Here is a 55,889-nt window from a genome sequence, read left to right on the forward strand (position 1 = left end):
GCCAAAACCCCTTCTCGCGCAGAACGGCGTGGTAGGCGTTCACGAGCGCCCAGGTCGATCGTCCGAGGAACGTGATATATGCAGCCTTCGGCATCGGGTATGCTCCGACTCAAAATCTCTCCCTGCATCTATTTAGGTTTTATCGGAGACTTGCTACAGCGCCCGGACGGTAATTTTACGGAACAATTCGCGTTCCCCGGCACTCTCAGATGGGTATATATTCGACTCGCATGATATCATCGCACAGACTATTGCCCGGGTATAATTTGCTTTTTTCTCATTTTATTTGCTAAAAATGGCTTAATTTATAAACGGGCGCCTCTGAAAAAGAAGGAAATTTAAGAACTCTTTTATTGCTCCGTGCCGATAGGAATCATTGGGTAGATCCTCCGGATACCGTTGGAGGGGCTGAGAGACGATGGGGTACGACGCACGATCGCAAACGCCGCAGGAGATATGGGGTCTTGTCGACCCTGACCGGCGGCGGAGGACGCGCCACGAGGCGATTGAGGAAGGCGAACTGATCGAGATCACCCGGATGGGGAAGGATGTGGGCATTGCCTATCCGCTTGCCGTGTCGGCACGCGCGGCGGAGTGTCTGGTGCCGTTCCCGAATATCCCCCAGGAGACGGTCACGGAGAATCTCTGGGACACGCTGCATGCATTCAGGGAGAGGGCAGAGACGACTGTGGAGACGGTTTTTGCGTTCTCCGTAAGCCTGTACCACAACGGCCTCGTCCCGACGGTCACGCTCAAAGCGGCGGTCTCACCCGGGGATGACGGCAAGCCGGTCATCACCATCATGACCCCGGAGGAGAACTGGGAGGCCATGGGGGGAGAGATGCTGTGTGCCGGCACGGCGAAGCGGGATGCGATGCTGACGGTTGAGGACGTGGCGGGTCTGCTGAAGTTCTCCCCGCGGCGCATCCGGGACTTCATCCGGGAGGACCGGATTCCTGCCGTGAAATGCGGCGGTTCGTGGCGGATCCGGCAGTCTGACCTCGAGCGGATCCTTGCCGACGGGTTCTGACGGCAGTCTCGTCCGTCGGGGGGTCTCCTGCTGCTTCCCGTCTTCGACGCAACCTTCTATATCTACCTTGCTATCCGGCATTCTTTCCATGTGGAAACGTATATCATTTTTTATACGTGTCCGTGCAGATATTACTGCATGCCAACGTGTGGCACGTCCGTTCGGCGCCGTAGCCCATCTGCGCCGTATGCCGGGAGGCCTGTCGATAGCGTGAGCCTATCGGCGGCGGGTCGCCGGGAGGATGCGCCGCACGCCGGTACCGATCGGAGTATCTCTCCGTGCGTTCTTCTCCTCTTTGTTATGGTCTGCATTGCTCTTGCATGCGCATCGGCCGATACTGTTGCCCTGGCTGCCCCGGGATGGGCCGGGGAACTGCCCTGGGCTGCAGTCTGTGGCCTCTTCGGACGGGAAGGCTTCTCGCTCTTCGGCAGATTCCGGCGATCCGGGCAGGAGAGCGGAGAGCATGAGCACGGATCGGATGACCGGCAGGCCGCCGAAGATGCTGAAGACCCGGCCGGTGATGCACCCGTCCCGGTGCCCCCTGCCGATGTAATCTCTTCTCCCTCCGACCGCCCCGGTCCGGGCGCCGTGCAGGAGAACGCGGCGGAGGATGCATCGCAGATCATCCAGCGCATCGAGAACATTCCCTCTATCGTCGAACACTACTCCCGCTTTTCCGAACTCGATGAGTCGGAGTTTCAAGACCATCTGCAGGAGTCCGGGATCACCCTGCCCGACGACGCCGGGGAGGGTGTGATCTTTGACGAGACCGGAGAGGAGCCGGTCGCAGAACCCCCATCCGGAACGGAGGAGGCCGTCCCCGAGGATCACATCCCGGGCGACGATGCAGTCCCCGTGACCGACACGGTGGACGATGACATCCCCATGCCTGACCCGCCCGAGTGGCCGGACGGGTTTGACGTTTTCCCTGGTTCGGATGAAGACCTCTCGCTACCGGATCCCGGTGACGATGATGCCGAGACGGCGGATTGCCCTGGGGATGACGCGCCCGTGTATGCTGCGCTGCCGGTAGAAGACCTCATCGAGTATCTCGGCAGCGACGATGCCGATCTCCGCCAGCAGGCGGCGACAGTGCTCGGGGCACGCGGCACCGAAGCAGTGCAGCCGCTGGTCGATGCACTCGGGAGCCGGAACGACCAGGTCCGGTGGAGCGCGGCCGATGCTCTCCGGCTCATCGGGGAGGAGGCGATCCCCTCTCTGATCGGGTCTCTGAAAGACGTGCATCTCCAGCTCGGTGCGGCGACGGCTCTCGTGAAGGTGGGCGAGGCCGCGGTGCCGCACCTCATCGATGCGCTCGCCGACGAGGATGGCGATATCCGGATAGGAGCGGCATATGCCCTCGAGGAGATCGGTGCCCCAGCGATTCCCTTCCTTGTCGAAAACCTGATGCGCCCCGAAGATGAGGTCCGCAGAGATGTTGCCGGGATCTTGAGCGACCTCGGGTGGACGCCCGAGAGCGACCGCGACCGTGTTCATCTTCTGGTGGCGGGGGAGCGATGGGTCGACATTGCGGAGATCGGTGTGCCTGCTGTCGATCCTCTCCTGGATCTTCTTGCATCCGTCGACCCTTCGCTGCGGCGGAGTGCGGCGCGGACGCTCGGTGCGATGGGGCCGATCGCCGTCGACCGGCTGATCGCCGTTCTCGGTGAGGGAGGCGGGGAGACCTGCCGGCTTGCCGGTCTGGCTCTCGCGGATATCGGCAGTCCTGCCGTCGGGCCGCTGATCGATCTCCTCAAAAACCCGGGCGTTCGCGACGAAGCGGCATCGGCGCTCGTCAGGATCGGTGAACCCGCGGTGCTCCCCCTCATCGCCGTGCAGCAGGGCGGAGGCGACGATCGCGTCGAGATTGCACGGAGTATCCTCGTCCGCACCGGTGATGCAGCGGTGCCCCCGCTCATCCATGCGCTGCTTGCGGGCCGTACGGCGGATATGCGGGCGGCGGCAGAGGTGCTCGAGGCTATGGGCTGGGAACCGTGGAACGACGACGAACGGGTCTGCTATCTCATCGCCGGCGGGCAGTGGGAGGAGGTGGTGGGTGTGGGCTCTCCTGCGGCAGGCCCGCTCGCCCGGGTGCTTGCCGACGACGACCCGGCTGTCAGGCGTGAAGCGGCGGCGGCGCTCGGCAGGCTCGCTGACCCGCAGTCGGTGCTGCCCCTGGTGCGTGCTCTGGACGACGAGGCCGCCTGCACCGAGGCGGCTGAGGCTCTCGTCAGGCTCGCTGACCCGCAGTCGGTGCTGCCCCTGGTGCGTGCTCTGGACGACGAGGCCGCCTGCACCGAGGCGGCTGAGGCTCTCGTCAGGATAGGGGAGCCTGCGGTCGTCCCGCTGCTCCCGGTGCTCGAACAGAACGGCGGAACGGCGCAGAGGCTCGCTGCCGAGGTTCTGGGGCGCATCGGTTCTGTGGCCGCGGTCGATCCGCTCGTCCGTCTCCTGTACGTCGATGACGACCGGCTCCGGAGAAAAGCGGGCGATGCCCTCTCGGCTATCGGTGAGCCTGCGGTCGCTCCGCTCGTCGCTCTCCTTGCAGCGGATGACGATATGCAGCCGGATGCAATCCGTGCACTTGCCGGCATCGGCACTGCGGCTGTAGAACCACTTCTGGCTGCTCTCGCCTCCGACAGCACTTGCACCCGGGCCGGGGCGGCGGAGGCGCTGGACCGCCTGGGCTGGTCCCCCCCGGACGCCGCCGCCGCGGCGCGGTACCTGGTTGCCCGGGAACGGTGGAGCGATGCCGCCGCGCTCGGTGAGCCTGCGCTCGGCCCGCTCATCACCGCCTTCTGCGGCGCGGACGAGGATGTCCGTGACGGCGCCGCCGAGGCGCTTGTCAGGATGGGTTCCGGTGCCGTTCCCGCTCTTCGTCTGCTGCTCCGCGACGGGAGACACCGTGATGCGGCGGCGGATCTGCTCGTGCGGATCGGTGATGCTGCGATCGATCCGCTCGTTGCGCTTCTCGGTGACGACCGGGAGGGGCAGTCTGCTGCAGAGATCCTCGTTCGGATCGGCGATGCTGCTGTCCCGGCGCTTCTTTTGCTTCTCACCGATCCGGAGCGTGGGGCCGGGGCGGCCGAGGCGCTGGCGGCCATCGGGCCTGCCGCAGTCGAACCGCTCATCGGCGTTCTCGGAGACGGGCAGGACGCTCTCCGCCGGAGAGCGGGCGACGTTCTGCTGGCGATCGGCAGTGATTCGTTTCAGCCGCTCATCGCTGCTCTCGATGATCCTGAGGAAGATATCCGGCTCGGTGCGGTTGCGGTGCTCACCCGCGCCGGAGCAGGTGCGACGGAGGCGCTCACGCTCGCACTGCAGGACGGGAACTTCAGGGTTCGCCTCGGGGCTGCCGAGGTACTGGGGCGGCTCGGATGGCAGCCCGAGGGAGAGGCGGAGACGATCCGGTATCTCCTGGCCAAGGAGCAGTGGGCGGAGCTTGCGCAGCTCGGCGCTCCTGCGGTGGAACCCCTGATCCTTGCTATCAGCGACCCGGACCCGGACGTCCAGATGGGAGCGGCCATGGCGCTCGGTATGATCGGCAGGCCGGCAGTGGCTCCGCTCATCCTCACGCTCCGGGACGAGACGACGGCCGAGAGTGAGAGGGCGATCGCAGCGCTGAAGAAGATCGGCGACCCTGCGATACACGCGCTCATCCAGGCGTTTCTGGATGATGACTGGCATATCCGTATCGGTGCTGCGCGGGCGCTTGTCAGGATCGGTTCTCCGGCGGTCGAAGCGCTCGTCCAGGCACTGCACGCAGGTTCGCCGGTGGTGAAGATGGGTGCCGCAGCAGCCCTCGGCAAGATCGGCGATGCGCGGGCGATCGAGCCGCTGGTCGTGGTGCTGCTGCAGGAAGACTGGCATATCGGCAGGATCGCGGTGCGCGCCCTCGGGATGCTGGGGCCGGCGGCGGTCGAGCCTCTGACCCGGGTGCTCGAAAAGGGAAGCGAAACTGCCTGGAAGGGTGCGGTGGAAGCCTTCGTTATGATCGGGGCGCCGGCAGAGCCGCAGGTTGCGGCGCTGCTCGTGCATGAGAACTACCGTGTCCGTGCGGGCGGCGCCGAGACGCTCGACCGCCTGGGTTGGAGACCGGTGGGCGAGGAGGACCGGGCGCACTACCTGATCGCAAAGGAGCAGTGGGTCGATCTGGCGCACCTCGGCGGAGCCGTCGTTGAACCGCTCCTCCGGGTGCTCGGCGACGGCGACGACAGCATCCGGCGGAGAGCGGCAGGAGTTCTCGGTGAGACCCGGGACGGCAGGGCGGCAGAGCCGCTCGCACGGCTCCTCTGCGATGAGTATCACAGCATCCGGAGGGAAGCGGCGACGGCGCTCGTCAAGGTCGGGGAGCCGTCGGTCGCCCCCCTTATTGCCGCGCTGTCGAGCCCTGATGAGGATGTCAGGCGGAGAGCCGCCGGTGCGCTCGGGGAGATCGGCGGCGAAGCGGCGGCGCGGGCGCTCACCGGGTGTCTCGACGATCCGAGCTGGCATGTTCAGAAGGCGGTGCGCGACGCGCTGGAAGAGATCCGGCGGCGCGATCCGGCGTACTGATACTATCCGTCTCTCTTCTTTTTTCTCGCCGCATTGGTTCTGCCGGACCCGGGTGTCTGTCGAAAGTATTGCCCGGGCGGAGGAGAGACGCATCGCTTCCTGGAATTGACGTGCAAAAGTGTGAATGCGAGGGGAGCGATTTGAACGCTCGGACTCCTACGAGACTAGGCCCTCAACCTAGCGCCTTTGACCTGGCTCGGCAACCCTCGCTCAGCGGCATCACGCAGACGTGCCGCGACGGCGGCCCGTGCACGTGTCCTCTATATACAATGCTGTGCATCGTAAAATAGGTTACTCTTTGTTCCCGGGTTCCTGCCTCCAGGGCAGATGATAGCGCCGGATATACAGCAGATCCTGCGGCGATCCCTGCACCGGTCGTATCGGGACGGGGACTCCTGTACAGCCGGGTGCTCTGGTGCGCAGCATAGAGCATCGGTGTATATTTATCTGCGCCCCGCCAACCTCTGATCCATGTGGGCCGATATTATCCGGGAGTTCTCCGATTCGCCCTCCCAGGCCAGGGTCGTGCGATTTCTGCTTGAAAACGGCTTCGGTGTGAACCAAGACGGCCGGATCGTCTGCAACGGGATTGAGATCCCGGCAACGCATATCGGAAAGGCCATCGATACCGACCGGCGTGTCGTCGACGCCACCGCCCGCCGCATTCTCGGTGTTCCTGCACTCCGGGACGTCTTCACACGTATGCGGGCATCGCCGGATCTCTCCGAGGTGGCGGAGGCGCTTGGCCTCGCCGTGATAACGCTCATCCCGAAGGATGCGCAGCAGAAGGGGATCGTCGGTGCTGCCGTGGCGGTGCTGGTGAACCACGATCTTGCCATCCGGCAGATATTTGTGACCGACCCGTATTTTGCCGAAGAGCCCAAACTCGTCATGATCCTTGATGAGAAGGCTCCTCCTGTGGTCTTCGAGGAACTCCGGGCGCTCCCGCAGGTGAAGCAGCTGATTATCTGAAGAGTTCCATCTCCAGGTGCAGCCGATACATCCGCTTTTTCAGCCTTGCCGGGAGATCGAGCGAGTGCATGAGCCGCTCTTCGATGGTGATGATCCGTGTCCCTTTGACCAGGTTGTCTGCGTGAGCGACGATCTTCTCCTCGATGGTGCGCGGCATGCAGTCGCGCGGCAGCAGGCCGAGCAGCGAGCACTCGTCGGCCGTAAACCCCGCCCCGATATGCCGCTCGACGATGGCGGCGACCTCTTCGGCAAGCCCCTCCGCCCTGCAGAGCGCACCGCCGATCTCTGCGTGGTCGAGTGCGTGCGAGACGCCCCGCCCGATGTCGTGGAGGAGGGCGCCCTCGTCGACGTGCTGGCGGTCGACGAGGGGATCGGCGGCAAACGTGAGCGCAACTTCCCGAACTGCCCTGCAGTGGGCGACGACGCCGGGGCTGCACCCGGCAGACTCGAGCTTTTTGAGCAGGTGCTCAGTCACTGCCGAGGCTCTCCTTGATCTTCTGGACGCGTTTCCTGAGTGCCGTGGCGAGGAGTTCGTTGTCGAAGTGGTCGAGCATCTCGTCGCAGTTCGGGCATTCAAAGTTCCAGCTCGCCGCGTCGGTGAAGGTGAAGATGACGCCGCAGTTCTTGCACATGTAAAAGTCGTTGCGCTCTTCGTAGGAGAGGCGGGCGTCCAGGTGTTCGAGGACGTCTCTGATATCCTCTTCGATGACGTCGGTGACGCGGTCGAGCCGAAGGTGCCAGAGGTAGGTCAGCCACCCGGTCTCGTTGTTTTTCAGCCTGCGGTACTCGGCGAGGCGCTTTTCGTAGAGCGTGTAGAGGGTATGGCGGACGGTGTTGAGGTTGACTCCCGTCTTCTCGGCGAGTTCCTCGTCGCTGTACTCTCCCTCCTCCGGAAACCGCTCAATGAGCCCTATCCCATCGTCGCCGATTAACCGGTGGATATATGCATTGACGGCGGGATCGCTCAGTAGATCAGCAGCGCTGCTCATGCTTCCCAGCTCCCTGGTGACAGGTGGTTCCCATACGTCTTCAAACCCCGGTACATAATGTCTACTACATATGATGCTCTGGATACAACAACCTTTTCCTCGTCATCCTATTCGGTAGCCCGAATGTTGGTATCCGGGTTTGGAATTCGGACGGTCAGCCGGCATCAAAAAAGAGCAATGGGAAAATCTGTCGACCATCACGCGTGAGCGCCTACATCCCGAGCAGTCGGCGGACGCGTTCGTCCTCTCTCCCCAGTGCTGTGAGTGCTTCGTCCCGGGTCGCACCGGAGCCGTAGACGCTGATGACTGCGTGCCCCTCCTCGATCTCGGTTCCCGGCCAGGGGATATCCGCGACGGCGGGGGCGAGGGGTGCGAGGTCGGCCCCGACCGCCATGTCCCGGTCGGCGAAGAGGATGCGGCGGACGGCGACTCTCCGCTGCACGGGCCTCTTTGCCGGGAGCGTCCCACGGCAGGCGTCGACGTGCAGCTGAAAAACGCTCATCCCTATGGCGGCCTCGACCGTGTCCAGCGTCGCCTGGAACCGGGGATTGATCTCGATCGCCCAGGGCTCGCTGCCGAGCACAAAATCGATCCCGACCGATCCGACGCATCCGCTCGCGGCCGCGATCCGCTCGGCAACAGCGATCATCTGCCCCGAGAGCGGATGGTCGACCGGCGTGATCGAACCGGCGAAGCCGTGCGCCGATGCACCCTGCCCCCGCAGGATCTGCTCGTTGGTTGCGATCGCCACCGCCCGCGTCCCGTCGGCGATGCAGGAGACGCTCGCCGGCATCCCCTCGACGACCTGCTGGGCGACGGCCGGGTCGTCCGGGAAGGCCTCTTCCCAGGCGCGTCGCGCCGCATCGGAACGGACGACGGCGTTCCGCCAGCCGCCGGCCCCGCGCCGCGGTTTCAGCATCGCCGGGTACACCCCGTCGGGGGCGAGCGGCGGGACCGGTACCTGCAGGTCTTCAAAGAAGCGCTGGATCTCCATCTTGTCCAGGAACCGCGCGACCTTCGCCGGCGCCGTGCCGCAGAGCGGAACCGTCGCACCGATGGCTTCGGCGCCCGAGGCCACGACCAGCATGTCGATCCGGCGGTCGCGGCAGACCGCGGCCACGCAGTCCGGGAGGTCGTCGAGCTCCTCGAACGTCCGGCACTCTTTCGTGTACCACCGGAGGTCCTGGTCGCAGAAGTGATCGACCGCGTAGACCTCGTATCCGGCTCTGCATGCCGACTGCGCCACATGCCGGGTGGCGAACCCGGCGACGAGCACCCGTTCCGGGGTCATGATCACCGCTCTATTGTCTTTTTGCCGATCTGCGACGGCTTTATTCTGATCGCGGCGTCGGGATACTCACGGTCGAGCTCCTGCCCCTCAGAGAGGTGGTCGAGGAAGAGGGCGAGGCTTGAGATCTCGGAGTGCGGCTGTGTGGTGACCGAGACGTTGTAGTCTGCCAGGGCGTAGATCTCGCCGGGGACCTTCTCCGCACCGACGACGATCAAGACCTTCGCATGCTCCCGGACCTCGCCGATCACGTCGGTCATGCGCAGCCCGTACATGGTAAGGTGGACGACAACGCCGCCGTCCGCCTTCCAGTCTTCGATGCACCGGCGCCATTTCACCTCATCCTCGATGAAGAACTCCCCGCCCCAGCGGTCGGTGACGTCCTGGATGCTTTTGACGACGCCCGGGTCGCGGGCTGCAAGGTACATGCCGCGCGCCCCGAGAGCACGCGCCGCCAGCCCGACGTGGGTGGTGACGCGCTGGTCGCGCTCGGGACGGTGGCCTATGCGAAGAACGGCAACCTCCGGCATGTTACTCCCCGTCGTTCTTTCTGGCCTTGATGACCCCGTCTTCGATGACGAACGGCAGGTCTTCCATGGCGTGCTTCAGCCGGCATTTCATCAGGGACTCCTGAACCGAGAGCACCCGGCAGGTATCCCCGCTCCGTCCGATGAGGAGGTAGCGTTCGAGCCGCTCGACGGAGGCCTCGACGACCGTCCGGCTCTGCCCGGAGGAGATAGCGAGTTCGTCGATCCCGATCCCGTCCTGTTCGGCAATCCGGTGGTAGAGAATCCAGTCCAGGTCTTCTTCGCGCACAGAGAGTGTTTCTTGCGAGAGAACGATATAGTTTGTTCATTGCGGTTTCGCCGCTCTGCTCGCATCTCCGGGAACCGGCCTGTGCAGATGGCACGCCGCGGGGCGGGCCGGCCCCGCGGCGATGCACTCATCAGCAGCAATCTCCAATACTCTGGTGATCGACGGAGTTCTATGGCTATGGCAACCGACTACTATGAACTGGCGGCGCTCGCGGATCAGCTCTTCGCGATCAGCAGCGACGACGACGAGAAGCTGGCGGGGACGCTCGACGACCTCGACCCGGAGGTGCGGCGCGAACTTCTGGCGTCCGATCTCCTGAACGCCTATCAGGTCTTCTTTTACTTCTTCCGGGAGCGGCCCGGAGACCTCGTGGAAGACCGCCTGCTGCTGCACGCCGCATCGGATCTGGCAACAGGCGTCGTCATCGACGAGTTCGATATCTACGAGGTGATCCTCTCGGTGCAGGACGGCGCTCCCGTCATCACCGTCACCGACGGCGAGGAGGAGCTTGCGCGGTTCACCGGGCGGTCTGCCCTGCGCGACCTTGAGCGCTTCCTGGACGACGGCCTCTAGATGATGCCCTTTCCCGACGTGATCAGCGCTTCGCTGACATCGGCCCGGACGACCGGGGGGAGGTCGCCCCACCGCTTCACCTCTTCGCCGGCGACGGCGAGGACGCCGGTCACCGCCGTCCCGTTGAGCGCGCCGAAGAGCGCGTCGTCGTCCCCGGTGCCGAGCCGGTTGCAGAGCGCGGTCGCCCAGGCGTCCGCCACCGAAACGTCGGGCGAGAAGACGACGACCGCATCGGCAACCCCGAAACTGATCGACGGGCCGACGGTCGCCGATGAGGTGCAGATCCCGAGGACCTCCGGCTGCGGCGGGACGGCGAAGGCGAAGCGGCTCGAGAGGGTCGAGGCGCCCGCGTAGATGCCCACCCGCACCGGGCGGTCGGAGATGAGCGCGATATCGCCGCCGTTGTCGACGATCCCGAAGGCCGCCCCTGTCTCCCGCATCGCCTCCACCCCTGCCCAGGCGATGGTGCCCGCGACCGCCGCCATCGGGCCGACGCCTGCATTCTCTCCCGCGGCCGCCATCCGGCCGGCAACCCTGCCCGGCGAGGCCGGAAGATAGGGATCGAGGGTTGCGCCGAAGAACGGGTCGGCTGCTATCAGCCGCTCGAGCTCCTGACGGGCGGCGAGAATGCCCTCCTTCGCCGCCTCGATGTGGGCGCTCTCCTCGGCGAGTATGGTGGTGATCGTCTGGCGGAACTGGAAATGCTCCCGGATCATTGCTGCTGCGAGAGCGCCTGGTGCGGGCACGCCCTGATGCATTTGCCGCAGAGAACGCAGGCGCCCTGCCTGACCTGTATCCTCCAGTCCGCATCGAAGGAGAAGACGTTCTGCGGGCAGACGCTGATGCAGGCGCCGCAGTCGATGCACTCCTCCTCATCCCTGACGATGGCGTTCCGCTCCAGCGACCGGACGCTGATCCCCGTCTCTTCCATGCGCCTGCGGATGAGGTCGGCGTCCTGGTCAGGGACGTCGATCAGCACTTCGCCGGCCGTCGAGTCGATGTTGGCCTTCTCCACGTTGATGAGGACGCCGGTCTCTTTGACGATCCGGGCGATCACCGGCTGCCTGCCCGGGTCGCTCTCCCGTTTGCGGGAGAATGTCAGCAGGAGTTTCATCGCTGCCACCTCCCGCCGAAGAGCTTGCCGAGATCAATCGCCGAGAGGATCCCGACGACCCGGTTCTCCTTGTCCACGACCGGCAGGGCGCTGATGTTGTTCCGCTCGAGTTTCTGCGCCGCAATGTCCACCGGCTCCTCCGGGTGGGTCTTGATCACGTTCTTGGTCATGATGTCCCGGACGAGATTGTTCTTCCCGTCGTGGACGACCGCTTTTGAGACGTCGAAGGTCGTGACGATGCCGACCAGCATCCCGTTTCTGTCCAGCACCGGCAGGTGGTTCGTCTCACCCTTGAGCAGTTTCCGGGCGGCCGTCTTGATCTTCTCGTCCTCGGTGATGCTGACCGCCTTCGTGTTCATGAGCTCCCGGACACGGGGCGCCCGTGCGGTCTCCCGCATCGACTGCGCCCTTCTCTCTGCGTTGATCGACCGTGTGGGGAGGGCGAGCTCCATGCTCCCGGCCTCGATCCACCGTTTCAGTTCGGCCGCCACCTCCCGGGCCTTCCGGTAGCTCGAGAGCGGCGATGTCTTGACCCGATCGCCCTCGAGCTCGACGCTGCCGCTCTTCAGCTCCGCGTAGCTGACCTTTTTTAGCGACGGGCGGTCGCGGCGCGGGATCCCATAATCGATGATCTCGGTCAGGATGTCCTCGTCCCGCACCGCCGTGCTCCTGACGATCGAAAGGTCGAGCACCGGGATGGGGACGCCGACGCCGACGTAGAGGGTCGTTCCGTATCCGGGCATCACCGCAGCGCGGAGAAACTCCTGCCGCATCTGCTTCATATCCCCGGTCACCATCAGGTTTCCAAACCCGCTTCCGGCCGAGTGCTGGGTGCCCTCACCGATGATCATCCCCTGCGTTCCGCCGAGGAATATCGGCACCCCGCCGCCGATGACCCGGAATGCGGGATCGTTCGGGAGCGGGGAGAGCGTCCCGGCGCCTGAGTAGGTGATGTTCCCGCACCGCGGGAGCAGCGTCCCCATATAGGTGTACAGCTGCCGGTCGCCGGCGTTCGCCGCTGCGTTGTAGCGCTGAAAGGCGTTGCGCGGGTTGACCATGATCGCCTGGTTCAGGTCTTCGAGCAGCACCTCGGTGGTGATCGCCCGCCTGGGATAGCAGTCGGTTCCGTGCGAGGTCGCCCGGAGCTCCACGGCCTTTCCTGCCACCAGGTCTTCAAGGACGTGTGCGCCGCCGTAGTACTCGCTGTTGCCGGCGGATGCCTGGGTCGCCCCCAGGTAGGCATCGACGGCTGCAATCCCGGCATATGCCTCGACGTCGTTGAGCCATACCCGCTCCATCCGGATCGGGGGGTCGGCGTGCCCGAAGTTGAAGAAGGCGCCCGATGAGCACATCGCCCCGAACGTCCCGGTCGTGACGACATCGACCTCTTCGAGCGCTCCTTCTTCTCCGAGCTCGTCGACGATGGCGGGCATCTCCTCGGCGGTGACAACCCGCGCGTTCCCGTCGCGTATTCGCGTATTAATTACCTCGAGGGACTTTTCCATATGAATATGTTCTTTCGAGAATATTTAATGCTGTTGGCAATTACTTTGGGTAATATGACCTATTTTATGCCATGATCGCTATAGCTGTAGATATGGAGATTGCCGGGTTCATCCGGGAGATGGAGCGGATTGCAGACCCGTGTCTGGCGGAAGAGTTCGACTGCGGGCGGATCGGGCTCATCGTCGAGGGGAAACCCGAGGTCGGGACCGTCTGCTGCGCCCTCGACGCTACAGAGGCCGTCGTCGACCGCGCAGCGGCGCTGGAAGCGGATATGCTGGTCGTTCACCATACGCCCCTCTGGCAGCCCCTCACCGCTGTTCGGGGAGCGACGATGCGCCTCCTTCGGGCGGTGCTCGACGCCGGGATGAACCTCTATGTGATGCACACCAACTTCGACCGTGCGCCGGGCGGCGTCAACGACACGCTTGCGGCGATCCTCGATCTCGAGAACGCCGAACCGATGTCGCTCGGTGTCGTGGGGGATTGCCGGATATCGCTCGACGAGATCGGGCGGCGGCTCGGCCATGGGGGGCTGCGGGTATGGGGGGAGATCGACCGCGCCGAGAGGCTTGCGGTCATCGGCGGAAGCGGGTTCGATCCCGCGTTCATCGCCGAGGCAGCCGACCTCGGCGCGGACGCCTTCCTCTCCGCGGAGCTGAAGCACAGCGTCGCCCGGGCAGCGCCCATCCCCTGCATCGAGGCGACCCACTACGCTCTCGAGGCACCTGCCATGGAAGCACTTGCGGGCCGCATGAGCTGGCATTTTATCCCCGATCCGCCATACGTGGTACTGGTACCATGAGTCTGCTGCCGCCGCCGGCCGGCCGGGAGAGAATCCTGGACCCGGCGTTTCGCGAGCGGATGGTCGCCCGACACGGGGAGCGCGGCAGGAAGGCGCTCCGTGCGGTCGAAGACGGCAGGGTGAAGCGCTACCGCGACTTCTTCGTCGTCGTGGGCAGGAGCAGCGAGTACGTCGTGGAGGCGGACTTCTGCACCTGCAGCGATTTCATCTTCCGCGGCCGCGAGTGCTGGCATATTCTTGCCGTGCAGGTAGCGGAGCAGACCGGGCTCTACGAATCCTACGACCTCTGGTACCAGGACACCTGGCAGCCGTAACGGCAGAGTAAAAACACATTTATCAGTCGCAGAAGAATAAGTTACCAATACGTGATTCTCAATGCTCGAGGAAGAATATACGCTTGACTATTTTCGATCCCAGGGTCTTATACGGAAGGAGTGCACGAAGTGCGGGGCGGCATTCTGGACACGTGACCCTGACCGTGAGTTCTGCGGGGATGCCCCCTGCGTACGCTACGACTTTATCGGAAGCCCCGTCTTCAACCCCCACACCGTGGACGAGATGCGGGAAGCATTCCTCTCCTTCTTTGAACGCCACGGGCACACCCGGCTTGAGCGCTATCCCGTGGCCGCCCGGTGGAGGGACGATATCTACCTGACCATCGCCTCCATCGCGGACTTCCAGCCGTTCGTGACGAGCGGTGTCGTTCCGCCGCCGGCGAACCCGCTGACCATCTCCCAGCCCTGCATCCGCTTAAACGACCTCGACTCGGTCGGCCGCTCCGGCCGCCACCTGACGCAGTTTGAGATGATGGCGCACCACGCCTTCAATACCCCGGGCGAGGAGCTCTACTGGAAGGACGAGACCGTAGCCCTCTGTGAGGAGTTTATTGCCTCCATCGGCGGCGATCTCGCCGCCGTCACCTACAAGGAGCACCCCTGGATCGGCGGCGGGAACGCCGGAGCGTCGGTTGAGGTGCTGATCGGCGGCCTTGAGGTCGCCACGCTGGTCTTCATGAACCTCGGGCGCGAGAAGACCGCTCACCCGCCGGTGGAGCTCGACGGGACGCCGTACTACCCGATGGATCTGCGGATCGTCGATACCGGCTACGGGCTCGAACGCTTTGTCTGGGCGTCGCGCGGGTCGCCGACGATATACGACGCGGTCTTCCCCGAGATGGTGAGCCGCCTGATGCACTCCGCAAATCTCGAGTATCTCCTTGATAATGCTGAGTTCACAAAGATCCTCGGGCTGAATGCGCGGTTTGCCGGAGTCATGGACATCTCCGGGACGAACCTCTACAAACTCCGCAAAAGGGTGGCGGAGGCGATCGATGTCCCGCTCGAGAAGCTCGAGCGGATGATCGGCCCTATCGAGAAGGTTTACGCCATCGCCGACCACACCCGGTGCCTGGCCTATATGCTCGGCGACTGTATCGTCCCGTCGAACGTCCGCGAGGGATATCTCGCCCGCCTGGTGCTCCGCCGCACCCTCCGGATGATGAACGACATCCGGGTGGAGGACGACCTTGCAGACCTGATCGAGCAGCAGATGCGGACGGTGGGCCTGGATGCCTTTGATCAGGACCTCGATGTCGTCCGCGAGATCGTTGCGAACGAGGTCGGCCGGTATGCGGCCACGCTCGAGCGCGGGACGCGGATCGTCCAGAAGATCGCGAAGTCCTACAAGAAGAAGAGCGAGCGGGTTCCGCTCGCCGAGGTGATCACCCTCTACGACTCCCACGGCATTCCGCCCGAGATGATCCGGGAGGTTGCAGCGGCCGAGGGAGCGGTCGTCGAGGTGCCGGACAACTTCTACTCCCTGATTGCGGATATCCACTCGGAATCGCAGAAGGACGAGGCCGCCGACCCGTTCGCCGCCTACCGCGAGCGGGTGGAGTCGCTCCCGCCGACGAAGAAGCTCTACTACGATCTTCCTGCCGAGATCGAGTTCGAGGCGATGGTGCTGGACTACTTCGACGGGTTTGTCGTCCTCGACCAGTCGCTCTTCTACCCTGAAGGCGGCGGCCAGCCCTCGGACACCGGCACCCTGGTCGCCTCGGATAGCATGGTCCGCATCGAGGAGGCGATCAAACTCGGCGAGGTTGTCCTGCACCGGGTGAAGGGCGGAAGCCTGAAACGCGGAGAGCGGGTCAAGGGGATGGTCGATGAGGAGCGGCGCTGGTCGCTGATGCGGCACCACACCGCCACCCACGTCCTGCTCCACGCCGCAAAGGCCGTGCTCGGTGCGCACGTCCACCAGGCCGGCGCACAGAAGGGGAGTGAGACCTCCCGGCTGGATGTCAGGCACTACCGGCACATCACCCCGGACGAACTGCGCCGGATCGAGATCGAGGCCAACCGGATGGTGATGGCCGATATCCCGATCTATATCAGGATTGAAGAGCGCACCCGTGCCGAGCAGAAGTACGGGTTCGTCCTCTACCAGGGCGGCGTGCCGCCCGGCAGGGATATCCGGACGGTGCAGGTCGGCGGAGACGTGCAGGCCTGTGCGGGTACGCACTGCCGCACGACCGGTGAGATCGGCCCGATCAAGGTAGTCGCCGTCGAGCATATCCAGGACGGCGTCGAGCGGCTCGTCTTTGCCGCCGGCATCGCCGCCGTCTACGCCATGCAGCACCTCGAGGATCTCCTCCGCTCCTCCGCCGAGGTGGTGAGCGTCCAGCCCGAGAACCTCCCTGCCACCGTGGCGCGGTTCTTCGGCGAGTGGAAGGATCAGAAAAAGGAGATCGAGCGGCTGCGCCAGAAGGTCGTCGATCTCGAGCTGCAGAGCCTGGAGGGCGAGGTCGTCGAGGGCGTGCAGGTCGTGGTGCGACGGGTCGATGCGGCCGCAAAGGAGCTCGTTGCGCTCGCGAGCAGCATCTCGGACGCAGGCGGCGTCGCCCTCCTCGTCGGTGCGAATGAGAAGGCGACCGTCGTCGCCGCCTCCGGCAGCCCCGCGGTGAACGCGGCAGAGATCGTCCGCGAGGTCTGCGGCATCCTCGGCGGACGCGGCGGCGGCAAACCGACGCTGGCGCAGGGCGGCGGGCCCGACACCGCAAAGATTGATATCGCCCTTGAGAAAGGGCGGGCGCAGATACTCGAAACACTGTATGGTTGACGACGTTGTTGTACTGCAGCCCGGCGACGAGCGGGCGAAGAAAGTTGCCAAGGCGATGGCGAGCCAGACAGCCACCGATATGATCCGGGCGTTCGGTGAACGGCCCATGACCTCGACCGAGGTCGCGGAGTTTCTGGCGATCCCGATCACCACCGCGAGTTACCATATCGAGCACCTCCTCGAAGCGGGTATTCTCCAGGTCGCCGATACCCGTTGGAGCAAGAAGGGGCGCGAGGTGAAGATCTACGGCCTGACGAACCAGGTGCTGATCATCGCCCCGCCGGTGAGCGATCTCCGCTCGGTGCTGCAGAAGTACACGGCGCTCTTCGGCGTCTTCCTCCTCCTGAGCATGGCGCTCTTCAGCCTTCTCCCGGTCGCGCTGCCCGATGCCGGTATGCCGGCCAATGACGGCAGTCTCCTGTCCGTCCCGGAGCAGTACGCGCCGCCCGCTACGGGCGGCGGAGAGATCGCGGAGAGAACCTTCGGAGCACCGTCGACCGCCGACAAGGCGCTCGAAGTCCCGCCGGTCCCCTTCGCATCCCTGACGGTTCACGATCTCGTGATGGCGTTCTTCTTCGGCGGGTGCCTGGTGCTGCTTGCCCTGATGCTCTACGAGCTCCATTACTGGTGGCGCTCGGCACCGCGGGATCTCCTGCGGAAGAACGGGCGATAAATCTTTTTTGAAGAGACCCCGTGAATCCGGGTGTGGGGGGGGCGTGCGAGTCCGCCCTGGGCAGATCACGAACGCGTCCCAGAAGTATTCGTGGATGGAAACGGTCGATCTGGATAGACACAGTCCTCTTGGCTCTCTCAAAAAAGGTGCAGCTGAGGCAGAACCTACAAGCACGATATTTCCGGGGGTATCGCGTGAGGGAAGGGTGCGGGAGGGGGCGAGCCCCATGAGCGCTACCGTGCCCTATGGGTGCACCGAAATTCCTGGTGCTATCGGCGGGGTTTGGGCACTTGATGAGGTTCCATCTCTTGCTCCGGATGGCCGCAATCCGGGGTATTCGGGGGCACGGCTTTCCCCTGGGTATCGCCATGACTGCCCCCGCCCCTTGAGGGGCAGGGTTGATGCTGTCTGTGGATCTTTGCGGGAGACAGGGGAGGGGAAAACCCCTCCCCGGGGGGCGCTTAGCCGCCACGGTTCACGGCATGGGGAGACGCCCGGGAAAAAGGTCGTCCCCCGAACAAGCCCGGTCCGGCACCAGCCCGGTCAGGGGAAGAACGCGGTATACGCTTGAATCCTCTTAGCTAAGGGTAGCGCTCATGGGGGTCTCCCCCTCCTGCCGGAGAATAGTGGGACGACCTCCGCATGTCGCAGGTCGGGCCTCTGATGCACCTGCTGTTCTCGCGGGAGATCGGTGGAGACGCTTCGATCCCTGATAGGGTGGCCGGTTTTTCCGCCACAACGGCCCGCGTTCGCCAACCGGCAGGGCTTCGCGATTTGCTGCAGAACCTCAAAAGCCGCTTTTCGGGCAGCGTACCTGCCTGGGTGCGCAGAAAAAAAAGGTTGGTGTATTACATCCGCTTGCGGACGGCGAGGATCAGCCCGAAGACCGCAAGCGCGCCGAGTGCCGCGAAGGGCAGCGCACCGGCCTGCGTCGGGGTCGAGATCGGGTTTAAGGAGGCCGAGACGTAGGAGGTGCTGCCTGCGTTCACCTGGACGGCGTCGGACCAGTCCTGGTACCCGGAGACCTTCACCGCCACCACGTGCGACCCGGTGGCGACGCCGGTCAGGGTCAGGGGCGTGATGCCCTTATAGGCATCGTCGAGGTAGACGTTCGCGCCGGACGGTGAGGACGAGACCGAGATCGAGCCGGTCGGGCCCGGCGGGAGCGGGGTCATCGCGACCGATACGGGTGTGGTCACGCCGGACTGGACGCTCACGGAGGTCGAGTAGTCCTGGTACCCGGAGAGCGACAGCGTCACAGTGTGGCTTCCCGCGGTGAGGCTGCCGACGACGAGTGCCTGGCCGTCGGAGGTCTGTCCCTTATACACCCCGTCAACCGAGACGCTCGCGCCGGAGGGCGACGAGGTCACGGAGATGTATCCCGGGTTCTGGTCAGGGATCGGGTGCATCTGGGCGTTGACGTACGAGGTGACGCCCGGCGAGACGCTGACGGTCGTCTTCCAGTCGTAGTAGCCGTTCAGGTCGAGCTCGATGTTGTGGCTCTTTGCCGAGACGCCGGAGAGCGTCAGCGGGGTCTTGCCCTTATAGGTCGCGTCCATGTAGACGTAGGCGCCGGAGGGGTTCGAGTTGATGACAATGCTGCCCGGCTGCGAGATGGCCTGCAGCGGGAAGAGGACGCTCGTCGTCTTGCCCGAGGTCACGCTCACCGTCGTCTGGTAGGGCTGATACCCGGGCATGTCGGCCTCCATCTGGTAAGACCCGGGCGACAGGTCGCTGATCGTCAGCGGGGTGATGCCGCGGTAGTTGCCGTTTACGTAGATGGCGGCTCCCGAGGGTGTCGAGGTCGCGGAGATCGAACCGGTGGTGGCCAGCGGGTTGAGCGTCACGTAGACGTCGACGGTCTCACCGGCGGCGGGGCTTCCCGGGAGACTGTTGGCGACCGACTGGTATCCCGGCATCTCGACCCGGTAGGCCTGGTACGGCGTTCCCGTCGTGTAGACCGGTACCGAGAGGACGCCCTGGGCGATCTGGCCCTTGTATTCGCCGTCGATGTAGACTGATGCACCGTTCACGTTGCAGTGGAAGGTGTACCAGCCCTCGTCCCCGCCGATACCCGCTGCTGCAGACGGGATACCGGCGATGAGGACGAGCAATGCCAGCCCGATGATCGGGCATGCTGTTGTCTTCTTCATTCTTTCACCACGAAAACAATTATCCCATCTTGCTTTTGAAATATTAACCCTTTCTATTAAATCTCCTGATTATCTTCGTATTTTTGGGGATTGCAGGCACGTTACAGAGCACGCTTCGGTGTTCGGGCGATGAGAAGTTTCCTCCCTCTTTCCTTCCGTTTCCGGAGCCGCCGATCTCCCGCCGCACCCGATCGCCGGAGAGTGGTGCAGGATAAAATCAAAACTCTGATTAGGTGCACCATCGACATTTCTGCATGGTGCGATATTCTGTCACGATGAGTGACACCCTTGCGGAACGGATCGACGAGGCACGGGGCGCCCGTGATGTTTCCCGGTCCGAGTGGATCAATGAGGTCTGCACAGCATACCTCAACGGTGCACCGGCGTTCGGGGATCATCCGACGGTCGCCGCATCACCTGGAAACGGTGGTGCACCGGGGCGGAAGCACAATATGCTCGACTACGACGAGACCAATGCGGAGTTTTCGATCCATGTCCCGCAGCACTTCAACTTCGGCTACGACGTCATCGACCGGTGGGCCGAGACCGACCGGAACAAGCTCGCCATGATCTGGGTGAACCAGCAGGGAGACGAGAAGAAATACTCCTTCCGGGACTTAAAGAACCTCTCGAACGGCGCCGCCAACATCCTGCTGAAGTACGGGATCATGAAGGGCGACCGCGTGATGCTCATGCTTCCCCGCGTGCCGGAGTGGTGGATCTTCGTCATTGCCCTCACAAAGCTCGGTGCGGTCTTCTGCCCCTGCCCGACGATGCTGACGCCGAAGGACATCAAGTACCGAGTGAACGCCGGGAAGTTCAAGATGGTCATCACGAACAGTGAGAACGCCGACAAGGTCGATGCGATCTGCAACGAATGTCCGTCCCTGACGAAGCGGTTCCTGGTGGACGGCGAACGGCAGGGCTGGGCGAGCTATCCGCACGAGATCGATTATCCCGCTCCGGTCTCGCACCACTCGGTGAGCATGCCGGTCGGCAAGAAGACGAGAGCCACCGATCCGATGCTGATCTACTTCACCTCCGGCACCACCGGCAACGCAAAGATGGTGCTCCACGACCAGAGCTACCCGCTCGGGCATATCGTGACCGCCGGGCTCTGGCAGGACGTCGGCGAGCACGACCTGCACTTCACCTTCTCGGATACCGGGTGGGCGAAGTGCGCCTGGGGCAAGATTTTCGGGCAGTGGATCCAGGGATCCTGTCAGTTCGTCTACGACATCCGCGGGAAGTTCGAGGCGACGGAGCTCCTTCCCCTCATCGAGCGCTACGAGGTGACCACCCTCTGCTGTCCGCCGACGGTCTACCGGATGCTGATCCTGGCCGACCTCGACAAGTTTGACTTCCGCTACCTGCGCCACTGCTGCAGTGCCGGCGAACCCTTAAACCCGGAGGTGATCCGGGTCTGGAAGGAGGGCACGGGGCTTACGATCTACGAGGGCTACGGGCAGACCGAGACGGCCTGCTGTATCGCCACCTTCCCGTGCATGCAGAACAAGCCCGGCTCGATGGGGAAACCCTCGCCGGGATGGCGGATCGAGCTCCACGATGACGACGGAAACCCTGTCTCCGTCGGAGACGAGGGGCGGATCGCCATCAGCCTCGATCCCCGGCCGCCGGGTCTCTTCGTCGAGTACCTCGACAACCCGGAGGCCAACCGCGAGTCGTTCGTCAACGGATTTTACTATACCGGCGACAAGGCCTACCGGGATAAGGACGGCTACTTCTGGTTCGTCGGCCGCGACGACGACGTCATCAAATCGTCGGGTTACCGGATCGGCCCCTTCGAGGTCGAGAGCGCTCTCCTCGAGCACCCGGCCGTCCAGGAGTCTGCCGTGGTCGGGTCGCCCGATCTCCTCCGCGGGATGATCGTCAAGGCGTTCGTCGTCTTAAATCCCGGGTTCGAGCCGTCGGAGTCATTGGTGAGGGAGTTGCAGAACTATGTGCGGAATACGACCGCCCCCTACAAGTACCCCCGCTCGATCGAGTTCGTGCCGGAACTGCCAAAGACGCTCTCGGGCAAGATCAAGCGGAACGTCCTGCGCGAACAGGAACTGCAGCGGCTGGCGAACGGCCAGGAATAATTTTTTTTGGGCTCTTGCGGGATGATTGGCAGATGTGCCGCCACGAGAGACTCTGGTCCCCCGCTATCGTTTTTTCAGTCTCACAATCACGATGACGGGATGTTCCTTATCATCATCCAGTTCTTCAAAAAAGCCGTCGATCACAAACCCGGCATCAAACCCCAGTTGGAAAATCTCCTGCAACGGCCTGTGGTAATAATACTGCAAAATCGGCTGTCTTCTGATAGCTTCCCCTTCATGAACGCAGGGTGTCCGGTATGTATCCTGCGGCTTCACAAAGCAGGGATGATGCGTCGAAAAGACAAATATTCCCCCGGGCTTCAGCATTTCACCTACTGCCCGGAACAGCGGTTCGATATCAGCGATGTCCATAACCGCCATGTTTGCAACCGCTTTATCGAACGGTCTCCCCGGTTCCAGGGACCGCAGCTGCGCACTGTCCGTAGCGTCGCAGACATGAAACGCTATCCTGTCCAGGTATGCCGAACGGCGTCGTTTTGCGTGGGCGATCATCTTTTCGCTGTAATCGAATGCAACAACCTCGGCGCCTTTTTCCGCAAGCCGCTGTGAAAAATTGCCGTTCCCGCAGGCGATATCCAGCACCAGTTCTCCTGCGCGAATATCGAGCGATTGCTCCGTACGGGGGCGTACGATAGTGCAGTGAAAAACATTGGCCGTATCACCCATTCTCGCATCCCAGAAATCGGCATTCATTTCCCATCGTCGTCTGCTCTCTTCTGTTGTATCTGAGAAAGTATGCATGATTCACATTGATCAGGGGACGCGATAAGGGCTTTGCGCTCGCCGTGGCTCGCATACTACAACGTGCGGCCTTTTACCCGTGCTGCGGCCGTTTTTTGGGAAAAGATATATCCGGCCGATCTAGCAGATCCGCTCGATAAAGTTCTCAAGGAGCCGCAGCCCCACGGCCCCGCTCTTTTCGGGGTGGAACTGGACGCCGTAGGCGTTGCCGCTTTTGATGGACGAGGCGAAGGGGCAGATGTACTCGGTTGTCGTCAGGGTGCATTCCGGCGTGGTCGCGGCGTAGAAGGAGTGGACGAAGTAGACATACCTCTCGTTCATGAGCCCGTCGAAGAGCGGGTCGTCCTGCTCTATCCGGAGGCTGTTCCACCCCATGTGCGGCACCTTCATCCCGGGCGCGGGGGGGAACCGCTTCACCGAACCGGGCACCAGCCCGAGGCCGTTATGGGTGCCGTGCTCTTCGCTCGACTCCATGAGCATCTGCATCCCGAGGCAGATCCCGAGGACCGGCACCTCGCGGCTCGCGGCGATCACCGTCTCCTGCAGGTCGCCGAGCATCTCCATCCCCTCGCGGAACGCCCCGACGCCGGGCAGGACGATCCCGTCCGCGGCGGCGATGACGGCGGCGTCCGCGGTGATCGTCGCGTCCGCACCGGCACGCTCGAGCCCCCGGTAAACGCTCCGCAGGTTCCCGACACCGTAATCAATTATAGCTATCTTCTTCATCCTTGCCGCCTCTCTTGCGCCAGAGTCCTGCCTCTATCCACTCCCGGGGCAGCTGCTCCTGCTGCCGCCAGTCTTCGAGCCGCTCCGTCCAGGTCGACCAGAGGTCCGGGCAGGTCTCCTCGATCCGTTTCAGCGTAGCGATATCGCTGGACGGACACATAAAGCACCCGATCCGGTCCAGCCCCTGTTCGTACAGGGGGTTGTAGGGCGCCTGTTTTGCGAAGATGTAGAGCCAGACGTGCATCGCCGTCCAGGTCTGGATCGGCGCGGCGGAGAGCTGGCAGGGGACGTGCCGGTTCCGCCATACCCGCCGGCTCTGCATTCTCTTCACCGATTCGTATTTGCGCTGGCCGATGAAGGAGAGGCATTCGCCCCAGTGCTCCTCGATGAGGTGGGCGACCGGGTGGAGCTTGCAGACCTTGCAGCACCACCGGAAGTCGACCGCCGGCGGCCCCTGCTCGTCGAAGGTCTTCCAGAAGTTCTCGGACTCGTCGATCCGGACGACCGGCATGTCGTAGCGTTCGGCGACGGCGTCGACGTTCGCGTAGGTCTCCGGGAACTCAAGGCCGGTGTCGGCGAAGATCAGCGGGACTCTCCCGATCGCCTCGAGGACGACGAGGAGCACCGCGAGGCTGTCTTTGCCGCCCGAGTAGGAGACGGTCGGGGGCACTTCCGGGTTTCTCTCCACGACATCCCTGACGAACCGCATCGCCGCCGCTTCGTACGCGGCGGTCGTCGGTGCGTTGGCGGCGACGGCGGTATCCCAGTCCGCCTCGCCGGGGATGCAGGATGCGGCAAGATTTTTGCGTGTCCGCACCACGGTGCCGCGTTCCATCTGTTTGGCGTCGGCGGCGCCGACCTTCGCCCTCCCGACGCCGATGCACTCGCCGTTCCGGGAGAGGATGAAGACCTCGTCGCCTACGGCCACGGCGGGGTCGATCGCGACGAGTCCGGGCGCGAGAAGGCTTGCGCCTTCGTCCCGGATCGAGGGGACGGCGCCGTCGTCGGCGACGACGAAGCGCTTTTTTGGGGTCATGTAGAGCGCAGCGTGGGGGCGGGGGAGCGCCTCCCAGCGCCCCTCTTCCGGGAGGTAGCGGATGGCGCCGACGACCGCACCGCCCATGACGATCTCGTCCATCCGGTCCTCGGAGGGTACCTTGTTCATCAGCGCCAGGTGGCCGTCCGGGATGAGGGCGCTTCCGAAAGCGTCGTGGTAAATCCGGTTGACGAGGTCGATGTCGCCCCGGAACGCCGGGCGTGCGTCGCCCGGCGGCGTCACCGAGACCGGGCGCGTGGCGGCGCCGCAACCGCAGGTCTCCGCCATCACCGGAGCGTGGCAGGCGTCGCACCACCGGAGCAGGATCTTCCCTAAATAAATGCGGGGCATGTGTCCTCTGATCTTTGGTTTTTGCAGAGATAAGTATTGGCGACGTTCCGCCGGGGCGGTACCGTATCGGCCGGTTTTAAGAGTCAGGCCGCCGAAAACAGGTGCATGGATCCGCGCTTCTGCTGTCGGTACCGCGGGGACGGCATGCCGCCGTCGAACCGCTACTGCAGGTCGTGCCCCGACGCCGCGATCGCCTGCGACCGGCTGTGGCGGCGCGTCGTCGATCTCGCCGGATCGCACGGCGGTGCGCCGGTGCCGCTGCCCGGGACGCGTGCAGTGCTCTCGTTGCACCCGAAGAACGAAGACTTCGTTCGCCTGCAGGTCAACGTCCGGTGGAACCTCACCAAAGAGGATTTCCTGCACTTCATCGCCACCGGGCATGCAAAGATGGGCCGAAAGGAGCAGCGATGCGACCCTGCCGTCTCACCGAGCCTCACGCGCCAGGAGCCGTACGTCCAGGCTATCGTCGCGCTCCTCGGCGGGCCGGACTGCCCGGAGATCGCTCTTGTGCGGGCGGTGCAGCAGGGCTGATCGGGGAGGGAAACCTGTATATGGCCGGATAGGCTACGTTTGTATCACTCGCCATGAGAGCCAGGATGTCAAAAGCCATCGAAGTGCACGATCTCCGCAAAGCCTACAACGGCCGCACCGCCGTCGACGGCATATCGTTCGATGTCCACAGCGGTGAGGTCTTCGGGTTCCTCGGCCCGAACGGTGCCGGCAAGACCACGACCGTGCGGATGCTCACCGGCATCATCGCCCCGGACAGCGGGAGCATTGCTATCCTCGGCCACGATATCGTCCAAGAGCCGGTGCGGGGCAAACAGGCAATCGGCGTCGTCCCGGAGACGGCGAACGCCTACGATGACCTGACGGCGTGGCAGAACCTGATGCTGATGGCGGACCTCTACGGCCTCCGGCGCCCCGCCGCCCGGCGCCCCGCAGCCGATCTCCTGGAGGAGCTCGGGCTTGCCGACCGGCGGGACCAGAAGGTTGCGGGCTTCTCCAAGGGCATGCGGCAGCGGCTGATCCTGGCGATGGCGCTTTTGCACGACCCGCAGTTGCTCTTCCTCGATGAGCCGACGAGCGGGCTTGACGTGCAGAGCACGCACCTGATGCTGGAGATCCTCGGCGAGCGCAGCAGGGCGGGCACGACGATCTTTCTGACCACGCACAACATGGACGAGGCCAACCGGCTCTGCGACCGGGTGGGGATCATCCGGGCCGGGAGGATTGCGGCGATCGATTCACCGGAACGGCTGAAGCAGGCGATCAACCGGATGTTCATGATTGAGGTCGGGTTCGACCGCCCGGTAGAGGCGCCCGTCTTCGCCGGTCTTCCCGGGATCGACCGGGTTTCGAAGCACGGCGATACCTGGCGGCTCGAGACCGCCGACACCGACGCCGCGATAGCATCGGTGGTTGCGGCCGCCCGGTCGTCCGGCGCCCGGATCCTCTCGCTCTCCACGCTCTCGCCGACGCTCGACGAGGTCTACCTCAGGCTCACCGGAGGGGACGCATGATCCGGCCCGCCGGGCTCGGAGAGCAGCTGCGGCGGTCGCTCGCCGTCGCCCGGAAGGATATCAGGATCTACTACGTCAAGGGCCCGGTCGTCATCTTCGGCCTGCTGATCCCGCTCTTCCTGTTTCTGGCCTTCTCGCTCGGCAACCGGTTTGCGTCGGTCCCGTTCCTCATCTCCGGGCTGCTCGCGATGACCGTCTTCTTCACCGCGACGGCGGTCTCGCCGGTGATCTTTCCCTGGGAGACCCAGGCGCGGACGCTGGAGCGGCTCGCGGCCGCCCCGATCACCGTCCCGGCGCTGGTCTTCGGGGACGTGCTGGCATCGTTCCTCTTCGGGGCGCTGATAGCCCTCGTTCCGGTGGGGATCGGGGTAGCGCTCGGCGTGACGATCACGTCGCCGGCTGCCCTGCTCGCCGGCATCCTCCTCGCCGCGCTCTGCTTTGCCTCGCTCGGTGTCCTCCTCGCCGTCCCTCCGGCGCGGGCGCCGCAGAACATCATGATGCTCTCTTCGCTCATCAAGTTCCCGCTGATCTTCATCTCCGGCATCTTCATCCCGGTCGAGTCGCTGCCGGCCTGGGGGCGGGTGCTCGCGGCTGCATCGCCGCTGACCTACTTCACCGATATCGCCCGCGCTGCGATGGGCGAGGCGAACGCCTACCCGGTCGCCCTCGATCTCGCTGTGCTCGCCGCATTCTCCCTGCTCTTTCTCGGGGCGGCGATGCTGCTGCACGCACGGACGCTCTCAAAGAGGCTCTGACGGGCGGGGAGACGCTCCGGGAAGATTGGAAAAGAGCGCTGACGTTCCGGGGGCCCGATTCTCACGCCATCTCGTTCTTCCGCAAAAACTCCCGGATCGCCCGCGACTCGACCCAGCCCCGGTCGAGCTGCCTGACGATCGTATTGATCCGCCGCACCTGCTGGCGGATACTCGCGGCTGCCTCGGCATCGTCCATGAGATCCGCCCGTGCCAGGATCACCTGCAGGGGGTGACGGATGTGGTCGCCGAGGATGGCGAACTGCTCCATGTTCTGCTCGATCTGGTCGTAGGCTTTCTGCCGGATCGCGTCGTGGTGTTTCCGGTCGGTGATCTCGTACATGATCCCGTGGCTTGAAATCGCCCGGCCGGCAGCATTGTAGGCGAACCTGCGGACCGAGCGCACCCAGCGCTCCTCGCCGCCCGGCAGGCAGACGCGATACTCCATCACGAAATCCTTCCGTTCACGGCTGCTCCGTTCAAGCTCTGCGAGGACGCGGTCGCGGTCGCCCGGGTGCAGCCGGTCGACCAGGGCGGGCATGCCCGGTTCGACGCTCCCGGGCGCATAGCCGAGGAGCTCGTACTGCCGGGGGTTCCACTCCGCCCTGTCGTTCTCGAAGTCCCAGTACGAAACCCCGGCCTGCAGGGCGTCCAGCGCCAGCGCCACCCGGTCCCTGCTTGTACGCAGTTCTTCTTCGACCTGTTTCTGTTCGGTGATGTCCCTGATGACGGCGACGCCGTACCGGGCAGCGTCTCCGGGAGCGGTGACGGGTGCGGAACTCACCGCCATGCACCCGGTGGAACCGTCCGGCCGGACGAACGCTATCTCTTCGTCCGTGACCCGCTCTCCGGTTGCGATCGACCGGGAGAGCGGGCACTCTTCGGGCCGGTACGGCCGGCCGTCGGGGTGCAGCCTGATCCGCCCGAGCCGCTCCCGCACGTCATTGGTGGAGAGGTAGGGATCCCGCAGGATGCGGTTCACCTGTTCGTTGTCGAGAACCGTCCTTCCGGACGGTGATTCGACGACGACCACGCCGGCCGGCATCCGTTCGATCACCGCCCGCAGCATGGCGTGGTCGGTTACGTTCTCGTCCAGGAGCCGCTCGCACTCCTGCTCGGTCCGCCGGACGCGGTCTTCGAGGGTGCCGATGTGGGCGGCGAGCATAGCGAGGAGGCGCCGCTCGGCCGGGCCCGCCCGCTCCCGGAGAGTCTGCAGGGTGTCGTTCACCTGCATGCTCGTATGGATATCGGCGGTTCGGGTCATCAGTATTCCTCGTGTATCTCCCGGCGTTTGCTGCTGCTTTGCACGGCCTTCTGCTCCCCCTCTGCAGGGGGACGGCCAGCGCTCAGTCGTGATACTCAATATTTCCTGCTGGTATAAGTAAATTGCTGACCGATGTTTCACGTAGGGCGGAATTGAACGAAAAATTGTTTCTTTCGGTGCCAGGTTATGCGTTTTCCGAGCGGTCGGTCCGCCGGAGCGTGAACCGGAAGGCCGCCCCCTCCTCCGGTTTCCCTGCGACCCGGTCCTCGATCCGGATCGTTCCGCCGTAGCGTTCGACGAGTGTGCGGACGATGTAGAGTCCGAGGCCTTCCCCTCTCCCGCTGGCCCTCCCCCGCTCGAACCGGTGGAAGAGTTTGCCCTTCACCTCGTCCGGCACGCCGGGGCCGGTGTCCGCGACCGTCACCAGCACTTCGGCGCCCCGCCCCTCGACGGTGATGGTGACGGCGACATCCGCTCCGCCAAACTTGACGGCGTTGCCTATCAGGTTCGTGAAGATCACCGGCAGAAGATTGTCGGCCAGCACCTCGACCTCGGGGTCGTCGTACCGGATCGCCGCGCCGGGGAAGTTTCTGATCTCCTCTTTGATGACGGCGTCGAGGTTCACCGGCACCAGGCGTCCGCCTTCCGTCTGTGTCCGCCGGATGGTGGCGACGTTCATCAGGATCTCGCTGCTCCGCCCGATGCTGCCCTGCAGTTTCTCTGCATAGGTCTGCAGGTCGCCTGCCGTCAGGTCGACCAGGAGATCGGCGTACATGCTCGAGACATTGTTGGCGTTCCGGACGTCGTGGGTCATGATGTCCAGATAGATGTTCGCCTCGTCGCGGGCGGCCTCGAGTTCCTCACTCTTCAGGACGAGATCGTCGGTCCGGCGCACGAGCGCTGCTTCAGCCCGTTTGCGCTCCTCAATCTCGACCTGAAGCCGGGCGTTGGACGCTGCCAGCTCGGCGGTCCGCTCGTTCACGCGGTCTTCGAGTTCGTCGTACGCCCGCTGCAGCCTCTCCTCCGCAACCTTGCGCTCGGTCAGGTCAAAGACGACCAGGGAGTATGCCTGCACGCCGTCCATCGGCATCGGCTTCAGGGAGAGATGGACCGGCACCAGTCCTCCCCCGTTCGCCTGCAGCGCGCTCTCGCCCGTGCTGCCGGCGGGCTCTCCTGCCGCCATCGTCTGCCGGAAGTCCTCTGCGCCGGCGGGGCCGATGAAGCCGTGAACCGACTCCCCCATCACCTTCTCGAGCGGCATCCCGAGCAGCCGGGCGAAGCTCGCGTTGCTGTAGAGGATGGTGCCGTCGGCAGAGAGGATCGCCGCCCCCTCCCGCATCTGCTCGATGAGGATGCGGTAGGGATGTTCGGCGGTCTTTAAGGTGTAGATCTTCTCCCCTTCGTCCGTGGAGACCAGGAATGCATCGACTTCCCCGCGCCGGATCGCCGAAAGCGTCTCTTCCGCCTCGGCAAAGCCGCCGTAGAGCTCCTCAATAACGTGGAGGAGTTCCTCCTCCCGCGGCAGACGGGGAGCGCTCGTATCGGGTTGCTGTTCAGGTTTCTGCATTCCGTATCTCCGGTGAAGCGGCCGGTTACTCCTTTTCCTGGACCCCAAGCCCGATCAGGACGCGGTCGGTATCGGACATATCACCGATCAGTTTCCGGAGCGGCAGGGGGAGCTGCTTGATCAGCGTCGGAGCCGCAACAATCTGGGCTTCCTGCGCCCGCTCGGGCTGCTGGTAGACATCGACCACCTCAAGGTCGTAGCGCCCCGCAAGGTGTGTCTCGCAGATCTCCTTGATGTTTTCGATCGCCCGTTGGGACCGGGGCGTCATTCCCGCAACATACAGTCGCAGGACGTAGCGGGCGGGCGTCCGCGCCGCTGCCTGCTCGAACTCGTCCGTCGCCGAAAACCGTTCCTCTGTATGCTCGTTCTTTCCGTCGTTCATATCGTCAGCTCCGGGGCTGAATGTCCAGCCCGACGAGAACCTTCTCGGTGTTCGAGAGATCGCCGATGATCTTGCGCAGGGGCGGGGGGAGTTTCCGGACCAGCGTCGGAACGGCAAAGATCTGGTCGCCCCGGGCAAGCTGGGGGTGTTCGAGGAGATCGATCACCTCGATCGTATACCTCCCGGCGAGGTGCTCCTCGCAGAGTCTCTTTAAGTTGGCAAACGCGGCGAGCGACTTCGGGGTCTGGCCGGCGACGTAGAGCCGCAGCGTGTAGACCTCCCCGTTCTCCTCTCCGGCTGTCTTCTGTGTATCGGTCATTCTTCCTCCCTGGGTGCGGCCGCATCGGCCCGGCGCATTTTCTCGATCTCCCGGACGCTTGCGTCCCTGCCTTTCTCCCTGCGGCTCTCCGCCTGGATCAATCTTCGGAGGTTCTCCTCCTCCGCGGCGAACTCGCCCTGCAGGGCGGCGAGCCGGGCTTCCATGGCGCTCCGTTTCCGTTCAAGCTCCCGCTTTCGGAACGCTATCTCCTCTCTCCGCGCTGCTTCCTCCGCGCGTTCCTGTGCCTCCTGCACGAACCGGGCGGTGCCCATGAACATACCGGCAGGCCCGACGTAGACGTCGGCGAGTTCGATCCCCCCGCCGGTGATCCGGTACTCGCGGATCTGGTTGGAGTGCTCCATCCCCCGGGACTTCAGCACGTAGAGCCCGCGGTTGCGCTCCCCGGCGGACTCGACGTCCTGCAGCCGGATAAGGGTGTCGATGAGCGAGGAGACGACAGGGTTTGCGGGGGCTGCCGCCTCCTGGATGTGGACGAGGTGCGTGAAGAGGGCGGTGATCCCGTTTGATTTCAGATAGTCGATCAGGCGCGTGAGCATGACCTTGACGTCTTTTTGGGTGCCGATGGTGATGAGGTCGGTCAGGGGGTCGATCACCACGACAGCAGGCTGCAGCTCCTGGATCATTTTAAGCATCAGAACAAGGTGCATCTCAAGGCCGTACATCGTCGGCCGGGAGGAATGGATCGCGAGCAGACCGCTTGCAATGTGGGGCGCAAGGTCGATGCCGATCGACTGCATATTGCGGACGATCTGGTCGGGCGACTCCTCAAACGAGAAGTAGAGGCACTTCTCCCCTCTGAGGCAGGCGGCATGCGCGAAACTCGCCCCGAAACTGGTCTTTCCGGTTCCGGGCGTCCCCGTGATCATGACCGTGCTGCCGCGGTAGAAGCCCTCGCCCTCGAACATGGCATCGAGGCGCTCGACGCCGCTCGAGATGCGTTCCTGGCTGACGGTATGCACAAGGCCCGTCGAGGTGATCGGCAGCACGGAGATCCCGGTCTCGTCGATCAGGAAGGGATACTCGTTGGTGCCGTGGACCGAACCGCGGTACTTCACCACCCGCAGGCGGCGCGTGGAGATCTGTTCGTCCACCCGGTGGTCGAGGAGGATCACGCAGTCCGAGACGTACTCCTCGAGGCCGTGCCGGGTCATGGTCGCCTCGCCGCTCTCCCCGGTGACGACTGCGGTGACGCCTTTCTCCTTCAGCCAGAAGAAGAGCCGCCTGAGTTCGGCGCGGAGGATCCCGGTATTTGCAAGACCGGAGAAGAGCGACTCGATGGTGTCGAGGACGACTCTCTTTGCTCCGATGGAGTCGATGGCGTAGGCGAGCCGGATGAAGAGCGCCTCGAGGTCGAACTCCCCGGTCTCGATGATGTCGCTCCGGGAGATCTCCACGTGGTCGATCGCAAAAAGGCCCCGGTCGCAGAGATCCTGTACGTCGTAGCCGAGCGAAGCGACGTTCTGGACGAGATCGGCGGCCGACTCTTCGAAGGAGATGATAACGCCCGGCTCCCCGTACTCCTCTGCGCCGTGCACCAGAAACTCCATCCCGAGCAGGGTCTTGCCGGACCCCGCCTTCCCGACGATGAGGGTGGTGCGCCCCTGCGGCAGGCCGCCCCCAGTGACCTCGTCGAGGCCCCGGATGCCTGTCGGGCTTTTCGGCAGCTCGGTACGGGTCGATCTTCCGGGATGTTCTGTGGCGTGCATAACGATCAGCGTTAACCGTTCTGTAGGGTCCCACTGTTATTAAAACTCCGTATGATAACCCCGTGAAGGCGCTTTGAGAATGCCTTTTCGAGGCCCGGTTCGCCCTGCAGGCTGTTTTCGGGCTGGTGTGCCGTGATGAGAGCAGTTTCCTGCCGGCAGGGTGCATGTTGTATGGCAGCAGAGAAAGGTTCTAGGCATTTCCATTGCATACCCGCTTAAAGCAACGAGCGTGGTCATCGGATGGCGGAAGACGAACGGTACCCGGATGCATCCCTGCCCCTCCCCCCCGGGGTCGGGGAGTCGTTCTGCCGGTATGGCGGCAGCGAAAGATCGATTGAACAGATGCCGGACGATTCAGCGCTGCAGGGGCTGAGCGGCGTCCACCGTGCACCCGCCGACCCGCTGCGGCCGGAGAGGGCGGAGTAGGGGGTGCCGGCATGGAGTTCCTCGTCACCTCCACGCTGATCGGCATCGGGCTTGCCATGGACTGTTTTGCGGTCTCGCTCGCAATCGGGGCGACGCATCATGCCGCGCGGATGAAAACCGCCCTCCTCATCGCCGGCTTCTTCGGTTTCTTCCAGTTCGCGATGGCGCTCGTCGGCTGGGTGCTCGGCGCCGGTTTCACCGGGATCATCGCGGCGTACGGCCACTGGATCGCCTTTCTGCTCCTCGCCCTGATCGGCGGCAAGATGCTCTGGGAGAGCATCACCGGGGTGGAAGAAGAAGCGGCGGCACACGCCGCCCTCACCCTGGGGAGTATCACCCTCCTCGCGATTGCGACGAGCATCGACTCCCTTGCGGCCGGGATCAGCTTTGCGGTGCTCGGCTACGTCCCCCTGGTGCCGGCGGTCATCATCGGGGTCATCTCCTGGCTCTTCGCCTTTACCGGCGTCTTCTCAGGCCAGCGCCTCGAACGGGTCCTGGGGCGGCGGGTCGAGGTGATCGGCGGCGCCATCCTGATCCTGATCGGGCTGCGGATCGTTCTTGAGAATACCGTCTTTGCGTGACGGGGCGGTCAAAAAAGAGGGGTGACCCTTCCGTCTTATTCCTGGAATGCGTCAGACCTGCACCGGACGTTTCCGGCGATCATCCGGTGCAGGTCACCATACTTGGCCACCGGATCGCCGCCTTTCTGGAGAACGGCGTCGGCTCCGGCGCAAAGGCAATCGCCGGCGATCTTGTCCCGGGGCTGCCCGGACAATACGATGACCGGGGTATCTGCACAAAGGATGCGGATCTTCCTGATAAGCTCCGCTCCCTCAACGTCCGGCATTGCATAATCGGTGACGATTGCATCGAACTGGTTCTCCTCGATCATGGCCGCCGCTTCCTGTGCTGACCCGGCGGTCGTGACCGCGAGGTCGCCGGGGCGCTCAAGGAAGAGTTTTCCGATCTCCAGAAGCGCCGGTTCGTCGTCGATGAGAAGGACAGAGATCATGCGCAGAGGGGGATCAGGTGGTTGCCACCTGTTCCTGCAGGAGCCGCTGGACGTCGAGCCAGATGATCAGGTCAGTCCGGTCGGTGTCCCTGCCGTCGCCCTCGTCCTCGGCGCCCAGTTTAATGATCCCTTTGACGTAGGCGGCGCTCGAGGCAGCATCGTCCATTGCATCGATCTCATCCTCGGCCACCTGGCGGACGCTGCTGACGTCGTCGACGATGATCCCGACGTTCGAGCCGCCGGCGGCCTCCGGGACCAGAACGATGATCTTTTGGTTCTCGGCGGTCTCTCCGTCATGCAGCCCGAGAAGGGAGTTTAGGTTGAGGATGTTCGTGATCTCGCCCCGGAGGTTGATGATCCCGGCGATATAGGCCGGAGCGCGGGGGAGGGGGGTGATCGGCATCATCTCCACGATCTCCCGCGCAAGCTGGATATCCAGTGCGTAGTGTTCCTTTCCAAGCTGGAACTCCACCACATCGATGGTTGTTGCCATACCGCAGCCCCTCATCTCAGGTTCTGAACCGCTGCATCTTCGATCGCAGGTCGCCGGCCATCTGGTTGATCTCGTGGGCGGCGCTGCCGATCTCCTCGGTCGAGGCGCTGGCCTCTTCAGCGAGGGCAGCGAGGTCGTCCATCTGCCCCTGCGTCTCCTTTGTAAGGCGCGTGCCTTCCGCCATCCCCTGCACGACCTTATTGGTGCTGTTCGCCTGGTCTTCGGTGGCGCGGGCGATCTCGCCGATGCCGTGCGCAACCGACTCCGTCTCGGCGATGATGGTCGTCAGTGCTTCGATGGTATTGTTGACACTCTCGACCCCGACCTCGATCTCGGCGTTGGCAGACTTGATCGCGGCGGCGGTCTTCTCGCTGCTCGTCTGGATGCCGTCGATCACCTTCTCGATGTGGCCGGTCGCGCTCTTCGCCTCACCGGCGAGGTTGCGCACCTCTCCGGCGACGACCGCGAACCCGCGGCCGTGCTCGCCTGCTCGGGCGGCCTCGATGGCGGCGTTCAGAGCCAGCAGGTTGACCTGATTGGCGATGTCGGTGATCAGCCTGACGATATTGTTGATCTCGCGCATCTGGGCGTTGAGCCCTTCGATCTCCTCGACGCTCTCCTGTGCGATCTTCTCCACGGCCGCCATCTTCACGTTGGCATCCCTGCCGAGCTTCTCCGCCCGGCCGCCCTGCTCGGCGGCTTTCCGCGCCCGGTCGAGGACGTCCTGCGAAGTGCTGGCGATCTCCTCATTGGAGGCGGAGAGGTCGGCCAGCTGGCGGTCGATATCCTCGATCTGGTCGAGCACCTGCTTGGCGAGGTCGGCGCATTTCTGGCTCGTGTTCGAGACCTGTTCGGCGGCTTTTGCGATCTCTTCCGAGCCCTTGCTCGTCTCGGCGGTGCCCTCTTCCACCTGTACGATGGCCCGGTTGATACCCCTGATTGCAGTCGCTATTGCCTCCATAGCGCTATTGAAGTCGGCCTTCACCGTCTCCAGCGGGTCGGCATCGCCTATCGCCACTGCGTAGGTCAGGTCGCCTTTCGCGACCGCGGCAAGGCCTGCGGCAAGCTCCTGGATGCTCCGGTCAAGGATGTCGGCCTTCTCCTGCGCCTCGTCCATCAGCGTCTGCACCTGCTGCTCTTTCTCCCGCTGCTCGGTGATGTCGACGAAGACCGCAAGGATCTGGTGCACCTCGCCCTTCTCATTGAGCAGAGGGATGGCCCATTCCTGGAGGATGAAGAGGCCTGTGGGCATCTGCACGGTCACTTCACCGAAGACCCGCTGCTTGTTTTTGAGAACACCGGCAAGTCCTTCGCCCTCCACGGCACGGATGTCGAAGTCGCTGATCTTCATGCCGAGCACTCGCTCGCGGCTGTAGCCGGAGAGATCGATGAACGACTCGTTCGTCTCGAGGATCTTCATCGCGGTATCGCAGAGCAGCATCGGGATGGGGTTCTTATGGACGATGGCATCGGACTGCTGCTGCAGCTGCCGAACCGCTTCCATCTGCTCCCGCTGCTCGGTGACGTCGACGTAGATGTAGAACGCCATCTCAACCTCCCCCGCATCGTCGAAGATCGGGATGCCATGGAGCTGCACGATCTTCCGGACCCCGTCCGGGAACGTGATGACAAACTCGTTGAACATCCGGCGCCGTTCCTCAAAGGTTGCGAAGAACCCGTCGCCACTGAGGATCCGAACGTCAAAATCGGATATACTCTTCCGGAGCAGTTCGTCGCGGGTTCCCCGCCAGACCTCTTCGTATGCCCGGTTTAACTCTACCCGCCGGCGGTTCCGGTCCAGGATGGCGATGGCAAGCGGGTTGTCCCGGATCATCGCGTCCATCCGCAGCTGCGCTCTCTGAACCTCGTCCATCTTATCGTGGAGATCTGTCCAGTCGTTCCAGACGTAAAATGCCATCTCTATCTCGCCGTTCTCATCGAGGATCGGGATGGCATTGAGGGTCAGGTACTTCTGCACGCCGTCGGGCCACTTGGCGAGGACATCGGTCCGCGCCCGCTTCTTCGTCTCGTAGCAGGCATAGAAATCGTCGCCGCCGATGACCGTAATGTCGTAGTCGTAGAGTTTCTTTGCAAGCGTCTCTTTGCGTGTCCCCCGCCACATCCGGGCATACTCGTCGTTGATGTCGAGGCGGCTCTTGTCTGCCTGCAGCACTGCGATGGCGAGCGGGTTATCCCTGATCATCCGCGTAAACCGTCGCTTGAGCGCATCTGCCTCTGTTTGTATAGCTACGGTCTCCTCCATCTGCTTCTCGAACTGCTCGAGTGTTTCGTTGATCATCTCTGCCACCGGGCGCATTGCGGGATCTACCCTGCTCTCATCTACCCGGGCGTCAAGATCTCCGTTCTGTATCCTCTTCAGAGTATTCAGTATCTCTCCTTTGCTCATTCACAGTAACCTCTTTCTATAGTTATGTACTGGGGAAATTGTGACAAACAGCACGGATGCTGTATATCCAGGCTCATCCGCATGCCGTATAATCTGGAGAGAGCCTACGCTCTTTGGAATAAGCGCCTGGAAATGCAGTGAGATTTGTCGGGCAACAGAGTTTGCGGTGCACAGATCCGACTCTGAGAATTCCCCTTCGCTTCTATATTGCCCTGAAATGTGATGAATTGTGGCAACGCACTCGTGCACCTCGGTGCTGATGTGCACTACTGCGTGGCAATGCCACTCATTCTTCCGTGCAGTCCGCGTTCTGAGCCACCCCGAGCCTGCGGAGGGCTTCGCGGATCTCGCAGAACTCCTCTCTTCCCCGGTCTACCTCCGTGATGTATGCGTTGATCCGCCGGATCTCCTGTCGGATCCTCCCGGCGGTCTCTTCGTCGTTCATGAGATCGGCCAGTGCGAGGATCACCTGAAGGGGCTGGCGGACGTTGTCGCTCTGGATGGTGAGCGAGTCGACGGCCTGCTGGATCCGGTCGCATGCCTCTCTCCGGGTCGTCTCAAGCTGCCGTTGCACCGTAACGTCCCGGGCGAATACCGCGATCTGCCGGACGTCTCCCTGCGCGTCCCTGACCGGAAAGAAGGTGGTTTCAAAGACCATCCCGTCCCGCTCGTCGGAGAAGCGGAGCGGTTTTCCGGATGCAAAGACGTTTTCACTCAACCCCCGCCGTGCTGCAGCAATATCCTGCGGCAGCAGCGTGTTGAGCTGTCTGCCGACAAGATCGTCGGCACTCCCGCCAAGCCTCGTCGCCGCAACCTCGTTCAGGGCGAGGATGGTTCCCTCGCGGTCGATGAGCAGTGCGGAGTCCGGCGGTGCGTTCAGGAGCGCCCGCATCCGCGCATCGCTTGCACGCGCGGCCTCTTCCATCTGTTTTCGTTTGGTGATGTCGCGTGCGACGACCTGCATCAGGCTTCTCCCCTTGTACACAAGCGTATGCCCCGAAGACTCGACGGTGACCGCGCTGCCGTCCAGGCGGAGCAGTCTCACCTCAACCGGCGGTATGGCGGCCGCCCTCGTGCGCAGCTGCTCGAACCGCACCTGAACCAGGTCGTGCGAGTCGGGGTGCAGAAAGTCTGTGACCGGCTTTCCGACGACGTCTCCGGGCTCTTGTGCCCCGAGCAGCTGCAATCCTGCCGGATTTATGAAGAGATATCGCTCCCCGTCGTGGACCGCGATCATGGCGGGCGAGTTCTCGACCAGCGACCGGTAGCGCTCCTGGCTCTCCCTGAGCGCCGCTTCGATGCGCTTCTGCTCGGTGATCTCCTGGAAGATGCCGACAGCACCGAACACCCTGCCGTTATCGCCGGCGATCGGCGCGGTATTGGCAAGGAGCTCCCGCTGTTCACCTTCCGGACTGATGGTTGCGAGGTGTACGCCGCGGACGGTCTCACCGTGCCGTGCCGACCGGATGAGGGGCAGGTCATGCGGATCGCACATTCTGCCGCAGGGCTGGCAGAACGCTGATGCAGCGCAGAGACTCTCCGCCGCGGGATTCAGCATCCGGATGCTGCCCTCCGCGTCGGTCACCACAATCGCCTCCGGAGCGCTGTCGATGATCGCCTTCAGCCGGGCGCGCTCGACACCGAGCTCCAGGTGGACGCGCATCTGGTCGGTGACATCCTCGAAGACGATGCTGGTTCCCGGGACTCCCCCTTCAAGGACGGTGGGGAAGAGTTTCACGCGCAGGTATGCCGTTCCATTCTCTCCGCTTACGGAGACAAGGTTTGGCATGGTCAGTGGTTTTGTGAGGGGGCTTTTCAGAGCGGCGACGATCTGCGGGTCGTCTGCCGGGAAGCTATCCAGTTTCAGAATCTCCTTTCCATGGATCTCTTCCAGGGACGCGGCAGCAAGTTTCAGAAACGAGTCGTTTGCAAAGACGGTGCGGCCTTCGTCGTCCAGAACCAGCATGGCGTCGGAGTAGAGGTACAGGAGCGATGAGTGCGGGATTCGCTCGGAGATGAAATACATCTTCGCCGGGCCTATCTTCCGCATCTCGATCTGGCCGGTGGAGAGGAGCACGTCAAGGTACTTTGCCACGGAGTTTCTGGTGATCTGCAGCCGCCGGGAGAGTTCGGAGACGGTCATGCCCCGCGGATGTGCATTCAGTATCTCTTTTATCCGCAGGAACTCTTTCCAGTATGACTCCATTGCGTCATACTATTTTCCTCTTATCCCTTATACCCGTGTCCTTTCAGGATTCAGAATCCATAAAACCGCCCGTTCCAGGATCGTTCGGACTGGAGCGATAGTGCTCCCCGGAGTTCTGCACGCACCGGATCTCCAGTGACCATGATCGGGCTTATAAAACCGATACTCTGGCGATGCCTGTTCCCGGGGCGGCTTCGCCTCCTTCGAGGGGTGAACCGATGCGTGTGTCTTCATCATGAGGGGGCAGGGGAGGGGAGACTTTCCAGATGCGGGTGTCTCCACGGTCCGCAGTGCCGGATATCGCGGAGACACAGAACCCTATCAACCGCCTGCACGAGGAGTATTCGTTGTTTCCTGGAGCATTATACCCCAATCAGGCGAGTCCCGCTTCGGCGGGCACGCATTCGCCCCGGAAGATCCTTGAGGGGTGAACCGTGTCACCCGGTCGACCCGGGCGGACAAGCGTTCCGGTGCCGGAGTGAGGAGGGGCACCCTCTCTGCCTTCCTTAAAGATGGGCAAATCAGCGTTATTTTCCGATTTTAGCGGAAGTGTCAGAGGTCGGATTTTGACTCTGAAAATACTCGACGTATTTTGTCCCGATTGGTGTAAAACCGCAGAATTGCGGGGCTATACTGGCGATATGAGCCGGGGCAATCTTCGGAGGATGTATCCCCTGGCTCCTCTCGAGATCGTCCGTCTGCGGGCTTCTGTGAGGGTCAAAATCCGAGCGGATCCTGCTCTAATTTCGGGTATGTAAGGATTGCTGAACCACGCAGACCTTCGACGCGATCTCCATCGTCGTCCGCACCGTCTACCCTGCAGAGCAGAACTTCATCGTCATGGACGACCTGAATGCCGACGGGTCGTACTTCGACGAGGACGGTGCCGCGACGACGAAGGGCAAGGAGTACAACCCGGCTGATTACGAACGACCGCGACACCACCACGAAGAGCACGGACGTCACCTACGGCCGGACCATCACCGCAGGCACCGACTATGCGGGTGAGGCCGGGATCTTCCGGACGAGATGTGACGGAGATTGAAGAGAGACTCTTTTTCAGATGGGGATTTTGGGTGTGTGCATTCTCGCTGTCATCTGTTCCTGAGCCTCTGTGGCGGGGGACTGCCGCCCCCGTGCCCCCGGCGATGCGATAGGCGTTTCCGGACACCGCACAGAGCCAGGGCGATCTTCTGCAGCGACTGCCGGGCCGCCGCGGATCTGCCGGAGCCACCCGGGCATCGGCAGGCTGTCTGGCTCTCACGGCTGTACCGCTCGTTGCCGAACCGGATCGGCGATCTCCGGCTATTTCGCACACAGGGCATGTAAGCATGCTCGTAAAAGATTTCATTTCGGAAACAAAGATTCGAACCAAAAGAAGGAAAGCCTCAGGCGAGATTTGAACTCGCGACCTCGTCCTTACCAAGGACGCGCTCTGCCGGCTGAGCCACTGAGGCAAGCGCACCTACTAGGTTGACACTCGTCCTAATAAAATGTTGCGGAATTCTCCGGGGGCAGCACGCCCTCCTCCTGGGCGGCGCGGTCGGGGACGCGCTGCAGAGCGCATCATCGGACCTCGCGGAGCGTCTCGATGCTTGCCTGGACGCCCTCGAGGGTGTCCACCTCGACGATGGGGATGACATTGTCCCGCGACACCGCGTCCATGACCGCGCCAAAGTCGATCGTCCCCTCCCCGACGGGGGAGTGGGTGTCGTGGACGCCGCTGTTGTCGTGGAGGTGGTAGTGAGCTGCGGGGTGCGCGAGAAACTCAGGCAGGCAGCCGTTGAGGTGGGCGTGCCCGACGTCGAGGGTAAATCCGAGCCCGTCGATCAGCGGGAGCTCGTCCGGTGTCCTGAGGAAGAAGTACTCCCAGTTCCCCATATTCTCGACGGTGAAGGTCACCGAGAGGTCGTCGGCCGCCTGCCGCAGTTCGTCGAGCGACTGCCGGAACCGTTCTGCCGCACGCTCCCGCTCCTCGTGCCAGGCGTAGTAGCCCGGGTGCACGACGACGTCCGCACCGACCTCGCCGGCGATGGCAAACGCTTCGGTGAGCACCTCGACGCTCGCCCGGCGGATCGGCTCGAGCAGGCTGGCGATGTTGACGCCGCGGGAGGGTGCGTGGATGGCATAAGAGAAGGAGTAACTCTCCAGCGGCTCGGCGGACGCGAGGAAATGCAGTCCTTCGTCCATAACCTCAACGTAGTCGGTCACCGGTGCAAGCGCATGCAGCGCCGCCTCCAGCGGCTGGCGGTGGAGGCAGAAGGTGGAGACGCCAAACATACAGTGAGTGGTCTTCCGGGCAGCAAAAACCTTCGCGATCCGCCGGATGCGTCCACGACTACTCTTCCGCGACCGGCTCGCGCCGCTTCAGGTACCGCCGTACGCTCTCGGATTCGACCCACCCCCGGTCGAGCTCGGTGATGATGCCGTCGATCCGCCGGGACTGGGAGAGGATGGTGGCGGTGAGAGGGTCTTCGATCATCTCCGCCAGCCCGACGATCACCTGGAGCGGGTTTCTGATATGGTCGCCCAGGATCGCGAACTGTTCGATGTTCCTCCGGAGCTGCTCGTACGCCTCGCGCTGTATCCGCTCCGCCGCCTTCCGTTCGGTGATATCCATGCAGATGAACATCATGCAGAGCGGGTCTCCCGCATCGTTCCTGACGATGCTCCCCGATATCTGGATGTTAAAGAGAAGGCCGTCGCTCCGCCGCCCGAGCCCTTCGCCGATCAGCGACCCCGTCGCAACCAGCCGCTCAAGGAGATTGGCGCCGGCTCTGCCGCAGTCAAAGAACTCCGCGACCGGCCTGTCTGAGAGCGCATCCACCGACGCGAACGCAAACATCTGCAGAAAGGCCGGGTTCGCGTAGATGGGGTAGCCCTCCACGTCGGCGATCAGGATGCCGTTCGTCGACGACTCAAGGGCGCTCTCCTTAATCCGAAGCTCCTCCTCAGCACGCATCCGCTCGGTGATGTCGCGGGCGACGGCAACGGCGTACTGTTCCTCACCGAAGGTGACGAACCGGATGGTGACCTCCACCGGAACCTCGGTTCCGCCCGCCGCAAGAAGGCCTGCCGTCACCGCCTGCTGTCGCCGTGAGGGGTTCTTTCCGGCCGCGAAGAAGTCCAGGAACCAGATGCGCTTCTCCGGCGCGATCAGGTTGCAGAACGGCGTCTGCATCAGGTCGCCGCGCTTGTAGCCGAGCTGCACCCAGGCCGACTCGTTTGCGTCGACGAGGAGACCCGTCCATGCATCGATGAGAAAAATAGCATCGTTCGTCTGGTCGAGGATCGCACGGAACCGTTCGAGCTCGGCGAGGCGGCTCTGCAGCTCGGGGTAGTAACTCTTATGGATCGAGCGCTCCCCAAGCCCGATGATACGCCGGCGGAGCGTATCCCAGTCCTGTTCCGGGTCAGAACGCCGATGCATAGATCTCCTCGATATCCTTCTGGTTCGGTCTCCGCGGATTGGTGGCCATACAGGGATCGCTCAGTGCACGCTCCGCAAGGGCCGGAAGGTCGCCCGGTTCCACTCCGAGGTCGGCGAGGCTCGCATCGATGCCGAGCGACCGGCGGAACCCGGCGACGGCGCGGGTGATAGCCGCCTGCCGTTCGTTCCCGGACAGCTCCTCCGGCTGCTGTCCGAGCAGGCGGGTGATCGCATCGAACCGGTCCGGCGCCGCGGCATAGTTGTAGCCGGCCACGTGCTCCAGGAGGACGGCGTTGCACCGGCCGTGGGCGAGATCGAGGAGGCCGCCGAGGCTGTGTGCCATGGCGTGCACCGCCCCGAGGCTCGCGTTCGAGAAGGCGAGTCCGGCGTACAGGCTCCCGAGCATCGTCAGGTAACGCGCCTGCAGGTCATCGGGGGCGCGGGCTGCTTCCGGAAGGGCGGCAGCGATCAGCCGGATGGCCTCCAGCGCGTGCAGGTCGGTGATCGGCGAGCTTGCGTTCGAGACGTAGGCCTCGACCGCGTGGCAGAGGGCGTCCATCCCGGTGTCGACGGTCAGGGTCGCATCCATGCTGGTGAGCGGCAGCGGGTCGAGGAGGGAGATGTCCGGGACCAGCGTCTTGCTGATGATCGCGATCTTCCTCCGCTCATCCTCGTCCGTGATGATGGCGAACTGCGAGACGTCCGCCGAACTTCCGGCAGTTGTCGGCACGCAGACGAGCGGGGGTGCGGGCATCTGCACCCGGTCGACCCCCTCGAACGCCAGGATGTGGCGGCGATTGGAGGTGACGATCCCGATCCCTTTAGCACAGTCGATGGGGCTGCCGCCGCCGACGGCAACGATCCCCTGACACTCCGCAGCGTGGTAGGCCTCCGCGCCGGCCATCACCTCGCCTGCCCGGGGGTTGGGAGAGACGCGGTCGAAGATTTCGTAGGAGATGTCTGCCTCATTGAGGCTGGTACAGACGCGGTCTGCCCATCCTGCCTGCTTCACGCCGGCGTCGGTGACGAGCAGCACCTTTCGCAGGCTGAAGTTGCGGGCATACCGGCCGGCGAGTTCCAGCGCGCCGCGGCCGAGTATGAACTCGGGAACAAAGAACTTCTTCAGTTCGAGTTCGTCTGTCGGAAGCATAGATCAAACCGCTGTAGCTGATAGGTCGTGACAGTCTCAGGTATGTAATTCATCCCGTTCAGCACATATATACGTTACGAACTGTTCACCGCCGCTTTATGGTGTATTTCACGAATTAAGCACTTATTTTATGGTATAATTCAAATAGTCCCGTTGGAATGGGTTTTCGTGGTACCATGCCGCTCGGAGCGCCCCCGGCACCGGAAACCCGGCCGGGGTTCGGAACATATCAGCAAATACCCGGGCATTGCGGTTTTTCAGCAGACCGAATTTCGCATGGTTTATCTGGTAGATGCCCGATGTATATGCTATGCGGGAAGGGTTCGTACCGGAGGTCGTCGTCTCGAATAAACTTGAGCGATCCCGGGCAGAACTATTTTCATACATCGAAAAAAACGCCGAATATATCGAGAATAACTATCCTGTCTTTTTCGGGAAGGTCACGTCCATCGTCGATCAGATGAACATCCCGGTGCCGGACCAGGCGCACGACGAGTTCATCGACGCCGTCACCTACAAGGTCTTCGACGTCACCTCCCGCGCCAATGATATCAAGTTCGTCACCCGCCTCTGCGAGATCGCCTGCGGGATCAAGCGCAAAAAGGAGAAGAAGGCCGGTGTTCACCTCGCCGCAGCCGCCAAGCTGATGAAGATCGGCCGGTACCTGGATGCGAGCGTCTTCCTCAAGCCCTACTGGAAGCACGACGCCGCCGTCGGCTGCTGGTACGCCTACTGCTTCTACGCCCTCTATAAGGATGGATCGCAGGAGCCGGGTTTCTCCAGCAGCGAGCGCTGGAACTACCTCAAGCGTGCACGGCAGCATCTGGAGGAGCTCGGCCAGTGGAAACCTCCCCTCCACCGCCTTGTGAAGGGAGAGATCAAGAGCGACACCTGGCTCGATGAGCCGTTCTGGATGATGATCTTCTCTGCGACGGAGTGGTTTCCGGAGAGCCGCTGGTACCTGCAGACCGGATTTGCCAAGGCCAAGGCGGACGGAAACGACGTGGTGCTGGCCAAGATGCTCCAGGTTGCGCTGGTGCGCTTCCCCGACGATATGCTCTTCTTCCGCGAGGCCTACCGGATGCGGTTTGAGCAGGCGGAACTCTCCGACGCACTCGGGCTCGTCCGGGCGATGCGGGAAAAGTTTCCGGATGACCTTGAACCCATCTACTACGGCATCCGGACGGCGTTCTACCTCTCAGGCGACGCTGAGTTCAACGAGTTCCGGCGCCTTGCCGTGGAGAAGGGGATGGCCGGACACGCCCTTGCGGTGATCGATGTTGCGCACGCCCACCTGCGGGGACGGCAGAACCAGGCAGTCCTCTGCCTGGAGGATATGAAACGGAGGTATCCTTCTCTGCGGTACTACGCCGATCTTCTGGAGTTCGTCATCGCCGACTGCTCCGGCACAATCGCCGGTTCGCGCCAGGCCGTCTTCCGGTCGGTCGACAACTACTGCATGCGGGCGATCGGGATCAAGGATCAATAGCCGCCGAGCCGCTCCCAGACCTTCCGTGCGGCCTCTGCAGGGATCCGCCCGCGGTAGATCTCTTCGTCGAACGGTATCTCACCGGCGAGCGGGAGGCCTTCCTTCCGGCAGAAGGTGCGCACCTCCTCTGCCGTCTCCGGGTTCAGCGTCGATCGGTTGATGACGACGAGCACCCGGCCGGGATGCCCGGCGCAGGCGGCGTGCATCCGTGCAAGGTCACGGACGGCGGTGCGGTCCGGCTCTGCCACCACCAGGAGAATCTCCGCACCCGCGACGGCGGCGGCGAACGCCTCCCCGGTCCCCGCCGGGGCATCGATGAGGAGTATCCGGGCAGCCTCCGCCGCAGCGCGTGCCTGACCCCGGACCGCCGCAACCAGCGTCCCCGATGTGCAGAACCCCGGCCTGAGCCGGGCATGCGAGAGCAGCCCATGCGGTGTGCGGGAAAGGCAGAGATCGCCGACGGTTCGCGGCGCCATCCCGGTCGCGGAGACCGGACAGACTCGCAGGCAGAGGCCGCAGCCTGTGCAGGCGGCCGGGTCGACGACGAACCGGCCTTCGCGGTAGGCTATCGCGCCGAACCGGCAGTTCTCCATGCACGAGAGGCACTCGACGCAGACGGTCGGGTCGATGACGGCGCAGGGTATACTCTCGAGGGGTCTTCTCGCGAGCACCTCGGTCGGAAAGATGAGGGCGAGATCAGGCACCTCAAGGCTGCAGTCCGCCATGACCATCGGTGATGGGGCGGCTCGCGCGAGTGCCGCCGCCAGCGTCGTCCTGCCGGCTCCCCCTTTCGCGCTGACGACTGCGATCGTCCCTGCATCTCCTGTTCCTTCTGCCGTGCTCAAACCCAACCTCCTGCGGTTTGACTCCTCGTTGTTTCCACACACACGACTATATAGGTGCCGATGCAACATCAGAGAGATCAACAGTGAGACGAAATTTCGATGAAATATCTGCATCTTTTCGGTCCTGTCCCCTCCCGCCGGCTCGGTGTCTCTCTCGGCATCGATCTCATTCCCCAGAAGACCTGCCCGTACGACTGCATCTACTGCGAGTGCGGCAGGACGACCAACCGGACCTGTGAGCGGCGCGAGTATGTCCCGACGGCCGACGTCATCCGGGAACTCGACGACTACCTGCGGCGGCGGCCACAGCTCGATTACATCACCTTCGCAGGGTCGGGGGAGCCTACGCTGCATTCCGGGATCGGAGCGATCATCGGGCATCTCAAGGAGCACTATCCCGGCTACCGGGCGGCGGTGCTCACGAACGGCGCCCTCTTCGCCGACCCGGAGGTCCGACGCGACCTTGCGAGCGCGGACCTCGTCGTCCCCTCCCTCGACGCGGTCTCCGAATCGGTCTTCGCCGCACTGAACCGGCCGTGCCCCGGACTGACGGCTGATGCCGTCCTTGACGGCCTGATCGCGTTCTCCCGCGAATTTTCCGGCGAGATCTGGCTCGAGATCTTCATTGTCCCGGGGCTGAACGACACGGACGAGGAACTTGCCCGGCTCCGCGACGCCATCAGGGCGATTGACCCTGACCGCGTGCAGGTGAACACCCTCGACCGTCCCGGAACCGAGATCTGGGTGACGCCCGCCTCTGCAGCAGCGCTCGAGCGGATCGCCGAGTACCTGGGCGATAAAAGGGTCGAGGTGATCGGGCCGTGCACCTGCCGGGAGGCAAGCCCTACTTTCAGAGCAGATATCCTCGACGCGATCACCGCTACCCTTGCCCGACGGCCGTGCACCACCGAGGATCTCTGCAAAATTTTCTCGCTCCACCGAAACGAGATAAACAAGTACCTTGAAGTCCTGCTCGAAAAAGGAGATATTGAGGCGGTATCCGAAGAGCGGGGACTATTTTTCCGCCTGAAATGACGGCATGGAGCTGTCCGTGACGGGCAGAACCTCCGCGCCGGCCTTCCCGGGCGGGACGGGCAGATCCCGCAGGTGCAGGTCCATCTGGGGGAACGGGATCTCGATACCTTCTGCGGAGAAGCACTCGTCGATCCGGGTGTTCACGAAGTCCTGCACGTCCCAGGCCATATGGAACGCCCGCGCCCAGAGAACCAGCATGAAGTTGAGGCTCGACGCCCCGAACTCGAGGAAGTAGACCGAGGGCGCCGGATCGTCGAGGACGTACTCTGACCGGCTCGCGGCCTCGCCGCCGATCTCGCGGAGGATCTCCTTGACCCGTGCAACGTCGCTGCCGTAGGCGACCGAGACCGGGATCTTGATCTTGAGTTTCACATCGGGCATTGCATAGTTGGTGATGGCACTGCCCGATATCTTCGAGTTCGGGAGGGTCACCAGCTGATAATCGAGCGTCTTTATCCGGGTGCTCCGCGGCCCGATGCTGACCACGTCGCCGAGGTAGCCGTCGATCTTGATCCGGTCGCCGACCCGGAAGGGTTTGTCCACCAGGATGAGCGCACCGCCGAAGAAGTTCGATACGATATCCTGCGCTGCCAGGGCGACCGCGAGACCGGCGATCCCGGCGCCCGCGATCAGGGGAGTGATGTCGATCTCGAGGGTGTTGAGCACCATGAGGAAGGCGATGAACCAGACGATGTACTTCGCCGCAACCTCCAGGAGTTCGATGATCCGGTCGTCCATGTCGGTCTCGGTCTTCGAGGCCATCCAGCGCCCGTAGAGGTTGATGAAACTGTAGCTGAAGGTCGAGACGACCCAGGCGCCGATCAGGATGACGCCGGCGGTGAAGTACTGGCTGGAGAGCAGCCACGCGTAGTCCCCGAGGAGATCCGCCGGGCTGATGTAGGTGTTGACCGCAACCCAGACCGACCCGAGCACGATCCCGATGGAGACCGGCCGGTCGAGCGAGAGGAGGAGGATGTCGTCTATCTTCGATTCGGTGAGGTCCGCCCTCCTCTGCAGCCACCGGAAGATCTCGTGAGCAACGAATGCGCCCGCGATGCCGGCGACGATGATGGCAATGCCGTAGATGAGCCCGTCCATACGCGTACTATTATGTGTTTTCAGCCGGATATAAATAGGAGATTTACATGCCGGCTCCGAAGGATATTCTCGATACTCTCCACTCCCTTGTCGACCGCGACATCTGCATTATGCACATCTGCGGAACGCACGAGGCTGCCATCGCCCGGTCGGGCATCCGGAGCGTCCTCCCCGAGCGCCTGAAGATCGTGATGGGGCCGGGCTGCCCGGTCTGCATCACGCCGCAGGGCGAGATCGACGCCGCGCTCGATCTTGCCCGAAAAGACTGCGTCATCGCGACCTACGGCGACCTCCTCCGCGTCCCGGGGACAAAGGGATCGCTTGAGTCGTCGGGCGGCGACGTCCGGGTCGTGCAGGGCGTCCATAAGGCCGCCGAGATCGCCCGCCGCGAACCCGAGAAGGAGGTTGTCTTCATCTCGGTCGGGTTCGAGACGACCGCTCCGACCGTCGCGGCGACGATACTCACAAAGCCGCCGGAGAACTTCTCGATCCTCTCCTGCCACCGGCTCGTCCCTCCCGCAATGGAGTGGCTGCTCGCGCAGGGCGAGGCGCAGCTGCACGGGTTCATGCTCCCTGGCCACGTCTGCACGGTGATGGGCTACCACGAGTACGAGCGATTCCCTGTGCCGCAGGTGGTCGCCGGGTTCGAGCCGGACGACATCCTCCTCGGGCTCGTGATGATCGCGCAGCAGATCCGCGAGGGGGCAGCCCGCATCGACAACGCCTACCCGCGGGCGGTCTGCCGCGAGGGGAACGAAAAGGCGCAGAACCTGATGTACGACGTCTTCGAGCCGGCCGACGTCGAGTGGCGCGGGTTTCCGGTCATCCCGCAGTCGGGGCTGCGCCTGAAGCCCGAGTTCGAGCAGTACGATGCGCAGAAGAAGTTCGGTATCGAGGTCCGGCACGTCGAGAAGCATTCCGCGTGCATCTGCGATAAGGTGCTCCGCGGGATTGCCCGCCCCTCGGATTGCAAACTCTTCGGAAAGGCCTGCACGCCGCGCAACCCGGTAGGTCCCTGCATGGTGAGCCACGAGGGTGCGTGCAAGATATGGCATCTCTACGAGGCACGGCGGGGATGAGCCGCCCCTATCCGTCTGCCTTATATACCAGTCGATGCAAAATAATATGGCAGTCCCGGTAGGGTAGTGGATATCCTAGAAGCCTCCGGAGCTTTTGACCCGGGTTCAAATCCCGGCCGGGGCGTATTCTGTTTTGTGCGAACGCCTTTTTTCAGACAATTTTCGAGAGTCTGCCGCATCGAACCGTAGCGCTGCATCTCCCTACGGCCTTCTCCACATCGCGCAGTGTCGGGCCCCCACTTGATTCCAATCGACGGCGTTTTGCTCATCCTCCCGCCCACGCACGACGACAACAACTGCTAAATAGGAAACGGAACCTCACGGAGCTGTGATGTTCCATGTCACCGGAAGAGAGTAAGGCGATTGTCCGTCGGTTTATCGAAGCCTACAACACACGGAACCTGGATGTATTCGATGACCTCGTGGCGCCGGACTACGTCGACCACACCCACCGGCAGCAGGGCCGGGAGAACTTCAGACAACTCTTCACGCTCGCGTTCGAAGGTTTTCCCGACTGGCACGAACGGATCGAAGACATCATTGCCGAAGGGGATACGGTCTGGGTCCGGGTTACCGCCACGGGAACCCATACCGGGGAATGGAGTCTTTCCGGCGTTCCCCTGCCCCCGACCGGCAGGAAGGTAACCATGCGGATGGTCTTCATCTGGCGCCTGGAAAACGGCAGACTTGCAGAGGGGAGGGAGGTCGATGAAGACCTGGAGTTTCTCAGGCAACTGGGCGTTATCGAATATACGGAAACGGGAAGGAGGATATTTCCGGAAGCCGTCACACCGGAACGGTAACTGCCGCGCCCGTTCGAAGCGCATTGCCGGAGTCTCCCGCCGGAGCGAAAGCTGCATCGATCCTTTTTTCTCTCAAAAAGCCCCCGTCTGATGTAGGTACGCCTCTCTGTGCACGGGGAACGGCAGAACGGCACGATCCGCCGGCGTGCGGGGATGAAAAGAGGAGGTGAGGGTATCATCAGGGAAGAGTATCTGAAACGGCTGCGCGTGGTCCCCGGAAAAAGTGTTTCGCTGAAGAATTTCGGCACCGGCTGGGCGCAGAGCGAGGAGCTGAAGAACGCAGGAAAAGCAGCGGTGAAAGAGCGGGCAGCGGAGATCCTCGAGGCAAACCGTCAGGCGCTCGCCGAGTCCCAGGAACTCCTCTGGGCGAATAACACGCACGCGGTGCTGATCATCCTGCAGGGGATGGACACCTCGGGGAAAGACGGAATCATCAGGCACGTGATCACCGGGATGAACCCGCAGGGCTGCAGGGTCTCCTCCTTCGGCGTTCCCACCGAGGAGGAACTGGATCACGACTTCCTCTGGCGTCACGTCCTGAAACTCCCTGCAAAAGGGGAGATCGGGGTCTTCAACCGGTCGTACTACGAGGAGGTGCTCGTCGTCCGGGTGCACCCGGAGCTCCTGGAGAAGCAGCGGCTCCCACCCGGGACGCGGGACGAGGAGTTCTGGAAGCGGCGCTACCGGGAGATCAACGCCTTCGAACGGTACCTGACGGAGAACGGGACGAAGGTCCTGAAGTTCTTCCTGCATATCTCAAAGGAGGAGCAGAAAGAAAGACTGATGGCCCGGCTGGAGAACGAGGAGAAGTACTGGAAGTTCTCCCTCACAGACCTTGCCGAACGCCGGTACTGGAACGACTATCGGGAGGTCTACGAGACGATGCTGGAGAAGACCAGCACCGACCATGCCCCCTGGTACGTCATCCCGGCCGATTACAAATGGGCGGCCAGAACGCTGGTCGCCGACCTGATCTCAACCCAAATCCGGTCTCTCGGGCTGAGCTACCCGGAGGTTTCGCCGCAACAGATGGACGAGATCCGGACGGCACGCAGGATCCTGGAAAACGAGGAGTGAGTTCTTCGTTTTGATGAGGGTGACGGGACACGGTTCTGTTCGAAACCCTCACCATTGGCCTGCTGCGAGGTTCTCCGGGAACGCTCCGGCAGGAAAAGCATCCTTAACCCCTCTTGAGGAAATTGATCGGCATTCACCCCCGGAATGCCCCTGTACAGTACAGAGATGGTGCGTCCGGAAAACCTCCAACACTCCTGCACACGATACTCCGAAGCTCCGGCGATGCGTATATTGATATACTGTGCAGGGCACTCAGGGAACCCCTCAAGGGGGGATAGCAATGAAACGATCTCTCTTTATTGGCCTGTGCGTTCTGCTCGTTCTCGTCCCGGTAGTGTCGGGAATAGTCGTTGGGGACGAGAATGCCACAACGAATGAAAGCCTCCAGACGACCAATCAGACAGGGAGTGCCGGGGTGCAGCCTCCGCCGGCCGCGCCCGGCGTTGCCGTTCCGGTGAGTCCGGGCAGAGCAGCGCAGCTCTTCCCTGCAATCTCGGACGGCTACATCGCCTGGATCGACCTTGGAACCGAAAACGGCTCGGTATACCGCTACGATATCGAGAGCGGAGAGGAGCAGGAGGTCTCGACTGCTGCGGTGTACCCGCTCTTCCCCGATACCAGCAGAGGAAGGGTCGTCTGGCAGGACTACCGCAACGACTCGTATGACATCTACCTATACGAGAACGGAACCGAGATGCCCATCACTGCCGATCCCGCCTGGCAGGAGCAGCCGGCGATCTCGGACGAGTACATCGTCTGGCTTGACTGGCGCACCGGACAGCCGGATCTCTTCCTGTACTCCTTCGCCGACGGAAACGTCTCCCGCCTGACGAACGACACCGCATGGGAGACGTTCCCTGCTATATCCGGGAGCCTGCTCGCATGGGAGGACAACGTCACCGGGTCGAACGATATCCTGCTCGCCTCTCTCAGTGCCGGCAGAGCGGCGCCCGCGACGAATAGCACGGCCGACCAGTGGTGCCCGGACGTCTCCGGTTCCCGGGTCGTCTGGGAAGACCGGCGAACCGGCACCGCACAGATCCGTCTGCTCGATCTCGCTACCGGGAACGAGACGGAGGTCACGACAGGCAGCGGGAACCACACGCTTCCGGCGATAGACGGCGACCGGATCGTCTGGGTCGAGGAGCGGAACGGAACGTTCAATATCGTGCTCTATACCATCAGCACCGGCAATGCGCGACGGCTGACGAACGACACCGACCTTGAGTGGTGGCCGGATATATCCGGGCAGTACGTTGTCTGGGAGCACTGGCACGACAATACGTCGGATATCGTCCTCTATACCATTCCCGAGCGTGCGGAACGGAACGATACGCCCCCGGCCTCCGCACTTGCCCCGATGCCGTTGATGGCGGCGAACGCCTCGCCGCAGGCGAGCTACGGGTACGATACCGATGATTACTGGGGTTCGACGACCGATGATTCCAGCGATTACTGGGGTTCGACGACCGACGACTCCGGCGACTACTGGGTCACTCCCACCCCGACCGAAGAGATCTATGAAGGCACCACCGTCGGGACGGAAGCGCCCTCAACCGACGATACCGGCAGCGAGTACCAGTACGACGAGACGACGGGGCTCTGGTTCCAGTATGACTACGACACCATGACCACCTACTACTATGACCAGAGTTCCGGAAACAACTACGCGTACGATGCGACCAGCAAGGACTGGTACTACTACGATCAGGCCTCGGGAGGATGGTATTCGATCTCTTCCGGACAGGAGACCACGGAGACGGAGACCGGATACGTCAATACCGGATACTATCCGACGGACACGGCGGGAGGCTATACGGACACCGGCTACGCCGTCGATTCGAGCGACATCATCATGGACGTCTACAACAACCGGGAGGCAACGAACGACTATACCCATCACCAGTTCACCGGCTACATACGCGACCAGGATGTCGTCTGGGACGACACCTACGGTGGCTGGGACTACGTCTGATAGCGGCTCTCTCCGCATCCATTTTTTAGCCGTCCGCGTCCTGCCCGGAGATATGGTTTTCCCGATCGCATGCATACGGACGGTGCATGTGGCAACTCTCCGGAGATCCGCTCGCAGACCGATTTCAGGCTATCGCATTGCGGGGGAGAGGGAACCACCCATTATCCGCCCTGAACTGAGGGCAAATTCGCGTCATTTTCGACTTTAACGCGGTTTTCAGAAGGCGTAGTCCGGCAGAGGGATAAAGCGGCGCAGGTCGTCCCGATTCCTGAAAAACAGCAGAATCGTAGGCCTATATCGGTCATATGAGCGAAAGTAATTTCGGGAGGACGGATTCCATGCCCCGCATCGGGATCGGCCGTCTGCGGGCTTCTGTGAGGATCGTTTTTTCCCCGGATTCAACCCGAATTACAGGGATTGATACGCAACTGAACCGGAGCGGCGGCTGGTCGATCGCGTGATCGCTGCACGGGAAGGGAAAAACCCGCCCCTTGCGGCGATTAACCGCCTCCAATCGCCGGAATACCGGAGCGCTCTTCCGTGCAGGGCTCACCTGCTGTTCTCACAGATGATATCGGCAGAGTCGCCGACGGCAAGGTGCGCCCGGCAGGTCCGTACAACGACCGGCAGGACGAACGCCGGCAGTCCGAGGTCCTCGATCACCCGCCGGCAGGTCTCCTCCCCGGCGCCCGCCCGCAGGACCGCCTCGTGGAATCGCCGGATGACCAGAAGCCCATCCGCAAGCGTCTGAGATACCTCGCCGCCCGAACGCGGATCGTCCCAGGAGGCGAGGAGATGTGTGACGTCCGGGACTTCCATGAGACTCCTGATAGACCGCACCGATGCCGCGGCATCGTCGTAGACGGGAAGATCCCGGGGCAGCGGGACGGCGTCGCCGGTGATGAGCGCACCGTCCGCCGGAAGGTGAAGGGAGATCGATCCCGGCGAGTGGCCGGGTGTGTGGAGAACGGCCAGGTCAAGGCCGCCGTCGATGTGGACGGTGTCGCCGCCCTCTACGAAGCGGTCGACCGCGACCGATCCCGCGACAAGTGTGTGGAAGTCCGGCACCGGGCGTTCGCGTGCCTGCAGGTCGACGTCCTCGATCCACGCCCGTTCGGCGAGATGGGCGATGACGGTGCACCCGGTCGCCTCCTGGATGGTCGTCGCAGCACCGAGATGATCGGGGTGCGCATGCGTCAGGACGAGCGCTCCGATCTCGTCGGGCTTTCGTCCGGTCCTGTGGAGATACGAGAAGACCGCCTCTTCCGCTCCGGCGACGCCGGCGTCGACGAGGCAGATCTCGCTGCCGTAGATCAGGAAACAGTTGACGAATCGTTCGACGGTGATCCCGGGACCGGCGGAGAGCCGGAAGGGAATCTTGAGGAGATGGATATGGTCGGTCACCTGCATGGCGTTTCACGTCCGGGAGCGGCGGGTGGAGATCGGTCGCCGCCGGTCTGTCGGTGAAGAGGTTTCTCGTGTGAGGGCTTAATGCTGCAGGCGCACCGCCGATCGCCGCAGGGCTCGGGCTCCCGAAGCCAAAGCCGCTGTCCTGCCGCCTTCTGCAAAAGACAATTCTGAAAGATTTTTCAGCGGACGGAGCGCAGTCTGTAATATGGCTTCCGCCCCGCCCCAGGCCGTTCCGATCCCCGGGATACTTGCCGGGTTCTGTATTCTTCTCTCACTCATCCTGCTCCCGGTAATCCTCTCCGCCACTGTCCCCGTTAGAGACGTCACGCCGGACGCGGCAGGCAGCCCTATTCAGATACGGATCCTCGCCGTCAACGACTTCCACGGCCAGATCCCTCCCGGAAAGACCCTGGACAAGGAGCCGGTCGGGAGTGCTCCCGTTCTCGGCTCGTATCTGAAATCTTCCATGGCAACCGGCGATCGAGCCGGCACGGTTCTCGCCCTGCCCGGAGACGTCGTCGGGGTCTCGCCGCCTGAATCCGGTCTCCTCCTCGACGAACCGACTATCCTCTTCTTCAACACCTTTGCCGAGAGCAGGCAGGAGTGCACGGTCGTCGCGACGCTCGGCAACCACGAGTTCGACGAAGGCGTCCCCGAACTGCTGCGGAAGCTGGACGGCGGAGACGGAACGACGACCATCCCCCATCTCGTCGACCCGTTCCCCGGCTCCCGGGCTACCTATGTCTGCTCGAACGTCGTCTGGACCGCGAACGGCACCCCGATCGTCGAGCCGTATACCATCGCCGAGGTGGGCGGAGTCGAGATAGCCTTCATCGGTGCGGACACCATGCTGACGAGCGAAATCGTGATGCCGGCGATGATCGAGGGCGTCTCATTCCTGAATGAGAGCGACTCGATCAACCGCTACGTCCCCGAGATCCAGGAACGGGGCGTGCACGCGATCGTGGTGCTCCTGCACGAGGGAGGGGAACAGGAGGCCTATGAAGGTGCGACACGCGAGGGAGGGAACGTGACCGGGCGGGTGACCGGCATCGTCGCCAATCTTGACCCGGACGTCGACGTCGTCCTCTCCGGGCACACCCATGCGTTCACCAATGCATACCTGAAGAACGCGGGCGGCGAGCCGGTGCTGGTCACGCAGGCGTACAGCTACAGCGTGGCGTTTGCCGAGGTCGAGATCGTCATCGACCCGGAGACCGGAGATATCATCGAGAAGACCGCCCGGATCGTGCCGGCCTACGCCGACAGACCCCTGGGAACAACGCCGGATCCGGCGGCCGCCCTGATCCTTGCAGACGCGGAGCGTACCGTCGCACCGATGACCGAGCGGATCGTTACGACGGCGGCGGCCGACATCACGAGGGCGCAGAACCCTGCCGGTGAATCCACGCTCGGCGACCTCGTTGCCGACGGCCAGCGCGCCGCACTGGCGGCGGATGTGGCGTTCGTCACCGCCGGATCCCTGCGTGCCGATATAGCAGCCGGGAACGTCACCTGGGGCGACCTCTACGCGGTGCAGCCGTTCGACGATACCGTCTTCTCCATAACGCTGACCGGCGGCCAGATACGGGAGGCGCTTGAAGAGCAGTGGCAGACCCCGCCGCCCCCCTACAACCTTGCCGTCTCGGGGCTCTCGTACACCTTCGACCCGGAGCAGCCGGCAGGTAGCCGCATCGTGGAGGCGGCGGTCGGCGACTCCCCGCTCGAAGACGAGAGGCTGTACCGCACGGCAGTCGATGAATACCTTGCGTCGGGCGGCGACGGCTACTCCGTCTTTACCGAAGGAACCAACCGGACATGCGGCCCGGCGGACATCGATTGCCTGATATCCTATA

The 55,889-nt window shown here is 63.2% G+C and carries 50 protein-coding genes and 3 tRNA genes (2 of these 53 only partly in view); 23 read left to right on the forward strand and 30 right to left on the reverse strand.

The genetic code is table 11. The features are described from left to right. Window positions 1-94, reverse strand: partial view of a hypothetical protein gene (locus FGU65_RS06215; protein ID WP_301663563.1) — the start only. Its footprint begins 404 nt before the window's first position; only the first 94 of its 498 coding nucleotides appear in the window; the start codon lies at window positions 92-94; the stop codon falls past the left edge of the window. Between the two features lie 324 nt (window positions 95-418). Here FGU65_RS06215 and FGU65_RS06220 point away from each other — a divergent pair, with 324 nt between their 5' ends. Both FGU65_RS06220 and FGU65_RS06225 read left to right on the forward strand, forming a co-directional pair. Then, window positions 419-1,030 (forward strand): helix-turn-helix domain-containing protein, encoded by a 612-nt coding sequence (locus tag FGU65_RS06220; protein WP_301663564.1) that lies wholly within the window; start codon window positions 419-421, stop codon window positions 1,028-1,030. Window positions 1,031-1,330: 300 nt separating this feature from the next. After that, window positions 1,331-5,584, forward strand: a complete 4,254-nt coding sequence (locus FGU65_RS06225; RefSeq protein WP_301663565.1) for a HEAT repeat domain-containing protein — start codon at window positions 1,331-1,333, stop codon at window positions 5,582-5,584. Between the two features lie 125 nt (window positions 5,585-5,709). On the opposite strand, the gene FGU65_RS06230 is transcribed toward FGU65_RS06225, so the two are convergent. Beyond that, a tRNA-Leu gene (locus FGU65_RS06230) sits at window positions 5,710-5,794 on the reverse strand. 261 nt (window positions 5,795-6,055) lie between these two features. On the opposite strand from FGU65_RS06230, the gene trpY reads away from it, so the two are divergent. Then, window positions 6,056-6,556 carry a TrpY family transcription regulator gene (gene trpY / locus FGU65_RS06235; RefSeq protein ID WP_301663566.1) on the forward strand — a complete coding sequence of 167 codons (501 nt, stop codon included), beginning with the start codon at window positions 6,056-6,058 and terminating at the stop codon, window positions 6,554-6,556. Here trpY and FGU65_RS06240 read toward each other — a convergent pair. The 5 genes from FGU65_RS06240 to FGU65_RS06260 form a co-directional block, all read right to left on the reverse strand. Continuing rightward, window positions 6,549-7,031: an HDIG domain-containing metalloprotein gene (locus tag FGU65_RS06240; protein ID WP_301663567.1), complete on the reverse strand. Its 483-nt coding sequence runs from the start codon at window positions 7,029-7,031 to the stop codon at window positions 6,549-6,551. The genes trpY and FGU65_RS06240 overlap by 8 nt on opposite strands. After that, entirely contained in the window at window positions 7,024-7,545 is a 522-nt protein-coding gene (gene tfe, locus FGU65_RS06245) for a transcription factor E (protein WP_301663568.1), read from the reverse strand. Before tfe ends, FGU65_RS06240 begins: the two co-directional genes overlap by 8 nt. Window positions 7,546-7,756: 211 nt before the next feature. Next, window positions 7,757-8,836 (reverse strand): ATP-grasp domain-containing protein, encoded by a 1,080-nt coding sequence (locus tag FGU65_RS06250; protein ID WP_301663569.1) that lies wholly within the window; start codon window positions 8,834-8,836, stop codon window positions 7,757-7,759. A gap of 2 nt (window positions 8,837-8,838) precedes the next feature. Next, the gene (locus tag FGU65_RS06255) at window positions 8,839-9,363 is read right to left on the reverse strand and encodes a tRNA (cytidine(56)-2'-O)-methyltransferase (RefSeq protein ID WP_301663570.1); all 525 of its coding nucleotides are present in this window, start codon (window positions 9,361-9,363) and stop codon (window positions 8,839-8,841) included. Window position 9,364: 1 nt separating this feature from the next. Then, window positions 9,365-9,649 (reverse strand): MarR family transcriptional regulator, encoded by a 285-nt coding sequence (locus FGU65_RS06260; protein WP_301663571.1) that lies wholly within the window; start codon window positions 9,647-9,649, stop codon window positions 9,365-9,367. A 171-nt stretch (window positions 9,650-9,820) separates the two neighbouring features. Between FGU65_RS06260 and FGU65_RS06265 the strand changes: the two genes are divergently transcribed. Next, entirely contained in the window at window positions 9,821-10,222 is a 402-nt protein-coding gene (locus FGU65_RS06265) for a hypothetical protein (RefSeq protein WP_301663572.1), read from the forward strand. Here FGU65_RS06265 and FGU65_RS06270 read toward each other — a convergent pair. From FGU65_RS06270 to FGU65_RS06280, 3 genes are read right to left on the reverse strand one after another with little or no spacing between them, the layout of a single operon-like run. After that, window positions 10,219-10,938 carry a UPF0280 family protein gene (locus FGU65_RS06270; protein ID WP_301663573.1) on the reverse strand — a complete coding sequence of 240 codons (720 nt, stop codon included), beginning with the start codon at window positions 10,936-10,938 and terminating at the stop codon, window positions 10,219-10,221. The genes FGU65_RS06265 and FGU65_RS06270 overlap by 4 nt on opposite strands. Next, window positions 10,935-11,336, reverse strand: coding sequence for a 4Fe-4S binding protein (locus tag FGU65_RS06275; RefSeq protein ID WP_301663574.1), 402 nt, complete (start codon window positions 11,334-11,336; stop codon window positions 10,935-10,937). Before FGU65_RS06275 ends, FGU65_RS06270 begins: the two co-directional genes overlap by 4 nt. Beyond that, a complete protein-coding gene (locus tag FGU65_RS06280) occupies window positions 11,333-12,841 on the reverse strand; it encodes a homocysteine biosynthesis protein (RefSeq protein ID WP_301663575.1) in 1,509 nt (502 codons plus the stop codon). The genes FGU65_RS06275 and FGU65_RS06280 overlap by 4 nt, the downstream gene beginning before the upstream one ends. A 71-nt stretch (window positions 12,842-12,912) precedes the next feature. On the opposite strand from FGU65_RS06280, the gene FGU65_RS06285 reads away from it, so the two are divergent. From FGU65_RS06285 to FGU65_RS06300, 4 genes are all read left to right on the forward strand, one after another. Beyond that, window positions 12,913-13,644, forward strand: coding sequence for a Nif3-like dinuclear metal center hexameric protein (locus tag FGU65_RS06285; RefSeq protein WP_367652359.1), 732 nt, complete (start codon window positions 12,913-12,915; stop codon window positions 13,642-13,644). Further along, on the forward strand, window positions 13,641-13,958 hold the full coding sequence (locus FGU65_RS06290) for an SWIM zinc finger family protein (RefSeq protein WP_301663576.1): 318 nt from the start codon (window positions 13,641-13,643) through the stop codon (window positions 13,956-13,958). Before FGU65_RS06285 ends, FGU65_RS06290 begins: the two co-directional genes overlap by 4 nt. A gap of 61 nt (window positions 13,959-14,019) precedes the next feature. Beyond that, on the forward strand, window positions 14,020-16,761 hold the full coding sequence (gene alaS / locus FGU65_RS06295; protein ID WP_301663577.1) for an alanine--tRNA ligase: 2,742 nt from the start codon (window positions 14,020-14,022) through the stop codon (window positions 16,759-16,761). Then, complete coding sequence (locus FGU65_RS06300) at window positions 16,754-17,434, forward strand: ArsR/SmtB family transcription factor (RefSeq protein WP_301663578.1); 681 nt, start codon at window positions 16,754-16,756, stop codon at window positions 17,432-17,434. Before alaS ends, FGU65_RS06300 begins: the two co-directional genes overlap by 8 nt. An 848-nt stretch (window positions 17,435-18,282) precedes the next feature. Here FGU65_RS06300 and FGU65_RS06305 read toward each other — a convergent pair. Beyond that, complete coding sequence (locus FGU65_RS06305) at window positions 18,283-19,587, reverse strand: PEGA domain-containing protein (RefSeq protein ID WP_301663579.1); 1,305 nt, start codon at window positions 19,585-19,587, stop codon at window positions 18,283-18,285. Between the two features lie 275 nt (window positions 19,588-19,862). Between FGU65_RS06305 and FGU65_RS06310 the strand changes: the two genes are divergently transcribed. Continuing rightward, on the forward strand, window positions 19,863-21,689 hold the full coding sequence (locus tag FGU65_RS06310; protein ID WP_437344438.1) for an AMP-binding protein: 1,827 nt from the start codon (window positions 19,863-19,865) through the stop codon (window positions 21,687-21,689). A gap of 63 nt (window positions 21,690-21,752) precedes the next feature. Here the strand turns inward: FGU65_RS06310 and FGU65_RS06315 are convergent, their stop codons facing one another. The 3 genes from FGU65_RS06315 to FGU65_RS06325 all read right to left on the reverse strand — a co-directional run bounded on the left by FGU65_RS06315 (window position 21,753) and on the right by FGU65_RS06325 (window position 24,564). Further along, on the reverse strand, window positions 21,753-22,451 hold the full coding sequence (locus tag FGU65_RS06315) for a class I SAM-dependent DNA methyltransferase (protein WP_301663580.1): 699 nt from the start codon (window positions 22,449-22,451) through the stop codon (window positions 21,753-21,755). A gap of 120 nt (window positions 22,452-22,571) precedes the next feature. After that, the gene (gene hisH, locus FGU65_RS06320) at window positions 22,572-23,177 is read right to left on the reverse strand and encodes an imidazole glycerol phosphate synthase subunit HisH (protein WP_301663581.1); all 606 of its coding nucleotides are present in this window, start codon (window positions 23,175-23,177) and stop codon (window positions 22,572-22,574) included. Continuing rightward, window positions 23,155-24,564 carry a phosphoadenosine phosphosulfate reductase domain-containing protein gene (locus FGU65_RS06325; RefSeq protein WP_301663582.1) on the reverse strand — a complete coding sequence of 470 codons (1,410 nt, stop codon included), beginning with the start codon at window positions 24,562-24,564 and terminating at the stop codon, window positions 23,155-23,157. The genes hisH and FGU65_RS06325 overlap by 23 nt, the downstream gene beginning before the upstream one ends. Window positions 24,565-24,669: 105 nt before the next feature. On the opposite strand from FGU65_RS06325, the gene FGU65_RS06330 reads away from it, so the two are divergent. The 3 genes from FGU65_RS06330 to FGU65_RS06340 all read left to right on the forward strand — a co-directional run bounded on the left by FGU65_RS06330 (window position 24,670) and on the right by FGU65_RS06340 (window position 26,842). After that, entirely contained in the window at window positions 24,670-25,095 is a 426-nt protein-coding gene (locus FGU65_RS06330) for a hypothetical protein (RefSeq protein WP_301663583.1), read from the forward strand. A 65-nt stretch (window positions 25,096-25,160) separates the two neighbouring features. Continuing rightward, on the forward strand, window positions 25,161-26,087 hold the full coding sequence (locus tag FGU65_RS06335) for an ABC transporter ATP-binding protein (RefSeq protein WP_301663584.1): 927 nt from the start codon (window positions 25,161-25,163) through the stop codon (window positions 26,085-26,087). Beyond that, entirely contained in the window at window positions 26,084-26,842 is a 759-nt protein-coding gene (locus FGU65_RS06340; protein ID WP_367652360.1) for an ABC transporter permease, read from the forward strand. Before FGU65_RS06335 ends, FGU65_RS06340 begins: the two co-directional genes overlap by 4 nt. A gap of 61 nt (window positions 26,843-26,903) precedes the next feature. Here FGU65_RS06340 and FGU65_RS06345 read toward each other — a convergent pair whose 3' ends face one another. The 5 genes from FGU65_RS06345 to kaiC all read right to left on the reverse strand — a co-directional run bounded on the left by FGU65_RS06345 (window position 26,904) and on the right by kaiC (window position 32,098). Further along, window positions 26,904-28,103: a PAS domain-containing protein gene (locus FGU65_RS06345; protein ID WP_301663585.1), complete on the reverse strand. Its 1,200-nt coding sequence runs from the start codon at window positions 28,101-28,103 to the stop codon at window positions 26,904-26,906. 184 nt (window positions 28,104-28,287) lie between these two features. Continuing rightward, window positions 28,288-29,670 carry a sensor histidine kinase gene (locus FGU65_RS06350; RefSeq protein WP_301663586.1) on the reverse strand — a complete coding sequence of 461 codons (1,383 nt, stop codon included), beginning with the start codon at window positions 29,668-29,670 and terminating at the stop codon, window positions 28,288-28,290. A 25-nt stretch (window positions 29,671-29,695) separates the two neighbouring features. After that, the gene (locus FGU65_RS06355) at window positions 29,696-30,052 is read right to left on the reverse strand and encodes a circadian clock KaiB family protein (RefSeq protein WP_301663587.1); all 357 of its coding nucleotides are present in this window, start codon (window positions 30,050-30,052) and stop codon (window positions 29,696-29,698) included. A gap of 4 nt (window positions 30,053-30,056) precedes the next feature. Beyond that, window positions 30,057-30,371: a circadian clock KaiB family protein gene (locus tag FGU65_RS06360; protein ID WP_301663588.1), complete on the reverse strand. Its 315-nt coding sequence runs from the start codon at window positions 30,369-30,371 to the stop codon at window positions 30,057-30,059. Continuing rightward, a complete protein-coding gene (gene kaiC, locus FGU65_RS06365) occupies window positions 30,368-32,098 on the reverse strand; it encodes a circadian clock protein KaiC (protein ID WP_301663589.1) in 1,731 nt (576 codons plus the stop codon). The genes FGU65_RS06360 and kaiC overlap by 4 nt, the downstream gene beginning before the upstream one ends. Window positions 32,099-32,338: 240 nt before the next feature. Here kaiC and FGU65_RS06370 point away from each other — a divergent pair, with 240 nt between their 5' ends. Both FGU65_RS06370 and FGU65_RS06375 read left to right on the forward strand, forming a co-directional pair. Beyond that, window positions 32,339-32,524: a hypothetical protein gene (locus FGU65_RS06370; protein WP_301663590.1), complete on the forward strand. Its 186-nt coding sequence runs from the start codon at window positions 32,339-32,341 to the stop codon at window positions 32,522-32,524. An 11-nt stretch (window positions 32,525-32,535) separates the two neighbouring features. After that, on the forward strand, window positions 32,536-33,105 hold the full coding sequence (locus tag FGU65_RS06375; protein WP_301663591.1) for a manganese efflux pump MntP: 570 nt from the start codon (window positions 32,536-32,538) through the stop codon (window positions 33,103-33,105). A 35-nt stretch (window positions 33,106-33,140) separates the two neighbouring features. Here the strand turns inward: FGU65_RS06375 and FGU65_RS06380 are convergent, their stop codons facing one another. From FGU65_RS06380 to FGU65_RS06395, 4 genes are all read right to left on the reverse strand, one after another. Continuing rightward, the gene (locus tag FGU65_RS06380) at window positions 33,141-33,536 is read right to left on the reverse strand and encodes a response regulator (RefSeq protein ID WP_301663592.1); all 396 of its coding nucleotides are present in this window, start codon (window positions 33,534-33,536) and stop codon (window positions 33,141-33,143) included. 13 nt (window positions 33,537-33,549) lie between these two features. After that, window positions 33,550-34,029 carry a chemotaxis protein CheW gene (locus FGU65_RS06385; RefSeq protein ID WP_301663593.1) on the reverse strand — a complete coding sequence of 160 codons (480 nt, stop codon included), beginning with the start codon at window positions 34,027-34,029 and terminating at the stop codon, window positions 33,550-33,552. 16 nt (window positions 34,030-34,045) lie between these two features. Then, window positions 34,046-36,328 carry a methyl-accepting chemotaxis protein gene (locus FGU65_RS06390; RefSeq protein WP_301663594.1) on the reverse strand — a complete coding sequence of 761 codons (2,283 nt, stop codon included), beginning with the start codon at window positions 36,326-36,328 and terminating at the stop codon, window positions 34,046-34,048. Window positions 36,329-36,722: 394 nt separating this feature from the next. Continuing rightward, window positions 36,723-38,642, reverse strand: a complete 1,920-nt coding sequence (locus tag FGU65_RS06395; protein ID WP_301663595.1) for a PAS domain S-box protein — start codon at window positions 38,640-38,642, stop codon at window positions 36,723-36,725. 853 nt (window positions 38,643-39,495) lie between these two features. On the opposite strand from FGU65_RS06395, the gene FGU65_RS06400 reads away from it, so the two are divergent. Beyond that, on the forward strand, window positions 39,496-39,687 hold the full coding sequence (locus FGU65_RS06400; RefSeq protein WP_301663596.1) for a hypothetical protein: 192 nt from the start codon (window positions 39,496-39,498) through the stop codon (window positions 39,685-39,687). A gap of 339 nt (window positions 39,688-40,026) precedes the next feature. On the opposite strand, the gene FGU65_RS06405 is transcribed toward FGU65_RS06400, so the two are convergent. The 4 genes from FGU65_RS06405 to ercA all read right to left on the reverse strand — a co-directional run bounded on the left by FGU65_RS06405 (window position 40,027) and on the right by ercA (window position 43,222). Continuing rightward, a tRNA-Thr gene (locus FGU65_RS06405) sits at window positions 40,027-40,099 on the reverse strand. 109 nt (window positions 40,100-40,208) lie between these two features. Beyond that, window positions 40,209-40,922 carry a sugar phosphate isomerase/epimerase family protein gene (locus FGU65_RS06410; RefSeq protein WP_301663597.1) on the reverse strand — a complete coding sequence of 238 codons (714 nt, stop codon included), beginning with the start codon at window positions 40,920-40,922 and terminating at the stop codon, window positions 40,209-40,211. 58 nt (window positions 40,923-40,980) lie between these two features. Further along, a complete protein-coding gene (locus FGU65_RS06415; protein ID WP_301663598.1) occupies window positions 40,981-42,072 on the reverse strand; it encodes a PAS domain S-box protein in 1,092 nt (363 codons plus the stop codon). Further along, complete coding sequence (ercA, locus tag FGU65_RS06420; protein WP_301663599.1) at window positions 42,056-43,222, reverse strand: alcohol dehydrogenase-like regulatory protein ErcA; 1,167 nt, start codon at window positions 43,220-43,222, stop codon at window positions 42,056-42,058. Before ercA ends, FGU65_RS06415 begins: the two co-directional genes overlap by 17 nt. A gap of 310 nt (window positions 43,223-43,532) precedes the next feature. Here ercA and FGU65_RS06425 point away from each other — a divergent pair, with 310 nt between their 5' ends. Next, window positions 43,533-44,711, forward strand: a complete 1,179-nt coding sequence (locus FGU65_RS06425; protein WP_301663600.1) for a hypothetical protein — start codon at window positions 43,533-43,535, stop codon at window positions 44,709-44,711. On the opposite strand, the gene FGU65_RS06430 is transcribed toward FGU65_RS06425, so the two are convergent. After that, on the reverse strand, window positions 44,705-45,556 hold the full coding sequence (locus tag FGU65_RS06430; RefSeq protein ID WP_301663601.1) for a 4Fe-4S binding protein: 852 nt from the start codon (window positions 45,554-45,556) through the stop codon (window positions 44,705-44,707). The two genes, FGU65_RS06425 and FGU65_RS06430, sit on opposite strands and share 7 nt — an antisense overlap. A gap of 99 nt (window positions 45,557-45,655) precedes the next feature. Here FGU65_RS06430 and FGU65_RS06435 point away from each other — a divergent pair, with 99 nt between their 5' ends. After that, window positions 45,656-46,591, forward strand: a complete 936-nt coding sequence (locus tag FGU65_RS06435) for a radical SAM protein (RefSeq protein WP_301663602.1) — start codon at window positions 45,656-45,658, stop codon at window positions 46,589-46,591. On the opposite strand, the gene FGU65_RS06440 is transcribed toward FGU65_RS06435, so the two are convergent. Then, on the reverse strand, window positions 46,571-47,689 hold the full coding sequence (locus FGU65_RS06440; protein WP_301663603.1) for a mechanosensitive ion channel family protein: 1,119 nt from the start codon (window positions 47,687-47,689) through the stop codon (window positions 46,571-46,573). The genes FGU65_RS06435 and FGU65_RS06440 overlap by 21 nt on opposite strands. Before the next feature lie 47 nt (window positions 47,690-47,736). Here FGU65_RS06440 and hypD point away from each other — a divergent pair, with 47 nt between their 5' ends. The 5 genes from hypD (at window position 47,737) to FGU65_RS06465 (ending at window position 52,623) form a co-directional block, all read left to right on the forward strand. Next, window positions 47,737-48,768, forward strand: a complete 1,032-nt coding sequence (gene hypD, locus FGU65_RS06445; RefSeq protein ID WP_301663604.1) for a hydrogenase formation protein HypD — start codon at window positions 47,737-47,739, stop codon at window positions 48,766-48,768. 52 nt (window positions 48,769-48,820) lie between these two features. Next, window positions 48,821-48,892, forward strand: a tRNA-Arg gene (locus FGU65_RS06450). 214 nt (window positions 48,893-49,106) lie between these two features. Continuing rightward, on the forward strand, window positions 49,107-49,571 hold the full coding sequence (locus FGU65_RS06455; protein ID WP_301663605.1) for an ester cyclase: 465 nt from the start codon (window positions 49,107-49,109) through the stop codon (window positions 49,569-49,571). Window positions 49,572-49,724: 153 nt separating this feature from the next. Further along, entirely contained in the window at window positions 49,725-50,648 is a 924-nt protein-coding gene (locus FGU65_RS06460; protein WP_301663606.1) for a polyphosphate kinase 2 family protein, read from the forward strand. Window positions 50,649-50,928: 280 nt separating this feature from the next. After that, on the forward strand, window positions 50,929-52,623 hold the full coding sequence (locus tag FGU65_RS06465; protein WP_301663607.1) for a hypothetical protein: 1,695 nt from the start codon (window positions 50,929-50,931) through the stop codon (window positions 52,621-52,623). A gap of 549 nt (window positions 52,624-53,172) precedes the next feature. On the opposite strand, the gene FGU65_RS06470 is transcribed toward FGU65_RS06465, so the two are convergent. Continuing rightward, the gene (locus tag FGU65_RS06470) at window positions 53,173-54,033 is read right to left on the reverse strand and encodes an MBL fold metallo-hydrolase (protein ID WP_301663608.1); all 861 of its coding nucleotides are present in this window, start codon (window positions 54,031-54,033) and stop codon (window positions 53,173-53,175) included. Between the two features lie 205 nt (window positions 54,034-54,238). Between FGU65_RS06470 and FGU65_RS06475 the strand changes: the two genes are divergently transcribed. Next, window positions 54,239-55,889, forward strand: the 5' portion of a protein-coding gene (locus tag FGU65_RS06475) for a bifunctional metallophosphatase/5'-nucleotidase (protein ID WP_301663609.1). Its footprint extends 62 nt past the window's final position; the window shows 1,651 of its 1,713 coding nt (coding positions 1-1,651); the start codon lies at window positions 54,239-54,241; the stop codon falls past the right edge of the window.

Source organism: Methanoculleus frigidifontis (assembly GCF_030464345.1).
Lineage (GTDB): Archaea > Halobacteriota > Methanomicrobia > Methanomicrobiales > Methanoculleaceae > Methanoculleus_A > Methanoculleus_A frigidifontis.

What these genes read in the sequence shown, in the direction of transcription:
- kaiC (WP_301663589.1), bottom strand. Translation starts at nt 32,098, where the DNA reads ATGCACGCCACAGAACATCCCGGAAGATCGACCCGTACCGAGCTGCCG.
- FGU65_RS06270 (WP_301663573.1), bottom strand. Translation starts at nt 10,938, where the DNA reads ATGATCCGGGAGCATTTCCAGTTCCGCCAGACGATCACCACCATACTC.
- FGU65_RS06390 (WP_301663594.1), bottom strand. Translation starts at nt 36,328, where the DNA reads ATGATCAACGAAACACTCGAGCAGTTCGAGAAGCAGATGGAGGAGACC.
- FGU65_RS06310 (WP_437344438.1), top strand. Translation starts at nt 19,863, where the DNA reads ATGAGTGACACCCTTGCGGAACGGATCGACGAGGCACGGGGCGCCCGT.
- FGU65_RS06305 (WP_301663579.1), bottom strand. Translation starts at nt 19,587, where the DNA reads ATGAAGAAGACAACAGCATGCCCGATCATCGGGCTGGCATTGCTCGTC.
- FGU65_RS06465 (WP_301663607.1), top strand. Translation starts at nt 50,929, where the DNA reads ATGAAACGATCTCTCTTTATTGGCCTGTGCGTTCTGCTCGTTCTCGTC.
- FGU65_RS06225 (WP_301663565.1), top strand. Translation starts at nt 1,331, where the DNA reads ATGGTCTGCATTGCTCTTGCATGCGCATCGGCCGATACTGTTGCCCTG.
- FGU65_RS06350 (WP_301663586.1), bottom strand. Translation starts at nt 29,670, where the DNA reads ATGCAGAAACCTGAACAGCAACCCGATACGAGCGCTCCCCGTCTGCCG.
- FGU65_RS06250 (WP_301663569.1), bottom strand. Translation starts at nt 8,836, where the DNA reads ATGACCCCGGAACGGGTGCTCGTCGCCGGGTTCGCCACCCGGCATGTG.
- FGU65_RS06395 (WP_301663595.1), bottom strand. Translation starts at nt 38,642, where the DNA reads ATGGAGTCATACTGGAAAGAGTTCCTGCGGATAAAAGAGATACTGAAT.
- FGU65_RS06220 (WP_301663564.1), top strand. Translation starts at nt 419, where the DNA reads ATGGGGTACGACGCACGATCGCAAACGCCGCAGGAGATATGGGGTCTT.
- FGU65_RS06285 (WP_367652359.1), top strand. Translation starts at nt 12,913, where the DNA reads ATGATCGCTATAGCTGTAGATATGGAGATTGCCGGGTTCATCCGGGAG.
- FGU65_RS06325 (WP_301663582.1), bottom strand. Translation starts at nt 24,564, where the DNA reads ATGCCCCGCATTTATTTAGGGAAGATCCTGCTCCGGTGGTGCGACGCC.
- tfe (WP_301663568.1), bottom strand. Translation starts at nt 7,545, where the DNA reads ATGAGCAGCGCTGCTGATCTACTGAGCGATCCCGCCGTCAATGCATAT.
- FGU65_RS06455 (WP_301663605.1), top strand. Translation starts at nt 49,107, where the DNA reads ATGTCACCGGAAGAGAGTAAGGCGATTGTCCGTCGGTTTATCGAAGCC.
- FGU65_RS06300 (WP_301663578.1), top strand. Translation starts at nt 16,754, where the DNA reads ATGGTTGACGACGTTGTTGTACTGCAGCCCGGCGACGAGCGGGCGAAG.
- FGU65_RS06415 (WP_301663598.1), bottom strand. Translation starts at nt 42,072, where the DNA reads ATGCATCGGCGTTCTGACCCGGAACAGGACTGGGATACGCTCCGCCGG.
- FGU65_RS06335 (WP_301663584.1), top strand. Translation starts at nt 25,161, where the DNA reads ATGTCAAAAGCCATCGAAGTGCACGATCTCCGCAAAGCCTACAACGGC.
- FGU65_RS06355 (WP_301663587.1), bottom strand. Translation starts at nt 30,052, where the DNA reads ATGAACGACGGAAAGAACGAGCATACAGAGGAACGGTTTTCGGCGACG.
- FGU65_RS06375 (WP_301663591.1), top strand. Translation starts at nt 32,536, where the DNA reads ATGGAGTTCCTCGTCACCTCCACGCTGATCGGCATCGGGCTTGCCATG.
- FGU65_RS06280 (WP_301663575.1), bottom strand. Translation starts at nt 12,841, where the DNA reads ATGGAAAAGTCCCTCGAGGTAATTAATACGCGAATACGCGACGGGAAC.
- FGU65_RS06380 (WP_301663592.1), bottom strand. Translation starts at nt 33,536, where the DNA reads ATGATCTCTGTCCTTCTCATCGACGACGAACCGGCGCTTCTGGAGATC.
- FGU65_RS06315 (WP_301663580.1), bottom strand. Translation starts at nt 22,451, where the DNA reads ATGCATACTTTCTCAGATACAACAGAAGAGAGCAGACGACGATGGGAA.
- FGU65_RS06410 (WP_301663597.1), bottom strand. Translation starts at nt 40,922, where the DNA reads ATGTTTGGCGTCTCCACCTTCTGCCTCCACCGCCAGCCGCTGGAGGCG.
- FGU65_RS06435 (WP_301663602.1), top strand. Translation starts at nt 45,656, where the DNA reads ATGAAATATCTGCATCTTTTCGGTCCTGTCCCCTCCCGCCGGCTCGGT.
- FGU65_RS06425 (WP_301663600.1), top strand. Translation starts at nt 43,533, where the DNA reads ATGCGGGAAGGGTTCGTACCGGAGGTCGTCGTCTCGAATAAACTTGAG.
- FGU65_RS06470 (WP_301663608.1), bottom strand. Translation starts at nt 54,033, where the DNA reads ATGCAGGTGACCGACCATATCCATCTCCTCAAGATTCCCTTCCGGCTC.
- ercA (WP_301663599.1), bottom strand. Translation starts at nt 43,222, where the DNA reads ATGCTTCCGACAGACGAACTCGAACTGAAGAAGTTCTTTGTTCCCGAG.
- FGU65_RS06345 (WP_301663585.1), bottom strand. Translation starts at nt 28,103, where the DNA reads ATGACCCGAACCGCCGATATCCATACGAGCATGCAGGTGAACGACACC.
- hisH (WP_301663581.1), bottom strand. Translation starts at nt 23,177, where the DNA reads ATGAAGAAGATAGCTATAATTGATTACGGTGTCGGGAACCTGCGGAGC.
- FGU65_RS06330 (WP_301663583.1), top strand. Translation starts at nt 24,670, where the DNA reads ATGGATCCGCGCTTCTGCTGTCGGTACCGCGGGGACGGCATGCCGCCG.
- FGU65_RS06370 (WP_301663590.1), top strand. Translation starts at nt 32,339, where the DNA reads ATGGCGGAAGACGAACGGTACCCGGATGCATCCCTGCCCCTCCCCCCC.
- alaS (WP_301663577.1), top strand. Translation starts at nt 14,020, where the DNA reads ATGCTCGAGGAAGAATATACGCTTGACTATTTTCGATCCCAGGGTCTT.
- FGU65_RS06290 (WP_301663576.1), top strand. Translation starts at nt 13,641, where the DNA reads ATGAGTCTGCTGCCGCCGCCGGCCGGCCGGGAGAGAATCCTGGACCCG.
- FGU65_RS06460 (WP_301663606.1), top strand. Translation starts at nt 49,725, where the DNA reads ATGAAAAGAGGAGGTGAGGGTATCATCAGGGAAGAGTATCTGAAACGG.
- FGU65_RS06385 (WP_301663593.1), bottom strand. Translation starts at nt 34,029, where the DNA reads ATGGCAACAACCATCGATGTGGTGGAGTTCCAGCTTGGAAAGGAACAC.
- FGU65_RS06255 (WP_301663570.1), bottom strand. Translation starts at nt 9,363, where the DNA reads ATGCCGGAGGTTGCCGTTCTTCGCATAGGCCACCGTCCCGAGCGCGAC.
- FGU65_RS06400 (WP_301663596.1), top strand. Translation starts at nt 39,496, where the DNA reads ATGCCGACGGGTCGTACTTCGACGAGGACGGTGCCGCGACGACGAAGG.
- FGU65_RS06360 (WP_301663588.1), bottom strand. Translation starts at nt 30,371, where the DNA reads ATGACCGATACACAGAAGACAGCCGGAGAGGAGAACGGGGAGGTCTAC.
- FGU65_RS06440 (WP_301663603.1), bottom strand. Translation starts at nt 47,689, where the DNA reads ATGGACGGGCTCATCTACGGCATTGCCATCATCGTCGCCGGCATCGCG.
- trpY (WP_301663566.1), top strand. Translation starts at nt 6,056, where the DNA reads ATGTGGGCCGATATTATCCGGGAGTTCTCCGATTCGCCCTCCCAGGCC.
- FGU65_RS06265 (WP_301663572.1), top strand. Translation starts at nt 9,821, where the DNA reads ATGGCTATGGCAACCGACTACTATGAACTGGCGGCGCTCGCGGATCAG.
- FGU65_RS06340 (WP_367652360.1), top strand. Translation starts at nt 26,084, where the DNA reads ATGATCCGGCCCGCCGGGCTCGGAGAGCAGCTGCGGCGGTCGCTCGCC.
- FGU65_RS06275 (WP_301663574.1), bottom strand. Translation starts at nt 11,336, where the DNA reads ATGAAACTCCTGCTGACATTCTCCCGCAAACGGGAGAGCGACCCGGGC.
- hypD (WP_301663604.1), top strand. Translation starts at nt 47,737, where the DNA reads ATGCCGGCTCCGAAGGATATTCTCGATACTCTCCACTCCCTTGTCGAC.